Consider the following 45,520-nt stretch of genomic DNA (forward strand, 5'->3'; position numbering starts at 1 on the left):
TGCCGTCGTCGAGGGTGGACTGGTCGGCGGGTGCGGTGGAGTTGGTGACCGAGGTTCGGCCGTGGCCGGTGGTGGATCGGCCGCGTCGGGTGGCGGTGTCGTCGTTCGGTATCTCCGGTACCAACGCGCACGTCATCCTCGAACAGCCGGAAGCCGAACCGGTGCCGGAGCCGGTGGTGGCGTCGCTGGAGACCGGACCAGCGGCTGGCGACCTTCCGGTGGTGCCGTGGTTGGTGTCGGCGCGGTCGGCCGACGCCCTGGCCAGGCAGGCCGACCGCCTCGCTGAGCGCCTCCGTGCCGACCCGGACCCGTCGCCGGCCGACGTCGGTTGGTCGTTGGCCACCGCCCGGGCGGCGTTGGAGCACCGGGCGGTGGTGCTGGGTGCGTCCGGCGAGGACCTGGTCGCCGGGCTGACCGCCCTGGCCGAGGGTCTTTCCGTGCCTGGCCTGGTGTCCGGTGAGGTGGTGTCCGGTCGTCGGGCGTTGGTGTTCACGGGCCAGGGTGCGCAGCGGCCCGGAATGGGTCGGGAGTTGTATGAGGCGTTTCCGGTGTTCGCGGATGCGTTCGACCGGGTGGCTGCCCTGTTCGAGGGGCGGCTTGAGCGTCCGTTGCGGGAGGTGGTGTTCGCTGAGCCGGGCTCCGAGCTTGCCGGGCGTCTTGACCAGACCGTGTTCACGCAGGCGGGTCTGTTCGCCGTCGAGGTGGCGCTGTTCGAGTTGCTGTCGTCGTGGGGTGTGACGGCGGACTATGTGGCGGGTCATTCGATCGGTGAGGTGACCGCCGCGTACGTGTCGGGTGTGTTGTCGCTGGAGGACGCGTGCACTCTCGTGGCGGCCCGGGGTTCGCTCATGCAGGCTCTGCCGGCTGGTGGGGGCATGTTGGCGGTCGGCGGGCCTGAGGAGCAGGTCCGCGAGGTGGCCGGCGACGGCGTCGATGTGGCGGCGGTGAACGGTCCGGCGTCGGTGGTGCTGTCGGGGCCGGTGGCCGACCTGGATCGGGTGGCGGAGCTGTGTGCCGTCCGGGGTTGGCGGACGCGTCGCTTGTCGGTGAGTCATGCGTTCCATTCGCGGTTGATGGAGCCGATGCTCGACGGGTTCCGGGCCGCGATCGTCGGGCTGGGCTGGTCCGCGCCCCGGATTCCGGTGGTGTCGAACCTGACCGGCCGGGTCGCGGATCCGGTGGAGATCGCCGGCCCGGAGTACTGGGTGCGGCACGTCCGGGAGGCGGTGCGGTTCGGCGACGCGGTCGCCACGCTGCACGGTCTGGGTGTGGCCACGATCCTGGAGGTCGGTCCGGACGCGGTTCTCACGGCGATGGCGGCGGACACGCCGGCCGATCGGACGGTGCATCTGGTTCCGGTGTTGCGGCGGGACCAGTCGGAGACGACCGCGTTGGTCACGGCGCTGGCCCGGCTGCACGTGACGGGCACTGCGGTGGACTGGACGGGCTGGTTCACCCAGCGCGGGCAGCAGCCCCGCACGATCGACCTGCCCACCTACGCCTTCCAGCGGCAGCGGTACTGGCTGCACGACACCCCGCCCGCCACGACTGTTCCCGCCGACGTCTCCGCTTCGGCGAGCGACGAGCGGTTCTGGGCGGCGGTGGAGCGGGAGGATCTGGCCGGGCTGGGGGAGGAGTTCCGGCTCGACGCGGACCAGCCGTTGAGTGCGCTGCTGCCGAGGCTGGCCCGGTGGCGGCGTGAGGGGCAGCAGCGTTCCACCGCCGACTCCTGGCGCTACCGGATCGACTGGACCGCCGTACCGGATGCCGAGCCGGCGCTGTCCGGCACATGGCTGCTGCTGGTGCCGTACCTCGGCCTGGACGGCGCGCTGCTCACGGCCGTGACCGACGGGCTGACCGCAGCCGGCGCGGACGTCCGCCCGGTGCCGCTCGACGGCCCGGCCGACGACCGTGAACTGGTGGCCAAGGCCCTCCGCGACGTCGGCGAGGTCACCGGCGTGGTGTCGTTGCTGTCGCTCGCGGGCGGCGGCGTGGGCGAGGCGCTGGCGGTGGTGCAGGCGTTGGGCGCCGCCGGTGTCGGTGGCCGGGTGTGGTGGTTGACCCGGGGTGCCGTGTCGCTGGGGGCGTCCGACAGTCCGGCGGACGAGGTCGGGGCTGCGGTGTGGGGCCTCGGTCGGGTGGCGGCGTTGGAGGAGCCGCGTCGGTGGGGTGGCCTGGTGGATCTGCCGCAGGTGGTGGACGCGCAGGCGGTCCGCCGGTTCTGCGCGATGGTGGGGACCGGCACCGAGGACCAGGTCGCGGTGCGGTCGTCGGGGGTGTTCGTCCGGCGGTTGGTGCGGGCTTCGGGTGATCCGGTGCGTCGGTCCTTCCGGCTGTCGGGGACGGTGCTGGTCACCGGTGGTACGGGGGCGCTCGGTTCGCGGGTCGCCGAGTGGGCGGTCGATGCGGGTGCCGGTCACGTGGTGCTGACCAGCCGGCGCGGCGAGCGGGCTCCGGGGGCGGTGGAGTTGGCGGAGCGGTTGCGGGCGTCGGGTGCGCGGGTGACCGTGGCGGCCTGTGACGTGGCCGACCGGACTCAGGTCGCGGCGCTGCTCGACGACCTGGCGGGTCAGGGCGATCCGGTGCGGGCCGTCGTGCACGCGGCCGGGGCGGCGCAGTCCGTCCCGCTCGCCGAGATGACCGCCGAGGAGCTGGCCGACGTGCTCCGGGCCAAGGTCGACGGCGCGGCCCACCTCGACGGGTTGCTGCCGGACGGGTTGGACGCGTTCGTGGTGTTCTCGTCCATCGCCGGGGTGTGGGGTTCGGCGGGACAGGCCGGCTACGCGGCGGCCAACGCGTACCTGGACGGGCTGGTCGCGCGGCGACGCGCCCGGGGGCTCGCCGGCACCGCCGTCGCCTGGGGGCCGTGGGCCGGTGCCGGCATGGCGCACGGCGAGCAGCAGGAGCAGTTGGCCCGGCGTGGTCTGCCGGCGATGGCTCCAGAGCTGGCGGTGACCGCGTTGCAGGGTGCCCTGGACCGGGACGACGTCTCGGTGGTGGTCGCCGACGTGGTGTGGGACCGGTTCGCCGCCTCCTTCACCGCGCTGCGTCCCAGCCCCCTGCTAAACGGCATCCCGGAGGCGGCCGGCACCGTCGGCCAACCCGAGACGCCGGCGGGGGACGCCGGGGGGCCGCAGGCACTGCGGAACCGGCTCGCCACAGCCGGGGACGCCGAACGGGAGCGCATCCTGCTCGACCTGGTACGCGGCACCGCGGCCACCGTCCTGGGACACCGCACCCCGGCCGCGATCCGGGCCGGTCGAGGTTTCCTGGAACTCGGCTTCGACTCGCTCACCGCCGTCGAGCTGCGTAACCGGCTCACCGCCGAGACCGGCCTGACCCTCCCGACCACCCTGGTCTTCGATCACCCGACGCCGGCGGCGCTCGCCGCGCACCTGCGCGCCGAGCTGCTGCCGCACGGGGCGGCCAGCCCGGTCGTCGCCGAGATCGAGCGGCTCGACGAGGTGCTGCGCACGCTCCCCGGGGACCGCCGGGACGACGCGGAGATCACCCGCCGGCTGGAGGAACTCGTCGCCCGGTGGCGGGGCGACGCGACCCCGCCGGCAGCCGCTCCGGCACCCGCCGGGGATCCGGTCGACGCGGCCGAGGAACTGGCCAGCGCCACGGAGGACGACATCTTCGACATCATCGCGCGGGAGTTCGGCAAGCAGTGACCGCCAGCGACCCTAGGGGTGCGCCCTGCGCATCTAGGGGTGTGCCGCCACCTGACGGGCTCCGTAGGGTCGGAGCCCGTCAGGTGGTCGTCCCCGGCCGGTACGCGGGACGGACGGTGGGGTGCACGCGGGTGCCCGGAGGTACGGGAGGTTCCGGGTGACCTACGTCCGCCAACTGCTCGCGATCAGCGACCTCCACGTCGTCTACGCGGAGAACCGCGCGATCGTCGAGGGCCTGCGCCCCGGCAACGACGGGGACTGGCTGATCGTCGCCGGTGACGTCGGCGAGTTCGTCGCCGACGTCGAGTGGGCGCTCGGTCTGCTCAGCGAGCGGTTCGCCAAGGTGATCTGGGCGCCGGGCAACCACGAGCTGTGGACGCCCCGGGACGACGTCGTGCAGTTGCGCGGCGAGGCGCGCTACCGGCACCTGGTCGAGGTGTGCCGCCGGCTGGGCGTGGTCACCCCGGAGGACCCGTACCCGGTGTGGGATCCCGACGGCGATCCCGTCCTGATCGCCCCGCTCTTCGTCGGGTACGACTACACGTGGCGGCCACCGGGGACGTACACCCGGGAACAGGCACTGGCCCGGGCGCACGAGACCGGCGTGGTCTGCACCGACGAGATCCTGCTGCACCCGGACCCGTACCCGAGCCGGGACGCCTGGTGCCGGGCCCGGGTCATCCAGACCGAACGGCGGCTCGACACGGAGCGTGGCGGACTGCCCACCGTCCTGGTCAACCACTACCCGCTGGTCCGCGAGCCGACCCGCATCCTGCGGTTCCCCGAGTTCGCCCAGTGGTGCGGCACCGACCTCACCGCGGACTGGCACCTGCGCTACGAGGCCCGCGTGGCCGTCTACGGCCACCTGCACATCCCCCGCACCACCTGGTACGACGGGGTGCGCTTCGAGGAGGTGTCGGTCGGCTACCCCCGTGAGTGGCGTCGGCGCGCCACCGCCCCGGGCCAGCTGCGACCGCTCCTGCCGGCCCCCGTCCGGCACCTCGGCTGACCGCCTCCGCCGAGGCGGGGCTCCGGGCGCGCGACCGCCCTCAGGCTGCTGTTATCCGGTCCGCCCGAGGGCCCGGCGACCACAGCCGAATGAGGGGTCCGTAGGGGTTGGGCGGCAGTTCACCGCTCAGTACCGTCCACTCACGGTAGCGGTCGGATGCCGGCAATCCCAGGGTCGGAGCGTGCGGTGGCGTGCGGGTGGTCAGCGGTGAGGGACAGACATTGAAGCGGTGAATGCACCTCCGTGTCGCCATCGGTCGCTCCCGGTCGAAGATGCCGGGCCGGGCCGATGGCTTCCTCAGTGTTCGGCGGAAATCGATCGGTAGCAAGTTCCGGGCGGGTGGATCATGGCGGACGAAGAGAAGCTCCTCGAACACCTGAAGTGGGTGACCACGGAACTCCGCCAGGCGCACCGACGCCTGCGGGAACTGGAGGACGCCGAACCCGAGCCGATCGCCGTCGTCGGCATGGCCTGCCGGTTCCCCGGCGGCGTCAGCTCGCCCGAGCAGCTGTGGGACCTCGTCGCCGCCGGCACGGACGCGACCGGGACGTTCCCCACCGACCGGGGCTGGAACCTGGCCGAGCTGTACCACCCGGACCCGGACCACCCCGGCACCTCGTACAGCGACCGGGGCGGGTTCCTGAGCGACGCCGGCCACTTCGATCCCACCCTGTTCGGCATCTCGCCCCGCGAGGCGCTCGCCATGGACCCCCAGCAGCGGCTGCTGCTGGAAACCACCTGGGAGGTCTTCGAGCGCTCCGGCATCGACGCGGGCACGCTGCGCGGCAGCCGTACCGGGGTGTTCGTCGGCACCGCCGGGCAGGACTACGCGTCCGTCCTGCGCCGCCTTCCGGAGGGCGTCGAGGGGTACGTGCTGACCGGCACCGCCGCGAGCGTCATCTCCGGCCGGCTCGCCTACACGTTCGGCCTGGAGGGCCCGGCCGTCACCATCGACACCGCCTGCTCGTCCTCCCTGGTCGCCCTGCACCTGGCCAGCCAGGCCCTGCGGGACGGCGAGTGCACCCTCGCCGTGGCCGGTGGCGTCAGCGTGATGGCCACCCCCGGTGGCTTCGTCGAGTTCTCCCGCCAGCGCGGCCTCGCCTCGGACGGGCGCTGCAAGGCGTTCTCCGCCGACGCGGACGGCACCGGCTGGGCCGAGGGCGTCGGCATGGTGCTCGTCGAGCGGCTCTCCGACGCCCGGCGCAACGGCCACCCCGTGCTCGCCGTCATCCGGGGCAGCGCCGTCAACCAGGACGGGGCCAGCAGCGGCCTCACCGCGCCGAACGGTCCCGCGCAGCAGCGCGTCATCCGCCAGGCCCTCGACAGCGCCCGGCTCACCCCCGTCGACGTCGACGTCGTCGAGGCGCACGGCACCGGCACCCGCCTCGGTGACCCGATCGAGGCGCAGGCGCTGCTCGCCACGTACGGCCGGGAGCGCCCGGCGGACCGTCCGCTCTGGCTCGGCTCCCTGAAGTCGAACCTCGGGCACACGCAGGCGGCGGCCGGTGTGGCCGGCGTGATCAAGATGGTCATGGCGATGCGGCACGGCGTGCTGCCCCGCACCCTGCACGTCGACCAGCCCACCCCGCACGTCGACTGGACGGCCGGCGCGGTGTCGCTGCTCGCCGAGAGCCGCCCCTGGCCCGAGGCGGACCGGCCCCGCCGGGCCGCCGTCTCCTCGTTCGGCATGAGCGGCACCAACGCCCACCTCGTCCTGGAACAGGCCCCCACGCCCGAACCGGCAGTCGAGGACGCCGCCGGCACGCGGACGCTGCCGGCGGTTCCGGTCCTGCTCTCCGCCGCGAACCCCACCGCCCTCTCCGCCCTGGCCGGTCGCTGGGCGGCCTGGCTGGACGCCGACGCGGACCTGCGCCCCCTGGACGTCGGATTCGCCTCGGTCACCTCGCGGGCCACCCTGGACAGCCGGGCCGTGCTCGCTGTCGCCGGTCGCGACGACCTGCTGGCCGGGCTGCGTGCGCTGGCGGCGGACGAGCCGTCGGGCGCCGTGGTCACCGGTCACGCGGCCGAGCGGGGTCCGCTCGCGGTGCTCTTCTCCGGTCAGGGCGCCCAGCGTGCCGGCATGGGCCGGGAACTGTACGAGGCCTTCCCGGTCTTCGCCGCCGCCTTCGACGAGGCGTGCGGACACCTCGACCGGGCCCTGCCACAGCCGCTGACGACCGTGCTGTTCGCCGCCGAGGGTTCGGCGGAGGCGGCGCTGCTGGACCAGACGGCGTTCACGCAGGCCGGGTTGTTCGCGGTCGAGGTGGCGCTGTTCCGCCTCGTCGAGTCGTTCGGGTTGACGCCGGACTTCGTGGGCGGGCACTCCGTCGGTGAGATCGCGGCGGCGCACGTGGCCGGGGTGCTCTCCCTGGAACACGCCTGCGCGCTGGTCGCCGCCCGGGGTCGGTTGATGCAGGCCCTGCCGGCCGGCGGCGGCATGCTCGCGGTCGCCGCGTCGGAGACCGACGTGGCCGCCTCGATCGAGGGACTGACCGACCGGCTCGGGATCGCCGCCGTCAACGGCCCGGACGCGGTCGTCGTCTCCGGCGCGGTCGAGGCGTTGGACGAGGTGGAGCACGCCTGGCGGGAGCGGGGGGTGCGGACCCGCCGCCTGACGGTCAGCCACGCGTTCCACAGCCCGCTGATGGAACCGATGCTGGCGACGTTCCGGGCCCTGCTGGCCCGACTCACCTTCTCCGCGCCGGTGCTGCCGGTGGTGTCGAACCTGACCGGCGCGCTCGCCGACGGCGACGACCTGCGCACCCCCGACTACTGGGTACGTCACGTCCGCGAGGCGGTCCGGTACGCCGACGGCGTGTCCGCGCTGCGTGCCGCCGGGGTGGACACGTTCCTGGAGATCGGCCCGCAGAGCGTCCTGACCGCGATGACCGCCGACGCGCTGCCGGGCGACGACGACGTCCTCGCCGTAGCCGCCCAGCGCCGGGACCGGCCCGAGGTCACCGGCCTGCTGGCTGCCCTCGCCGACCTGCACGTCCACGGCGTGCCGGTGACCTGGACGCCGTGGTTCACCGACACCGGCGCGGCCCGGGTGGACCTGCCGACGTACGCGTTCCAGCGGGAGCGGTTCTGGCCCGAGGTGGCGACCTGGCAGGTCGGTGACGTGTCGGGCGCGGGCCTGGGCGTCGCGGGCCACCCGTTGTTGGGCGCGGCGGTGCGCCTGGCCGGTGACGGCGGGGTGGTGTTGACGGGCCGCCTGTCGGTGTCGTCGCACGCCTGGTTGGCCGATCATGTGGTGTCGGGGTCGGTGGTGGTGCCGGGTACGGCGCTGGTGGAGTTGGTGGTGCGGGCCGGTGACGAGGTGGGTGCGTCGCGGGTACGCGAACTCACGGTCGCCGCGCCGTTGTCGCTGCCGGCTTCCGGTGGGGTTCGGGTGCAGGTGCGGGTCGGTGACGCCGACGGCGCGGGTGCCCGGGACGTGGCGGTGTATTCGCAGCTCGACGAGGACGTCGACGCCGAGTGGGTGCGGCACGCCGAGGGTGTGCTGGAGCCCGCGTCGGCCGACGAACCGGCCCTGGCAGCCTGGCCGCCGACGGCGGCGTCCGAGGTGGACCTGACGGACTGGTACCCGAGGTTCGCGGAGCACGGTCTGTCGTACGGGCCGGTGTTCCAGGGTCTGCGTCGGGTGTGGTCGGGTGGCGGCGAGGTGTTCGCCGAGGTGGTGTTGCCGCAGGAGTCTGCGGATGTGTCGGGGTTCGGGGTGCATCCGGCGCTGTTGGATGCGGCGTTGCATCCGATCGGGTTGTTGGATGCGGGTTCGGGTTCGGGTCCTCGGGTGCCGTTCGCGTTCGAGGGTGTGCAGGTGCATGCCTCCGGGGCCCGTGTCCTGCGGGTGTGGTTGACGCGGGTTGGTTCGGGTGTGCGTCTGGTGGCGGTGGACGAGTCGGGTGCGCCGGTGGTGTCGGTGGACTCCCTCGTCCTGCGGGAGATGGGCACCGTCTCCACCCCGAGCGCCGCCGACCGGTCCCTGTTCGAGACGACCTGGCACGTCGAGGACGTCGCGCCGACCGGAGAGCCGACCAACTCCGCGCTGCTGGCCGTCGACGCCGCGCTCGCCGTCGACCTGCCCACGATGCCGGCGTACGCGGACGTGGCGGCGCTGCTCGCCGCCGTCGAGGCGGGGAAGCCGTCGCCGGAGGTGGTGCTGCTGCCGGTGCGGGGTGACCTCGATGCCCCGGTTCCGGACGCGGTGCGGGTGCTGACGGTGGACGTCCTGGCGACCGTGCAGGCGTGGCTCGCCGCCGACGTGCTCGCCGACTCCCGACTGGTGGTGCTCACCCGGGGCGCGATGACGGTCGGCGACGAGGAACGGGTGACCGATCCGGCCGGCACGGCGGTGTGGGGTCTGCTGCGCTCGGCGCAGTCGGAGCACCCGGGCCGCATCGTCCTGGCCGACCTCGACCGTGGACCCGACGCTGACACGGTGGCGGTGCTCGCGGCGGTGGCCGGCGACCCGGCCCCGACCGGTGGGCAGCTCGCGATCCGGGGCGGGACGGTGTTCGTACCCCGGCTGACCCGCCTCAGTGGCGACGGTCTGGTGCCTCCGGCGTCAGGCCGCTGGCATCTCGCGCCGGTCACCCCTGGCACGCTCGACGGCATCGACCTGGTGTCCGCCCCGCCGCTCACGCTCGGGCCGGGGCAGGTGCGGATCGCCGTACGGGCCACGGGCGTGAACTTCCGTGACGTGCTGATCGCGCTCGGCATGTACCCGGATCCGGCCGCCCGGATGGGCAGCGAGGGCGCGGGCGTCGTGCTGGAGGTCGGCCCCGGTGTCGACGGCCTCGTGCCCGGTGACCGGGTCATGGGCATGTTCGAGCCCGGGTTCGGCCCCGAGGTGGTGGCGCAGCGGGAGCGGGTGGCGAAGATCCCCGCCGGCTGGTCGTACACCCAGGCCGCCTCCGTCCCGCTGGTGTTCCTGACCGCCTACTACGCCCTGCGTGACCTGGCGGGTCTGCGGGCCGGTGAGTCGGTGTTGATCCACTCGGGTGCGGGTGGTGTGGGTATGGCGGCGATCCAGTTGGCGCACCACTTCGGTGCGACGGTCTATGCCACGGCGAGCCCCGGCAAGTGGGAGACCCTGCGTGGTCTGGGGGTCGCGCCGGAGCGGATCGCGTCGTCGCGGACGACGGGGTTCGAGCAGACGTTCGTGGCCGCGTCCGGCGGGGCCGGTGTCGACGTGGTGTTGGATGCGCTCGCGGGTGAGTTCGTGGACGCGTCGTTGCGGTTGTTGCCGCGTGGTGGTCGGTTCGTGGAGATGGGCAAGACCGATCTCCGGGATCCGGAGGTGGTGGCCGGGGAGCATCCGGGGGTGTCCTACCGGGCGTTCGACCTGAACGAGGCGGGTGGGGTCCGGATCGGGCAGATGTTGTCCGAGCTGCTCGAACTGTTCGAGCAGGGTGTGTTGGCGCCGTTGCCGACGCGGGTGTGGGATGTGCGGCAGGCGCGGCAGGCGTTGCGGCACATCAGTCAGGCCCGCCACGTCGGCAAGGTGGTGCTCACCGTGCCTGCTCCGCTGGACCGGGACGGGACCACGTTGGTCACCGGGGCGTCCGGCACGTTGGCGGGTGTCGTCGCCCGGCACCTGGTGGCGTCGGGGCGGTCGAGGCGTCTGCTGTTGGCGTCGCGCAGTCTGCCCGTCGAGGGCGGCGACTACGCGGCGTTGGTCGCGGAGCTGACGGATGCCGGGGCGGTCGTGACGACGGTGCCGGTGGACGTGGCCGATCCGGAGCAGGTCGCGGTTCTGGTGGCCGGGGTGGATGCGGCGCATCCGTTGACCGCCGTGGTGCACTGTGCGGGCGTGATCGCCGACGCGACGATCACCTCGCTGGACGCGGAGGCGTTGGCCACGGTGCTGCGGCCGAAGGTGGACGCCGGTTGGGTGTTGCACGAGGCGACGGCGGGGTTGGATCTGTCGGCGTTCGTGGTGTTCTCGTCGATCGCGGCGACGCTCGGTTCGCCCGGTCAGGGCAACTACGCGGCGGCGAACGCGTTCCTCGACGCGCTCGCCCAGCAGCGGCGCGCGGACGGCCTGCCGGCCACCAGCATCGGCTGGGGCATGTGGGCTACCACCAGCAGCATGACCGCCCACCTTGACCGGGACGACGAGCAGCGGCTCAGCCGACTCGGCATGACGGGCCTCACCGCCGCCGAGGGCGCCGCCCTCTTCGACGCCGCGACGACCCGGGCACTGCCGGCGATCGCGGCGGCCCGCCTCGGGATCACCGGGGACGCCGGGCAGGTCCCGCCGATCCTGCGACTCCTCGCCCGCTCGGGCGGACGCCGTCAGGCCGGCGGCGCGACCGGCACGGGTGCCTCCGCCTGGTCGGAGCGGTTGACGGGGCTGTCGCAGGACGAGGCGCGTCGGCTGCTGGTGGAGCTGGTGTGTGCGCAGGCGGCGGCGGTGCTGGGGCATGCGTCGGCGCAGGCGGTGCCGGGTGGTCGGGCGTTCAAGGAGTTGGGTTTCGACTCATTGACGTCGGTGGAGTTGCGTAACCGGCTCGCCTCGGCGACCGGGCTGCGGCTGACCGCCACGCTCGTCTTCGACTACCCGACCCCGGCCCGGCTCGCCGAGCACCTCCACGACCGGCTGGCGGAGACCACGAGCGGCGACCGGGCCATGGCCCCGACCGCCGGCCCGGCGACCTTCGACGAGCCGATCGCCATCATCGGCATGGCCTGCCGGTATCCGGGCGGGGTGTCGACTCCCGACCAGCTGTGGGCTCTGGTCTCCTCCGGCGGGGACGCGATCGACGGGTTCCCGACCGATCGGGGTTGGGACCTGGATGCCCTCTACGACGCGGACGCGGAGCGGGCGGGCACGTCCACCACCCGGCAGGGCGGGTTCCTGTACGACGCGGCCGAGTTCGACCCGGAGTTCTTCGGTATCTCGCCGCGTGAGGCCCTGGCGATGGACCCGCAGCAGCGGCTGCTGCTGGAGACCTCCTGGGAAGCGTTCGAGCACGCGGGTATCGATCCCACCAGCGGCCACGGCACCGTCACCGGTGTCTTCATCGGTGCCGCCTCCTCCGGCTACGCCGCCAGCGGCAGCGACGGCCTCGACGGACTCGAAGGTCACCTGCTGACCGGCACCGCCGGCAGCGTCGCCTCCGGTCGGGTCGCCTACACGTTCGGTCTGGAGGGACCGGCGGTCACCGTCGACACCGCGTGTTCGTCGTCGCTTGTCGCCCTGCACCTGGCCGCGCAGGCGCTGCGCTCCGGAGAGTGCGAGATGGCCCTCGCCGGTGGCGTGGCACTGATGGCCGCCCCGGGCATGTTCTCCGAGTTCTCCCGCCAGGGCGGCCTGTCACCGGACGGTCGGTGCAAGGCGTTCGCCGGGGGAGCGGACGGCACCGGTTGGGGTGAGGGTGTCGGCATGCTGCTCGTGGAGCGGCTTTCCGACGCGCAGCGGCGGGGGCACCGGGTCCTGGCTGTGGTGCGGGGCAGCGCGGTGAACCAGGACGGCGCGTCGAACGGCCTGACCGCGCCGAACGGCCCCTCCCAGCAGCGGGTGATCCGCCAGGCCCTGGCGAACGCCCGGCTGACCACGGCGGACGTGGATGCGGTGGAGGCGCACGGCACCGGCACCACCCTCGGTGATCCGATCGAGGCGCAGGCTCTCCTCGCCACCTATGGTCAGGACCGTGTCGAGCCGCTGCTGCTCGGGTCGATCAAGTCGAACATCGGGCACACGCAGGCTGCCGCGGGTGTCGCCGGTGTGATCAAGATGGTCCTGGCGATGCGGCACGGTGTGGTGCCGCCGACGTTGCACGTGGACGAGCCGTCCCCGCACGTGGACTGGAGCGCGGGAGCTGTCGCGCTGGCCACCGAGCCGACGCCGTGGCCGGAGACCGGTCGGCCGCGTCGGGCGGCGGTGTCGTCGTTCGGGATCTCCGGCACCAACGCCCACGCCATCATCGAGCAGGCCCCGGCCACCACGCCGGTCCGCCCCGAGCGCCGCAGGGCGCTGCCCGGGTTGGTCGCCGCCGACGCCGTACCGCTGCCCGTGTCGGCCCGCAGCGCCCGCGCGTTGCGCGACCAGGCGGCGCGGATCCGCGACCACCTCGCCGAGCGGCCGGACCTCGACCTGGTCGACCTCGGTCACTCGCTCGCCACCGGCCGCGCCCACCACCCGTACCGGCAGGTGGTGGTCGCCGCAGACCGCGACGACGCGCTGGCCGGGCTCGCCACGCTGGTCGAGGCCGACCATCGCACCAGCGTCGGCGACGGTACGCCCAAGGTCGTTTTCGTCTTCCCCGGCCAGGGCTCCCAGTGGGCGGGCATGGCCCTCGACCTCCTCGACTCCTCGCCGGTCTTCCGCAGCCGGATGGACGAGTGCGCGGCGGAGCTGTCCCGCCTGACCGACTGGTCGATCGAGGACGTCCTGCGCGGCGCCCCGGACGCCCCGGCGATGGACCGTGTCGACGTCGTCCAGCCGCTGCTTTTCTCCGTCATGGTGTCCCTAGCCGAGGTGTGGAAGGCCTGCGGGATCCGCCCGGACGCGGTCATCGGCCACTCGCAGGGCGAGATCGCTGCCGCCTGCGCGGCCGGCGCGCTCACCCTGCCCGACGCGATGCGCCTGGTCGTGGCCCGCAGCCGGGGCCTGCTCGCCATCTCCGGGCTCGGCGGCATGGTCTCCGTGCCGCTCTCCGCCGCCGACACCGCGCAGCTCATCGAACCCTGGGCGGACACGCTCTCCGTCGCCGCGCTGAACGGCGCCAGCGTCACCGTCGTCTCCGGCGACGCCACGTCCGTCGCCGAACTGCTGGCCACCTGCGCGGAGCGCGGCATCCGGGCCCGGCAGATCGCCGTCGACTACGCCTCCCACTGCGGTCACGTCGAGGCGGTCCGCGAGGACCTGGCCGGCGCGCTCGGCACGATCGTGTCCCACCCGACCGAGGTGGCCTTCCACTCCACCGTCACGGGTGAGCTGGTCGACACCACCGAACTGGACGCCGACTACTGGTACCGGAACCTGCGTGAGCCGGTCCGCCTCGCTCCCGTCGTCGACGCGCTGATCGCCGCCGGATACCGGACGTTCGTCGAGGTCAGCCCGCACCCCGTGCTCAAGGTGGTGGTGCAGGACGCGCTCGACCGGGCCATCGCCGACCCGGACCAGCCCTCCGCCGCCGGGACGCCCGGCGTGGTGGTCGGCTCCCTGCGCCGCGACGAGAACGGTCCCCGCGAGATCCTCGCCGCGCTCGGTGGCCTGTACGCGGCCGGCGTACCGGTCGACTGGGCCGCCCTCTTCGCCGGCTCCGGCGCGGCCCGGGTGGAGCTGCCGACGTACGCGTTCCAGCGGGAGCGGTTCTGGCCCGAGGCGGCGAGCTGGCGGGCCGGTGACGTGTCGGGAGCCGGCCTCGCCGCCCCCGGACACCCGCTGCTCGGCGCGGCGGTGCGGCTCGCCGGTGACGACGGGATGGTGCTGACCGGCCGCCTGTCGGTGTCGACCCATCCGTGGCTGGCCGATCATGTGGTGTCGGGGTCGGTGGTGGTGCCGGGTACGGCGCTGGTGGAGTTGGTGGTGCGGGCCGGTGACGAGGTGGGTGCGTCGCGGGTTCGGGAGTTGACGGTCGCCGCGCCGTTGTCGTTGCCGGCTTCCGGTGGGGTTCGGGTGCAGGTGCGGGTCGGTGACGCCGATGACGCCGGTGCCCGGGACGTGGCGGTGTATTCGCAGCTCGACGAGGACGTCGACGCCGAGTGGGTGCGGCACGCCGACGGTGTGCTCGAACCGGCCGTCGACGAGGAACCCGGCCTCGACACGTGGCCGCCCGCCGGCCCGGAGACCGACCTGACCGGTTGGTACGACGTGCTGGTCGGACACGGCCTGTCGTACGGGCCGGTGTTCCAGGGCCTCCGCCGGGTGTGGGCCGGTGACGACGAGGTGCACGCCGAGGTCGCCCTGGCCGACGGGGTGACGGACGTGTCCGGCTTCGGGGTGCACCCGGCGCTGCTCGACGCGGCGTTGCACCCGATCGGTCTGCTGCTGTCCGGGGACGGGGCCGGCCCCCGGGTGCCCTTCGCGTTCGAGGGTGTGCAGGTGCACGCCTCCGGGGCCAGTGTCCTGCACGTGCGGCTGACGCGGGCCGGTTCGGGTGTGCGTCTGGTGGCGGTGGACGAGTCGGGCGCGCCGGTGGTGTCGGTGGACTCCCTCGTGCTGCGGGAGATGGCTGCCGTCTCCACTCCGGCTGCCGTCGACCGGTCCCTGTTCGAGGTCTCCTGGCAGGCGGAGGAGATCACGCCGGCCGAGGATGTCTCCGGCTGGGCGGTCCTGACGGCCGACGCTCCACTCGCCGGGGACCTGTCCGCGATGCCGGCGTACGCGGACGTGGCGGCGCTGCTCGCCGCCGTCGAGGCGGGGAAGCCGTCGCCGGAGGTGGTGCTGCTGCCGGTGCGGGGTGTCGCCGGGACACCGGTCCCGGAGGCGGTCCGGGCGTTGACGGTGGACGTCCTGGCGACCGTGCAGGCGTGGCTCGCCGCCGACGTGCTCGCCGACTCCCGACTGGTGGTGCTCACCCGCGACGCCCTGGCGATCCGGACGGGCGACCGGGCCGGTGACCTGGCCGGGGCAGCGGTGTGGGGTCTGCTGCGGTCGGCGCAGTCGGAGCACCCGGGGCGCATCGTCCTGGCCGACCTCGACCGTGGACCCGACGCCGACACGGTGGCGGTGCTCGCGGCGGTGGCCGGTGACCCGGCCCCGGCCGGTGGGCAGCTCGCGTTCCGGGGCGACACGGTGTTCGTACCCCGCGTCACCCGGCCCGGGGCCGACCGTCTCGTCCCGTCCACCGATCTCTGGCACCTTGCCTCGGTGGAGCCGGGGACGATCGACGGCGTCGACGTGGTCGCCGGCACCGCTCTGCCCCTGGCGGCCGGTCAGTTACGTGTCGCGGTGCGCGCCACCGGCGTGAACTTCCGTGACGTGCTGATCGCACTGGGCATGTACCCGGATTCCACTGCGGTGATGGGCAGTGAGGGTGCGGGCGTGGTGTTGGAGGTCGGCCCGGACGTCGAGGGCCTCGTGCCGGGCGACCGGGTGTTCGGGTTGTTCGAGCCCGGTTTCGGCCCGCAGGTGGTGGCGCAGCGGGAGCGCATCGCGCGGATTCCCGCCGGCTGGTCGTTTGTCGAGGCCGCCTCCGTTCCGGTGGTGTTCCTGACCGCCTACTACGCCCTGCGTGACCTGGCGGGTCTGCGGGCCGGTGAGTCGGTGTTGATCCACTCGGGTGCGGGTGGCGTCGGGATGGCGGCGATCCAGTTGGCGCACCATTTCGGTGCGACGGTCTATGCCACGGCGAGCCCCGGCAAGTGGGAGACCCTGCGTGGTCTGGGTGTGGCTGAGGAGCGGATCGCGTCGTCGCGGACGACCGACTTCGAGCAGGCGTTCCTGACCGCATCCGACGGGGCAGGCGTGGATGTCGTACTGGATGCGCTCGCGGGTGAGTTCGTGGACGCGTCGTTGCGGTTGTTGCCGCGCGGCGGTCGGTTCGTGGAGATGGGCAAGACCGACGTCCGCGATCCGCAGCTGGTCGCCGAGCAGCACCCCGGCGTCTCCTACCAGGCGTTCGAACTCAACCAGGCCGGCGGCGAGCGGATCGGGCAGATGTTGTCCGAGCTGCTCGAACTGTTCGAGCAGGGCGTCTTGAAGCCGTTGCCGACGCGGGTGTGGGATGTGCGGCAGGCGCGGCAGGCGTTGCGGCACATCAGTCAGGCCCGCCACGTCGGCAAGGTGGTGCTCACCGTGCCTGCTCCGCTGGACCAGGATGGGACCACGTTGGTCACCGGGGCGTCCGGCACGTTGGCGGGTGTCGTCGCCCGGCACCTGGTGGCGTCGGGGCGGTCGAGGCGTCTGCTGTTGGCCTCGCGCAGTCTGCCCGTCGAGGGCAGCTCCTACGCCGCGTTGGTCGCGGAGCTGACGGATGCCGGGGCGGTCGTGACGACGGTGCCGGTGGACGTGGCCGATCCGGAGCAGGTCGCGGCTCTGGTGGCCGGGGTGGATGCGGCGCATCCGTTGACCGCCGTGGTGCACTGCGCAGGCGTCATCGCCGACGGCACGATCACCTCGCTGGACGCGGAGGCGTTGGCCACGGTGCTGCGGCCGAAGGTGGACGCCGGTTGGGTGTTGCACGAGGCGACGGCGGGGTTGGATCTGTCGGCGTTCGTGGTGTTCTCGTCGATCGCGGCGACGCTCGGTTCGCCCGGTCAGGGCAACTACGCGGCGGCGAACGCGTTCCTCGACGCCCTCGCCCAGCAGCGGCGCGCGGACGGCCTGCCCGCGACCAGCCTCGGGTGGGGACTCTGGGCCACCACCAGCAGCATGACCGCCCACCTCGACACCAGCGAGCACCGGCGGGCCATCCGCGCCGGCAGCGCCCCGCTCACCGACGCCGAGGGACTCGCCCTGTTCGACGCCGCGCAGCGACACGGCGGCGCACACGTCGTCCTCATGAAGGTGCCGGCGGTGGCGGACGGGCCGGACGCGGACCGGGTGCCTGCCATGCTGCGGGACCTCGTGCGCCAGCCCCGCACCCGGCGGCGCTCGGCGGCCCGTGGCACCGCCGAACTGTCGGCCGCCGAACGGCTCGCCGCGCTCAGCCCGGTCGAACGGCGCGGCCAGCTCCTCGACCTGGTCGCCGGCAGCGTCGCCGCGGTGCTCGGCCACCGTTCGGCGGAGAACGTCGACCCGCTGCGGCCGTTCAAGGAGATCGGCTTCGACTCGTTGACCTCGGTCGAGCTGCGTAACCGGCTCGCCTCGGCCACCGGGCTGCGCCTGCCGGCGACCGTCGCCTTCGACTACCCGACCCCCGTCGTGCTCGCCGACTTCCTCGACCGGGAGATCGGTGGCCGGGTCGCCCCGGCACCCACCCCGGCCACCGTCCCGACCACCGACGTCGACGAGCCGATCGCCATCGTCGGCATGGCCTGCCGCTTCCCCGGTGCCGTGCAGACCCCCGAGCAGCTCTGGGACCTGGTGACGGCGGGCGCGGACGTCATCGCGCCGTTCCCCACCGACCGGGGCTGGGACGTCGCCGCCCTGCGGACCGGCACCGGGGACGACACCGACGTCCCGCGCAGCGGCGGCTTCCTCTACGACGCCGCCGACTTCGACGCCGCCTTCTTCGGCATCAACCCGCGTGAGGCGCTGGCCATGGACCCGCAGCAGCGGCTGCTGCTGGAGACCTCCTGGGAGGCCTTCGAACGGGCCGGCGTCGACCCGCTCACCGCCCGGGGCAGCAGCACCGGCGTCTACGTCGGCCTGATCTACCACGACTACGCCGGCAAGGCGCTCGGCACGTCCGACGAACTCGACGGGTACGTCGGCAACGGCAGCGCCGGCAGTGTCGCCTCCGGCCGGATCTCGTACCTGTTCGGGCTGGAGGGGCCGGCGGTCACCGTCGACACCGCCTGCTCGTCGTCGCTGGTCGCCCTGCACCTGGCCGCCCAGGCGCTGCGGCAGAACGAGTGCGGTCTCGCCCTCGCCGGTGGCGTCAGCGTCATGTCCACCCCTGGCATGCTCGCCGAGTTCTCCCGCCAGCGCGGCCTGTCGCCCGACGGGCGGTGCAAGGCGTTCGGCGCGGGCGCCGACGGCACCGGTTTCGCCGAGGGCGTCGGCATGCTGCTGCTGGAACGCCTCTCCGACGCCCGGCGCAACGGGCGACGCATCCTCGCCGTCGTCCGGGGCAGCGCCGTCAACCAGGACGGGGCCAGCAGCGGGCTCACCGCCCCGAACGGCCCCGCCCAGCAGCGGGTGATCCGGCAGGCCCTGGCCAACGCCCGGCTCGCCCCCGCCGACGTGGACGTGGTCGAGGCGCACGGCACCGGCACCGCCCTCGGTGACCCGATCGAGGCGCAGGCCCTGCTCGCCACGTACGGGCAGGACCGTACCGAGCCGTTGCTGTTGGGTTCGATCAAGTCGAACATCGGCCACGCCCAGGCGGCGGCCGGTGTCGCCGGTGTGATCAAGATGGTCATGGCGATGCGCCACGGGCGGCTGCCGGCGACCCTGCACGTGGCCGAGCCGTCCCCGCACGTCGACTGGACGGCCGGCGCGGTCGAGCTGCTCGCCGAGTCCCGCCCCTGGCCGCAGGTGGACCGGCCGCGTCGGGCCGCCGTCTCCTCGTTCGGCATCTCCGGCACCAACGTCCACACCATCCTCGAACAGGCCCCGGAGGCGACGCCCGCGCCGGTCGCGTCGGCCCCCGCCGTCCTCGGCGACCTGACCACCCCGTGCGTGCTCACCGCCCGCACCGGCCCGGCCCTGCGCGGGCAGGCGCAGCGGCTCCGTGCCTGGCTGGCGGCGAACCCGGAGACCGGACTGCCCGACCTCGGGCACGCGCTGGCCACCGGACGCTCCGCCTTCGAGCACCGGGCGGTGCTGCTGCCCCGGGACCGGCAGAGTCTCCTCGCCGGCCTCGACACGATCGTCGACGACCAGCCGTCCTCCATCGTCGTGCGCGGCACGGCCCGCACCGGCCGGCTTGCCGTCCTCTTCTCCGGTCAGGGCGCGCAGCGCGCCGGCATGGGCAGGGAGCTGTACGGGATGTTCCCGGTCTTCGCCACCGCGCTGGACGAGGTCTGCGGCCACCTGGACCCGCTGCTGCCGCAGCCGCTGCGTGCGGTGCTCTTCGCCACCGAAGGGTCGCCCGAGGCGGAGCTGCTGGACCAGACCGTGTTCACGCAGGCCGGCCTGTTCGCGGTCGAGGTGGCGCTGTTCCGGCTGGTCGAGTCGTTCGGGATCGTTCCCGACTTCGTCGGCGGTCACTCGGTCGGCGAGATCACCGCCGCCCACGTGGCCGGGGTGCTGTCCCTGGCGGACGCGTGTGCGCTGGTCGCGGCGCGGGGCCGGCTGATGCAGGCCCTCCCGGCCGGCGGGGGCATGCTGGCGGTGGCCGCGCCGGAGGCGGAGGTCGCGGAGACCCTCGTCGGACTGACCGACCGGGTCGGTGTCGCGGCGGTGAACGGTCCGTCGGCCGTGGTCGTCTCCGGCGCCGTCGAGACGCTCGACGAGGTCGAGCGGATCTGGCGGGACCGCGGGGCGCGGACGCGTCGGTTGCGGGTGAGCCACGCCTTCCACAGCCCGCTGATGGAACCGATGCTCGACGGGTTCCGGGCCGTGGTCGAGGGGCTGGCCCTCGCCGCGCCGCTGCTGCCGGTCGTGTCGAACCTGACCGGCGCGCTCGCCGACGCCGACGAGATCCGCACCGCCGACTACTGGGTACGGCACGTCCGCGAGGCGGTCCGCTTCGCCGACGGCATCGGATACCTGCGGCAGCGCCACGTCGGCACCTACCTGGAGGTCGGGCCGGACGGTGTCCTCGCCGGCATGACCCAGGACTGCCTCGCCGAGGGCACGGCCGACGGCACCGGCCCGGTGGTCGTACCGACCCTACGCAAGGGCCGCACCGAGGCGTCCGCGCTGCTCACAGCCCTGGCCGAGGCGTACGTGGGTGGTGTCGCCGTCGACTGGAGCCCGCTGACCGGCTCCGGCGCGGCCCGGGTGGACCTGCCGACGTACGCGTTCCAGCGGGAGCGGTTCTGGCCGGAGGCGGTGGCCTGGCGCACGGGCGACGTGTCGGGTGCGGGGCTCGCGGCGGCGGAGCACCCGCTGCTGGGCGCCGCCGTCCGGCTCGCCGGTGACGACGGGGTGGTGCTGACCGGCCGGTTGTCGGTCGCCACCCACCCGTGGCTGGCCGACCACGTGGTGTCGGGGTCGGTGCTGGTGCCGGGCACCGCGCTGGTGGAACTGGTCGTGCGGGCCGGCGACGAGGTCGGCGCGTCCCGGGTACGCGAACTCACGGTCGCCGCGCCGTTGTCCCTGCCGGCCTCAGGTGGGGTCCGGGTGCAGGTGCGCGTCGGCACGGTCGAGGCCGGTGGACGCGACGTCGCCGTCTACTCGCAGCCCGACGACGACGCCGACGCCGAGTGGGTCCGGCACGCCGAGGGCGTGCTGGAGCCCGCCACGGACGACGAGCCGGCGATCGACGCGTGGCCCCCGTCGGCCCCGGAGACGGATCTGACCGGTTGGTACGACGCGCTGGTGGGACACGGTCTGTCGTACGGGCCGGTGTTCCAGGGTCTGCGTCGGGTGTGGTCGGGTGGCGGCGAGGTGTTCGCCGAGGTGGTGTTGCCGTCGGGGTCTGCGGATGTGTCGGGGTTCGGGGTGCATCCGGCGTTGTTGGATGCGGCGTTGCATCCGATCGGGTTGTTGGACGGGGGTTCGGGTTCGGGTCCTCGGGTGCCGTTCGCGTTCGAGGGTGTGCAGGTGCATGCGTCGGGTGCGCGTGTGTTGCGGGTGTGGTTGTCGCGGGCCGGTTCGGGTGTGCGTCTGGTGGCGGTGGACGAGTCGGGTGCGCCGGTGGTGTCGGTGGACTCCCTCGTCCTGCGGGAACTGACCGGTGCGGTCGCCGCCCCGACTGCCGCCGCCCGGTCGCTGTTCGAGGTGGCCTGGCAGGCCGAGGACATCATGCCGGCCACCACCCCGACGGGCTGGGCCATGCTGGGTGCCCCGCACGCCGTGGCCGACCTTCCCGCCGCCCCTGTCTTTGCCGACGTGGCGGAGCTGGCGTCCGCCGTGGCGACGGGAGACACCGCGCCCGAGGTGGTGCTGCTGCCGGTGCGCGGTGTCGTCGACGCCCCGGTGCCGCAGGCGGTGCGCGTCCTGACCGACGAGGTCCTGGCGACGGCGCAGGCGTGGCTGACGGCGGACGCGCTGGCTGACTCCCGGTTGGTGGTGGTGACCCGGGGCGCGGTGGCCGCGCAGGACGACGAGCGGGTGGTCGACCTGGCGGGTGCGGCGGTGTGGGGTCTGCTGCGGTCGGCGCAGTCGGAACACCCGGGCCGCATCGTGCTCGCCGACATCGACGGGACCGTCGACACGGGCACCCTCGACGTGCTGGCGGCCGTCGCGGCGGACCAGTCCGCCACCGGCGGGCAACTCGCGATCCGGGGTGACCGGGTGTTCACGCCCCGGATCGTCCGGCCGGCCGGCGCGGAACTGACCCCGCTGGCCAACGGCCCGTGGCACGTGGCCGCGGTACGTCCCGGCACCCTGGACGGCGTCGAGATCGTCCCGACCGCGCCGGTCGAACTCGCGTCCGGTGAGGTCCGCATCGCGGTGCGTGCCACCGGCGTGAACTTCCGCGACGTCCTCATGGCGCTCGGCATGTACCCGGACCCGGCCGCGGTGATGGGCAGCGAGGGCGCGGGTGTGGTGTTGGAGGTCGGCCCCGGTGTCGAGGGTCTCGCCCCCGGTGATCGGGTGTTCGGGTTGTTCGAGCCCGGGTTCGGCCCCGAGGTGGTGGCGCAGCGGGAGCGGATCGCGAAGGTTCCGGCGGGCTGGTCGTTCGTCGAGGCGGCGTCGGTGCCGGTGGTGTTCCTGACGGCGTACTACGGGCTGCACGCTCTCGCCGGCCTGCGGGCCGGTGAGTCGGTGTTGATCCACTCGGGTGCGGGTGGTGTGGGTATGGCGGCGATCCAGTTGGCGCATCATTTCGGTGCGACGGTCTACGCCACGGCCAGCCCCGGCAAGTGGGAGACCCTGCGTGGTCTGGGGGTCGCGCCGGAGCGGATCGCGTCGTCGCGGACGACGGAGTTCGAGCAGACGTTCGTGGCCGCGTCGGGTGGCGCGGGTGTGGATGTGGTGTTGGATGCGCTCGCGGGTGAGTTCGTGGACGCGTCGTTGCGGTTGTTGCCGCGTGGTGGCCGGTTCGTGGAGATGGGCAAGACCGACCTCCGGGATCCGGAACGAGTCGCTGCGCAGCATCCGGGGGTGTCCTACCGGGCGTTCGACCTGAACGAGGCCGGCGGCGAGCGGATCGGGCAGATGTTGTCCGAGCTGCTCGAACTGTTCGAGCAGGGTGTGTTGAAGCCGTTGCCGACGCGGGTGTGGGATGTGCGGAAGGCGCGGCAGGCGTTGCGGCACATCAGCCAGGCCCGCCACGTCGGCAAGGTCGTCCTCACCGTGCCGGCTCCGCTGGACCAGGACGGCACCACGCTGGTCACCGGGGCCTCCGGTTCCCTGGCCGGTGTGGTGGCCCGGCACCTCGTCGCCACGGGACGGTCGAAGCGTCTGCTGCTGGCGTCCCGGAGCGCGCCGGTCGAGGGCGGCGACTACGCGACGCTGGTCGCCGAGCTGGCCGCCTCGGGCGCCTCGGTGTCCACCGTCGCGGTGGACGTGGCGGACGCGGAGCAGGTCGCTGCCCTGGTCGCGGGCGTCGATCCGGCGCACCCGCTGACCGCCGTGGTGCACTGTGCCGGGGTCGTCGCCGACGCGACGATCACCTCCCTCGACCCGGCCGGCATGTCGACGGTGCTGCGGCCGAAGGTCGATGCGGCGTGGGCGCTGCACGAGGCGACGGCGGGGTTGGATCTGTCGGCGTTCGTGGTGTTCTCGTCGATCGCGGCGACGCTCGGTTCGCCCGGTCAGGGCAACTACGCGGCGGCGAACGCGTTCCTCGACGCCCTCGCCCAGCACCGGCGCGCGCAGGGTCTGCCCGCGACCAGCATCGGCTGGGGCATGTGGGCCACCGGTGGCATGGCCGCCCGCCTCAGCGCGGACGACCGGCAGCGGCTGGGCCGGCTCGGCATGACGGGCCTCACCGCCACCGAAGGAACCACCCTGTTCGACGCCGCGCTCACCGGGACACCGCCCACGGTGGTGGCCGCGCGGCTGCGGATCACCGGGGAGCCCGCGCAGGTCCCGCCGATCCTGCGTCGGTTGGCCCGGAGCGGGGCACGCCGGCAGACGCGCGCCGTCGAGGCCGGCACGGGCACGTGGTCGGAGCGGTTGACAGGGCTGTCGCAGGACGAGGCGCGTCGGCTGCTGGTGGAGCTGGTGTGTGCCCAGGCGGCGGCGGTGCTGGGGCACGCGTCGGCGCAGGCGGTGCCGGGTGGTCGGGCGTTCAAGGAGTTGGGTTTCGACTCGTTGACGTCGGTGGAGTTGCGTAACCGGCTCGCCTCGGCGACCGGGCTGCGGCTGACCGCCACGCTCGTCTTCGACTACCCGACGCCGGAGCGGCTCGCCGAGCACCTGCACGAGCAGATGGGTCACTCCGTGGCAGCGGCGCCCACCGCCGTCCGGACCGTCACCGCGCCCGGTGCCGACGACCCGATCGCCATCGTCGGGATGGCCTGCCGGTTCCCGGGTGGCGTGTCGAGCCCGGAGCAACTGTGGAACCTGGTCGTCTCGGGTCGCGACGCGATCGACGGGTTCCCGACCGATCGGGGTTGGGACCTGGACGCCCTCTACGACGCGGACGCGGACCGGGCGGGCACGTCCACCACCCGGCAGGGCGGGTTCCTGTACGACGCGGCCGAGTTCGACCCGGAGTTCTTCGGTATCTCGCCGCGTGAGGCGCTGGCGATGGACCCGCAGCAGCGGCTGCTGCTGGAAACCTCCTGGGAGGCGTTCGAGTCCGCCGGCCTCGACCCGCGCGACACCACGGGCACCACCGGTGTGTTCGCCGGACTCATCCACCACGACTACGCGGGCCGCCTGGAGGCCTCGGAGGAACTGGAGGGCTACCTCGTCAACGGCACCGCCGGCAGCGTCGCCTCCGGCCGGGTGGCGTACGTGTTCGGCCTGGAGGGACCGGCGGTCACCGTCGACACCGCGTGTTCGTCGTCGCTGGTCGCCCTGCACCTGGCCGCGCAGGCGCTGCGGTCCGGCGAGTGCGACCTGGCGCTGGCCGGTGGCGTGACGGTGATGGCCACCCCGAGTGCCTTCGTCGGCTTCTCCCGGCAGCGGGGTCTCGCCCCGGACGGCCGGTGCAAGGCGTTCGCCGGCTGCGCGGACGGCACCGGCTGGGGCGAGGGCGTCGGCATGCTCCTCGTGGAACGACTCTCCGACGCCCGGCGGCACGGCCACCGGGTCCTCGCGGTGCTGCGGGGCAGCGCCGTCAACCAGGACGGCGCGTCGAACGGCCTGACCGCGCCGAACGGCCCCGCGCAGCAGCGGGTCATCCGCCAGGCCCTCGCGAACGCCCGGCTGACCACCGCCGATGTGGACGCGGTGGAGGCGCACGGCACCGGCACCACCCTGGGTGACCCGATCGAGGCGCAGGCGCTCCTCGCCACGTACGGGCAGGACCGCCCCGCCGACCGTCCGCTGCTGCTCGGGTCGATCAAGTCGAACATCGGTCACACGCAGGCCGCCGCCGGTGTCGCCGGCATCATCAAGATGGTCCTCGCCATGCGACACGGTCTCGTCCCGCCGACGTTGCACGTGGACGAGCCGTCCCCGCACGTCGACTGGGCGACCGGGGCGGTCACCCTGGCGACCGCGCCGACGCCGTGGCCGTCGGTGGACCGGCCGCGTCGGGCGGCGGTGTCGTCGTTCGGCATCTCCGGCACGAACGCGCACGTGATCATCGAGCAGCCGCCGGTGACCGACGTGACCGAGGCCGTGGAGCCGGTGCCGCAGACGGTGACGCCGGTGCTGTTGTCGGCGCGGTCGGAGCCGGCCCTCGCCGGGCAGGCGGGCCGGTGGGCCGACTGGCTGACGGGCGACGAGGCGCTGCGTCCGGTGGACGTGGGCTGGTCGTCGGTGACCACCCGGTCGGCGTTGGCGCACCGTGCGGTGATCGCGGCGACCGACCGCGACGAGCTGGTCGCCGGGCTGCGCGCTCTCGCCGCCGGTGACCCGTCGGGCGCGGTGGTGACCGGCACGGCCGCCCCGCGTGGCCAGCTGGCACTCCTCTTCTCCGGCCAGGGTGCGCAGCGCGCCGGGATGGGCCGGGAGCTGTCCGCGACCTTCCCGGTGTTCGCCACCGCGTTGGACGAGGTCTGCGGTCACCTCGATCCGCTCCTGCCGCAGCCGTTGCGGACCGTCCTGTTCGCCGAGCCTGGCACGCCGGAGGCGGAGCTGCTGGACCAGACCGTGTTCACCCAGACCGGTCTGTTCGCGGTCGAGGTGGCGCTGTTCCGGCTGGTCGAGTCGTTCGGGATCGTCCCCGACTTCGTCGGCGGTCACTCGATCGGCGAGATCACCGCCGCGCACGTCGCCGGGGTGCTGTCCCTCTCAGACGCGTGTTCCCTGGTCGCGGCACGGGGCCGGCTGATGCAGGACCTTCCCGCCGGGGGCGGGATGCTCGCGGTGGCCGCGTCCGAGGAGGCGGTCGCCGGGACGCTCGCCGGCCTGACCGACCGGGTGGGTGTCGCCGCCGTGAACGGCCCGGCGGCGGTCGTCGTGTCGGGCGCGGTCGAGGCCCTGGACGAGGTGGAGCGCATCTGGCGGGAGCGGGGTGCGCGGACCCGTCGCCTGACGGTCAGCCACGCGTTCCACAGTCCGCTGATGGAGCCGATGCTCGACGGGTTCCGGGCGGTCGTCGAAGGGCTGACGTTCGCCGCGCCGCTGCTGCCGGTGGTGTCGAACCTGACCGGCGCGCTCGTCGACGCCGAGGAGTTCCGCGACCCGGACTACTGGGTCCGGCACGTGCGGGAGACCGTCCGCTTCGCCGACGGGGTCACCGTGCTCCGCAAGGCGGGCGTGGACACGTTCCTGGAGGTCGGCCCGCAGAGCGTGCTGACCGCGATGGCCGCCGACGTGCTCCCCGGGGACGAGGACGTGCTCGCCGTGGCCGCCCAGCGGCGGGACCGTGCCGAGGTGGCCGGGCTGGTCGCCGCGCTGGGTGAGCTGCACGTGCACGGCCTGCCGGTCCGCTGGGAGCCCTGGTTCACCGGCGCGCGCCGGGTGGACCTGCCGACGTACGCGTTCCAGCACCAGCGGTTCTGGCCCGAGCCGGCGAGCCGGCGACAGGGCACGACGTCGGTGACGGACGCGGGCGACGCCGAGTTCTGGGCCGCCGTCGAGGGCGGAGACCTGAGCGTCCTCGCCGGCCAGCTCGGCGCGGACGCGGTGGACGCCCTCGCCCCGGCCCTGCCCGCCCTCACCTCCTGGCGTCGGGCCCGGACCCGCGACGCGGCCGTCAACGGCTGGTCGTACCAGGTGGGATGGCGTCGGATCGACCTGGGTGACCCGGCGACGGCGACCGGCGGCTGGCTGCTCGTCGGCCCCGACGGCGACCCGGCGGGGGAGCAGGTCGAAGCCGCGCTGACGGTTGCCGGCGGCGACGTCCGGCGGCTGGTCGTCGACCCGGCCACCGCCACCCGGGGCGGCCTGACCCGCCGGTTGACCAGCGCGCTGGCCGACGGGCCGGTCACCGGCGTGGTCTCCCTGCTCGGCCTGGCCGACGGTCCGCACCCGAAGCAGCCGGCTGTGCCGGCCGGCGTCGCGGCCACCCTGCTGCTCGTGCAGGCCCTGCACGACGCCGGTGCGGCGGGTCCGCTGTGGTGTGTCACCCGGGGCGCGGTCGGCACCGGCGACGCCGACCCGGCGCGCAGCGCCGCCCAGGGCGCCCTGTGGGGCATGGGCCGGGTCGCCGGCCTGGAACTGCCGCAGCTCCGGGTGGGTCTGCTGGACCTGCCGGAGCGGGACGTCGACCCGGTCCGGCTGGCGGCGGCGCTCACCGCCGGCGGGGACGAGGACCAGCTCGCGGTCCGGCCCACCGGCGTGTACGCGCGCCGGCTGACCCGGGCCACCCCGGCCGACCCGGCGGCGGCCGAGCGGTGGCGGCCCTCCGGCACCGTGCTGGTCACCGGCGGCACCGGCGCGCTCGGCGCGCACGTGGCCCGCTGGGCGGCCGGCACCGGCGCGGCGCACCTGGTGCTCACCAGCCGTCGTGGCGACGCCGCCCCCGGCGCGGCCGACCTGCGTGACGAGCTGACCGCTCTGGGGGCCCGGGTGACCGTGGCCGCCTGCGACGTGGCCGACCGGGACGCGGTGGCCGCGCTGCTCGCCCGGATCGACGACGACCCGGAACCGTTGACCGCGGTGGTGCACGCGGCCGGGCTCAACGACGTGGCCCCGATGGTCGACACCGACCTGGACCGGCTGGCCGGGGTGATGGCCGGCAAGATCGCCGGTGCGGTGCACCTCGACGAGCTGCTCGGCGACCGGCCGCTCGACGCGTTCGTCCTCTTCGCCTCGATCGCCGGGGTGTGGGGCAGCGGCGGACAGGCCGGCTACGCGGCCGGCAACGCGTACCTCGACGCGCTGGCCGAGCGGCGACGCGCCCGGGGCCTCGCCGCCACCTCGGTGGCGTGGGGTCCGTGGGCCGACGGCGGCATGGCCACCGACGACGCCCAGCGGGAACTGGCCCGACGCGGGCTGCGGGCGATGGCCCCGGACGACGCGGTGCACGCCCTGCGGGTGGCCGTCGGCGGTGGCCGTACCGGCCTCACCGTGGTCGACGTGGACTGGGCGACGTTCGCCCCGGCGTACTCCTCGGCCGGTCCGCGTCCGCTCCTGGCCGACCTGCCGGAGGCCCGCCAGGCCACCCCGGCCGGGGACACCACGTCGGCCGACGGCGGCCGGTCGCTGCGTGAGCGGCTGCTCGCGCTGCCCGACGACGAGCGGGACCGGCACCTCACCGACCTGGTCCGCGCCGAGGCGGCGGCCGTGCTCGGCCACACCGGTCCCGAGCTGGTCAAGCCGAGGCGGGCGTTCAAGGAACTCGGCTTCGACTCGCTGACCGCCGTCGAGCTGCGCAACCGGCTGACCCGGGTCACCGGCCTGTCCCTGCCCACGACGCTGGTCTTCGACTACCCCGACCCGGCCACCGTCGCCGGGCACCTGCTCACCGAGCTGGTCCCCGAGACGCAGCGGGAGGAGACGGCCGACCCGGCGGAGACGGCGGTGCGGCAGGCCCTCGCCACCATCCCGCTGGCCCGGATCCGCGAGGCCGGACTGCTGGACCTGCTGCTCACCCTCGCCGACGGCGACGACACCGACCACGCCTCCACCGACGAGGGCGTCGACATCGACGAGATGGACGCCGACACCCTCATCAGGCTGGCGCTCGACGGCTCCGAGTCCTGACCCTTGTCCCACGTACGGAGTAACTGATGTCCACGTCTGCAGATAAGGTCGTCGAGGCGCTTCGGGCTTCCCTCAAGGAGACCAGCCGGCTCAAGCAGCTCAACCAGCAGCTGACCGCCGCCGCCCGGGAACCCATCGCCATCGTGGCGATGTCCTGCCGCTACCCGGGCGGGGTGTCCAACCCGGACGAGCTGTGGGACCTGGTGGCCTCCGGCGGGGACGCGATCGGCGGGTTCCCCGGCGACCGGGGCTGGGACCTGGACAACCTGTACGACCCGACCGGTGAGCGGGCTGGCCGTTCCAGCACCCAGCAGGGCGGGTTCCTGTACGACGCGGCCTCCTTCGACGCCGACTTCTTCGGGATCAGCCCCCGCGAGGCGCAGGCGATGGACCCGCAGCAGCGGCTGCTGCTGGAGACGTCGTGGGAGGCGTTCGAGAGCGCCGGCATCGCCCCGTCCGGGGTGCGTGGGCAGAAGGTCGGCGTCTTCGTCGGCACCACCGCCAACGGCTACGGCGTCGGCGCGGACGGCGGCGCGGACGGCGCCGACGAGGGCTACCTGCTCACCGGCACCGTCAGCAGTGTCGTCTCCGGCCGGATCGCGTACGCGCTGGGGCTGGAGGGACCGGCGGTCACCGTCGACACCGCCTGCTCGTCGTCGCTGGTCGCCCTGCACCTGGCCTGCCAGGCGCTGCGCGCCGGGGAGTTCGACCTGGCCCTGGCCGGTGGCGTGACCGTGATGGCCACCCCCAGCGCGTTCGTCGGCTTCTCCCGGCAGCGCGGCCTCTCCTCCGACGGGCGCTGCAAGGCGTTCGCCGCCTCCGCCGACGGCACCGGTTGGGCCGAGGGTGTCGGCCTGCTCCTCGTCGAACGGCTCTCCGACGCCCAGCGCAACGGCCACCGGATCCTCGCCGTGGTGCGCGGCTCGGCCATCAACCAGGACGGCGCGTCCAACGGCCTCACCGCCCCGAACGGCCCCGCCCAGCAGCGGGTCATCCGGCAGGCGCTGAGCAACGCCCGGCTCACCCCCGCCGACGTGGACGCCGTCGAGGCGCACGGCACCGGCACCACCCTCGGCGACCCGATCGAGGCGCAGGCCCTGCTCGCCACGTACGGGCAGGACCGGGACGGCACCGACCCGCTCTGGCTCGGGTCGATCAAGTCGAACTTCGGGCACAGCCAGTCGGCCGCCGGCGTTGCCGGGATCATCAAGATGGTCATGGCGATGCGCCACGGGCGGCTGCCGGCCACCCTGCACGTCGACGCGCCGTCCCCGCACATCGACTGGACCGCCGGGGCGGTGTCGCTGCTCACCGAGGCCCGTGAGTGGCCGGTGGCGGAGCGCCCCCGCCGCGCCGCCGTGTCGTCGTTCGGCATCTCCGGCACCAACGCCCACGTCATCCTCGAACAGGCCGCCCCGACCCCCGCCCCGGAACCGGAGCCGGCACAGCCCGGCCTGCTCACCACACCCACCACCGTGTGGACGCTCTCCGCCCGGTCCGCGCCGGCCCTGCGCGACCAGGCCGTCCGGCTCGCCCGGTACGTCCGCTCCCGCGCGGACCTCGACCCGGCCCGGGTGGCCTGGTCGCTGGTCACCACCCGGTCGGTGTTCGAGCACCGGGCGGCCGTCGTCGGCACCGACCCCGCCCAGCTCCTCGCCGGCCTGGACGCCCTCGCCGAGGGCCGCCCCGCCGGCTCCCTGGTCAGCGCCGTCGCCGGCGAGCCGGCCGAGGGACCGGTCTGGGTGTTCCCCGGCTACGGCGGGCACCACCTGGGGATGGCGGCCGGCCTGATCGGTGCCTGCCCGGTCTTCGACGAGGCGCTCGCCGAGTGCCAGGCCGAGTTCGACCGCTGGTTCGACCTCGACATCGTCGGCCACCTCACCGGCGACGACGAGTCCTGGCTGGGCCGCCACGAGATCGTCCAGCCGATCCTGTTCGCGCTCACCATCAGTCTGGCCCGGGTGTGGCGGGCCGCCGGCATGACCCCGCAGGCCGTCATCGGCCATTCGCAGAGCGAGGTCGTCGCCGCGCACGTCGCCGGGGTGCTCACCCTCGCCGACGCGGTGAAGCTGCTCGCGGTGCGACTGCGGGCCATCGCCGACCTCGCCGAGGCCGGGACCATGGCCGCCCTCGACCTCTCCGCCGACGAAGCCACCCGACGCCTTCCCGACGGGGTCGACATCGCCGTGGTCAACGGCCCCCGCGCGGTCACCGTCTCCGGCCCGCACGACCGGGTCGCCGACCTCGTCGCCGCGTGCGCCGCCGACGGGATCCGGGCCCGCCCCATCAACATCGACTACGCCTCGCACTGCCCGCTGGTGTACGCCGCCGCCGAGCGGATGCGCACCGACCTGGCCGGACTGACCCCCCGCGCCGGTGACGTCCGGATCCTCTCCACCGTCACCGGCACCTGGATCGACGGCACCGAACTGGACGCCGACTACTGGGCGGAGAACCTGCGCCGCACCGTGCTCTTCGACACCGCCGTGCGGACCGCCCTCGACGCCGGGTTCACCGACTTCGTCGAGGTCTCCGTGCACCCGGTGCTGAGCATGCCGCTCACCACGATCCTCGACGACACCGGCACCGCCGGACAGGTCCTGGCCACCCTCCGCCGGGGCGAGGACGCGGCCGTACGGATGCTGACCAGCATCGCCGCCGCCCACGCCCACGGCCTGCCGGTGGATTACCGGCAGGTGCTCCCCGCCGCCGGAATCCTCACCGACCTGCCCACCTACGCCTTCCAGCGGCAGCACTACTGGACCGAACGGAGCACCACCGCCGGCACCGGGCCGGTCAGCCCGGACGTGGTCGACGTGGAGTTCTGGTCGGCGGTGGAACGCGCCGACGTGGCCGCGCTCGCCGCCCAACTCGACGGCGACCCGGCCGACCTGGAGGTGCTCGCCCCGGCGCTGCCCGTGCTGTCGTCCTGGCGGAAGGCCCGGTTGCAGCGGGCCGTGCTGGACGGCTGGTCGTACCGGGTGGCGTGGAAGCCCATCGGCCAGAGCAACCCGACCACCGTCCCCGGTGACCTGCTCGTGGTCCTCCCGGCCGGTGACCCGACCCTCGACGGCTGGGTGGACGGCCTCGCCGCGGCCGACGGTCCGGCGATCCGGCGGATCGAGGTCGACTCGGCCGACGTCGACCGGCACGCGCTCGCCGAGGCGCTCGCCGCGCACCGGGACACCCCGCTGGCCGGGGTGGTCTCCCTGCTCGGCCTGACCGACGCGGAACACCCCGGTCACCCGAGCGTCCCCACCGGTCTGGTCGCCACCACCCGGCTCGTGCAGGCCCTCGCCGACGCCGACGTTGCCGCCCCGCTGTGGTGCCTCACCTCCGGAGGCGTCGGCACCGACCCGGCCGAACCGGTGGCCAGCGCCGCCCAGCACGCGCTCTGGGGCCTCGCCCGGGTGGTCGGTCTGGAACACCCGACCCGCTGGGGCGGCCTGGTCGACCTGCCCGCCGACCCCGACGCCACCACCTGGGCCGAGGTCGCCCGCATCCTCACCACCGCCGACGACGAGGACCAGTTCGCCGTCCGCCCGTACGGCACCTTCGTCCGCCGGATCGCCCGTACCGGCGCCCGCCCCGCCGGGCAGGTCACCCAGTGGCAGCCCCGTGGCACCGTCCTCGTCACCGGCGGCACCGGCGCGATCGGCGCGCAGGCCGCCCGCTGGCTCGCCGCCAACGGCGCCGAACACCTGGTCCTCACCAGCCGGCGCGGCCTCGACGCCACCGGCGCGCGGGAGCTGACCGACGAACTGACCGCCACCGGCGTACGGGTCAGCGTCGTCGCCTGCGACATGGCCGACCGCGACCAGGTCGCCGCACTGGTCGCCGGGCTGGACGAGGTCGCCCCGCTGACCGCCGTCCTGCACGCCGCCGGGATCACCCGACTCACCGCGCTGGTCGACACCGACCTCGACGTGTTCGACCACGTCATGGCCGGCAAGGTCGCCGGTGCCGCCTACCTCGACGAGTTCCTCGGCGACCGGCAGCTCGACGCGTTCGTCACCTTCGCCTCCATCTCCGGCGTGTGGGGCAGCGGCGGGCAGGGCGCGTACGCCGCCGCGAACGCGTACCTCGACGCGCTCGCCGAGCAGCGCCGCGCCCGGGGCCTGGCCGCCACCTCCATCTCCTGGGGCGCGTGGGCCGAGGGTGGCATGGCCACCACCGAGGAGGCACAGCGGCTGCTCAGCCGGCGTGGCCTCAACCCGATGCAGCCGGCCGCCGCGCTGCTCGCCCTGCGCCGCGCCGTCGAGCACGGCGAGACCTGCCTCGTCGTCGCCGACGTCGACTGGGCCACCTTCGCGCCCGCCTACGCCTCGGCGCGACCGCGTCCGCTGCTCGACGACATCGCCGAGGCCCGCGAGGCGCTGACCGCCGACCCGGCCGACGGGCCCACCGACCACGCCGCCGCGCTGCGCGGACAGCTGGCCGCCCTCACCCGCGCCGAACGGGACCGGCACCTCACCGACCTGGTCCGCGACCACGCCGCCGCCGTCCTCGGCCACGCCGGCACCGACGCGGTCAGCCCGAAGCGGGCGTTCAAGGAACTGGGCTTCGACTCGCTGACCGCGGTGGAGCTGCGCAACCAGATCACCGGCGCGACCGGCCTGGCCCTGCCCACCACGCTGATCTTCGACTACCCGAACCCGGCCGCCCTCGCCGGGCACCTGGCGTCCCTGCTGCGGCTGGACGACGCCGAATCCGCCCCCGCCGGGACGCCGGCCGGCCCGGCCGGTCGGGACAGCGCCGACGAGCCCATCGCCATCGTCGGGATGAGCTGCCGCTACCCGGGTGGGGTCAGCGACCCGGACGGGCTGTGGGACCTAGTCGCCTCGGGACGCGACGGCATCACCGAGTTCCGCACCGACCGGCACTGGGACCTCGACCGGCTCCTCGCCGACGACCCCGAGGCACCCGGCCGCTCGGCCACCCGCCACGGCGGGTTCATCGACCGGGCCACCGACTTCGACCCGGAGTTCTTCGGCATCTCGCCCCGCGAGGCCCTGGCCATGGACCCGCAGCAGCGGCTGCTGCTGGAGGCCACCTGGGAGGCGTTCGAGCAGGCCGGCGTCGCCCCCGACCGGCTGCACGGCACCCCCACCGGAGTCTTCGTCGGCGCGTCCCCGACCGGCTACGGGACCGGCGACGAGACCCCCGGCCTGGACGGCTACCGGCTCACCGGCGGCGCGCACAGCGTCATCTCCGGCCGGGTGGCCTACACGTTCGGCCTGGAGGGCCCGGCGGTCACCGTGGACACCGCCTGCTCGTCGTCCCTGGTCGCCCTGCACCTGGCCGTGCAGTCGCTGCGGCAGGGCGAGTGCGACCTCGCGGTCGCCGGCGGCGTGAACGTGATGGTCACCCCCGGGGCGTTCGTGGAGTTCACCCGGCAGGGCGGCCTCTCCGCCGACGGTCGGTGCCGCTCCTTCGCTGCCGCCGCCGACGGCACCGGCTGGGGCGAGGGCGTCGGCGTGCTCCTCGTCGAGCGGCTCTCCGACGCGCAGCGCCACGGCCACCGCGTCCTCGCCGTGGTGCGGGGCAGCGCCGTCAACCAGGACGGCGCGTCGAACGGCCTGACCGCGCCGAACGGCCCCTCGCAGCAGCGCGTCATCCGGCAGGCCCTGGCCAGCGCGGGACTCACCACCGCCGACGTCGACGCGGTCGAGGCGCACGGCACCGCGACCACCCTCGGCGACCCGATCGAGGCGCAGGCCCTGCTCGCCACGTACGGGCAGGACCGGCCGGACGACCGTCCGCTCTGGCTCGGGTCGATCAAGTCGAACATCGGGCACACCCAGGCCGCCGCCGGGGTGGCCGGTGTGATCAAGATGGTGCAGGCGCTGCGGCACGGCGTGCTGCCCCGCACCCTGCACGTCGACGAGCCCACCCCGCACGTCGACTGGTCGGCCGGCGCGGTCGAACTGCTCACCGAGGCCCGCCCGTGGCCGGAGACCGGTCGCCCGCGCCGGGCGGCGGTCTCCTCGTTCGGCGTCAGCGGCACCAACGCGCACATCATCGTCGAGGCGCCACCGGCCGAGGTGGTGGAGGGCGAACTCGTCGAGCCCACCGCCCCGCCGCTGGTGCCGGTGCTGCTCTCCGCCCGGGGTGAGGGCGCGCTGGCCCGCCAGGCCCGGCACTGGGCCGACCGCCTCGACGCGGGCGACCCGCCCCGGCTCGTCGACGTCGGCTGGACGTCGCTGACCACCCGTACCGCGCTGGAACACCGCGCGGTGCTGTTCGCCGCCGACCACGCCGACCTGACCACGGGGCTGGCCGCGCTCGCCGCCGACGAACCCACCGCCGCGGTGGTCACCGGCCGTGCCACCGACCGGGGCCCCGTCGCGCTGCTCTTCTCGGGCCAGGGTGCCCAGCGTGCCGGGATGGGTCGGGAGCTGTACGCGACGTTCCCGGTCTTCGCCGCCGCGTTGGACGAGGTGTGTGCCCATCTCGACCGGGCACTGCCGCAGCCGTTGAAGCCCGTCCTGTTCGCCGACGCGGGCACGTCCGAGGCGGAACTGCTGGATCAGACGGTGTTCACGCAGGCCGGGTTGTTCGCGGTCGAGGTGGCGTTGTTCCGTCTGGTGGAGTCGTTCGGGATCGTGCCGGACTTCGTGGGTGGTCATTCGGTCGGTGAGATCACGGCGGCGCACGTGGCCGGTGTGTTGTCGCTGGCGGATGCGTGTGCGTTGGTGGCGGCGCGGGGTCGGTTGATGCAGGCGTTGCCGTCCGGTGGCGGGATGCTCGCGGTCGCCGCGCCGGAGGCCGAGGTGGCGGAGACGCTGACCGGGCTTACCGACCGGGTCGGGATCGCTGCTGTCAACGGTCCGGAAGCGGTTGTCGTCTCCGGTGCGGTCGAGGTGCTGGACGACCTGGAGGCGGCCTGGCGGGAGCGTGGGGTTCGGACCCGCCGGTTGACGGTGAGTCACGCGTTCCACAGTCCGTTGATGGAGCCGATGCTGGACGAGTTCCGGTCGGTGTTGGCGGGGTTGAGCTTTGCCGCGCCTTTGGTGCCGGTGGTGTCGAACCTGACCGGCGTGCTCGCCGACGCCGACGAGTTGCGTACGCCGGACTACTGGGTGCGGCACGTCCGCGAGGCGGTGCGGTTCGCCGACGGGGTCACCGCGTTGCGCGTCGCCGGGGTGGACACGTTCGTCGAGGTCGGACCCGGCGCGGTGCTCACCGCCCTGGTCCGCGAGACGCTCACCGGTGACACCCACGGCATCCTCGCGGTGCCGACCCAGCGCCGCGACCGCGCCGAGCCACACGCCCTGCTGACCGGACTGGCCGAACTGTTCACCGCCGGCGGCCCGGTCGACTGGACACCGATCTTCGCCGGCACCGCCGCCAGCCGCATCGACCTGCCCACGTACGCCTTCGCGCCGGAACGCTACTGGCTGCGTCCCGCCGGCCGGTCCTCGGACGTCTCCGTCGCCGGCCTCGGCGCCGCCGGGCACCCGCTGCTCGCCGCCGCCATCCGGTTGGCCGGCGAGGACGCCGCCGTGCTCACCGGTCGGATCTCCGTCGCCGCCCAGCCCTGGCTGGCCGACCACGTGGTGGCCGGCGCGGTGGTCGTCCCCGGCACGGCACTGGTCGAACTGGTGCTGCGGGCCGGCGACGAGTTCGGTCCCTGCCGGGTGGGCGAACTGACCATCGCCGCCCCGCTCGTGCTTCCCGCCCAGGGCGCGGTCCGCGTCCAGGTCCGGGTCGGCCCGCGCGACCACACCGGTTGGCGTGCCGTCACCATCCACTCCCAGCCCGACCACGACCCGGACGGCGACTGGGTGCGGCACGCCGAGGGCGTGCTCACCGCCGTCGACCCCACCGACGACAGCGGCCTCGGCGCGTGGCCGCCGGCCAACGCCGTCGAGGTCGACCTCGACGGCTGGTACGAGGCACTCGCCGGCCACGGCATGACCTACGGGCCGGTCTTCCAGGGCCTGCGGCGGGCCTGGACGGCCGGCGACGACACCGTCTACGCGGACGTCGCCCTCCCCGCCGCCCCCGACGGCACCACCGGCTTCGGCGTACATCCCGCCCTGCTCGACACCGCCCTGCACCCGACCGCCCTGCTGCCCGGCGACGGCACCAGCGGCCCGAAGGCACCGTTCGCCTTCGAGGGCGTCCAGGTGCACGCCGTCGGCGCGGACACCCTGCGGGTCCGGCTCACCCGGGTCGGCGGCGGCGTGCGGCTGCTCGCCGTCGACGACACCGACCGTCCGGTCGTCTCCGTCGACTCGGTCGTCCTGCGCGAAATGACCAGCGTCGACCCGTCGGCGGCCACGCTCGCCGCCCGGTCGCTGTTCCGGGTCGCCTGGCAGGCCGACCCGATCGATCCCGTCGAGGCACCCGGTGCCGCCCTGCTGGGCGCGTCCACACCGACGCTCTCCGGTGTCCCCGCGTACCCGGGAGTCGCCGAACTGGTCGCCACCGGCGACGTACCCCCGCTGCTCCTGCTGCCCGTGCCCGCCGCTCCGGCCGGGCTGCCGGCAGCGGAACTGCCGGCCGTGGTCCGGGCCACGACCGCCGACGTGCTCGGCGTGGTGCAGGCGTGGCTGGCCGCCGACGAGCTCGCGGACACCCGCCTCGCGGTGGTCACCCGGGGCGCGGTGCGGGCCGTCGACGCCGACCCGGCCGATGACCTGGTCGGCGCGGCCGTCTGGGGCCTGATGCGCTCCGCCCAGTCCGAGCATCCCGGCCGGATCGTCCTGGCCGACCTGGACCGGGACCTGGACACGTCGGCCGTCGCGCTGCTCGCCGCCGCCGACCCGACCGTGGCGCAGCTCGCGGTCCGCGGCGACGCGGCCCTCACCCCCCGTCTGGTACGCGCCGCCGCCCCACCCGCGGACACCCCGCGCCTGCGCGGCGGCACCGTCCTGGTCACCGGCGGCACCGGTGCGCTCGGCGCCCTGCTCGCCCGGCACCTCGTCACCGAGTGGGGCGTGGACTCCCTCGCCCTGGTCAGCCGGCGCGGCCCCGACGCGCCCGGCTCGGCGGACCTGACCGCCGAGCTGACCGGCCTCGGCGCGCGGGTCGACGTGCTCGCCTGCGACGTCACCGACCGGGACGCCGTCCACGCCCTCGTCGGGCAGGTAACCGGGGCCGGACGGCTCGCCGGGGTGGTGCACACCGCCGGTGTCCTCGACGACGCCGTCGTCACCGGCATCGACCCCGACCGGCTCGCCCGGGTCCTCGCCCCCAAGGTCGACGCCGGCTGGTGGCTGCACGAGGCCACCGCCGACCTGGACCTCGACCTCTTCGTGACGTTCTCCTCCATCGCCGGAGTGCTCGGGTCACCCGGCCAGGGCGCGTACGCGGCGGCCAACAGCTTCCTCGACGCCCTCGCCGGCCACCGCCGGGGACGCGGCCTGCCCGCGCACTCCCTCGCCTGGGGCATGTGGGACACCGACGGCATGGCGTCCACCCTCAGCGCCACCGACCGCTCCCGGGTCACCCGCGCCGGCCTCGGCCTGATCACCGGCCCCGTCGGCGTCGCGCTGTTCGACGCGGCCGTCGCCACCGACACCCCCACGCTCGTACCCGCCGTCGTCGACGTGCCGGCCCTGCGCGCGGCGGCCACCGCCACCGGCGTACCGCCGATGCTGCGCGCCCTCGTCGGCACCGTGGCCACCCGCCGCCAGGCCGGCGGCGGTGCGGGCACCTGGGCGCACCGCCTCGCCACGCTGACCCCCGACGAGGCCCGTGCCCAGGTCGACGTGTTGGTGCGTGGCCTGGTGGCGCAGGTGTTGGGGCATGGTGGTGCGGAGTCGGTGCCGGCGGATCGGGCGTTCCGTGAGCTCGGGTTCGACTCGTTGACGGCGGTGGACCTGCGGAACCGGGTGAACGGGGCGACGGGTCTGCGGTTGGGGTCGACGTTGGTGTTCGACTATCCGACGCCGGCGGCTCTCGCGGGGTACGTGTACGAGCAGCTCACCGGGATGGTGGAGGCACGCCCCGAGACGGTGGCCTCCGTCGGCGTGGACGAGCCGATCGCCATCGTCGGCATGGCCTGCCGCTATCCGGGTGGGGTGGACAGCCCGGACCAGTTGTGGGAGCTGCTGGTCGGCGCTGGGGAGGGCATCGGCGAGTTCCCGACCGACCGGGGCTGGAACCTGGAAACCCTGTTCCACCCGGACCCCGACCACCCGGGCACCTCGTACGCCCGACACGGAGGCTTCCTCACCGGGGCGACCGAGTTCGATCCGGCGTTCTTCGGGATCTCGCCGCGTGAGGCGGTGGCGATGGACCCGCAGCAGCGGTTGCTGCTGGAGGCGTCGTGGGAGACGTTCGAGTCCGCCGGTCTCGATCCGGCCGGGCTGCGGGGCAGCCGCACCGGCGTCTTCGCCGGCCTGATGTACCACGACTACGCCTCCCAGGTGCAGGAACTGCCCGAGGGGCTGGAGGGCTACATCGGCACCGGCAACTCCGGGAGTGTGGTCTCCGGCCGCGTGGCGTACACGTTCGGTCTGGAGGGGCCGGCGGTGACGGTGGACACGGCGTGTTCGTCGTCGTTGGTGGCGTTGCATCTGGCGGCGCAGGCGTTGCGGTCGGGGGAGTGTGATCTCGCTCTGGCTGGTGGTGTGACGGTGATGGCGACGCCGGGGACGTTCATCGAGTTTTCGCGGCAGCGGGGTCTGTCGTCGGATGGTCGGTGCCGGTCGTTCGCGGCGTCGGCGGATGGGACGGGTTGGTCGGAGGGTGTGGGTGTGCTGCTGGTGCAGCGGCTCTCCGACGCGCGTCGGGATGGTCGGCGGATCCTGGCGGTGGTGCGGGGCACGGCGGTGAACCAGGACGGTGCGTCGAACGGGTTGACTGCGCCGAACGGTCCGTCGCAGCAGCGGGTGATCCGGCAGGCCCTGGCGAACGCGCGGCTGACCGCGGCGGATGTCGATGCGGTGGAGGCGCACGGCACGGGCACGACCCTGGGTGATCCGATCGAGGCGCAGGCGTTGCTGGCCACGTATGGGCAGGATCGGCCGGGGGATCGTCCGTTGTTGTTGGGGTCGATCAAGTCGAATCTGGGTCACACGCAGGCCGCCGCTGGTGTCGCGGGCATCATCAAGATGGTGCTGGCGATGCGGCATGGTGTGGTGCCGGCGACGTTGCACGTGGATGAGCCGTCCCCGCACGTGGACTGGTCGGCCGGCGCGGTGACGCTGGCCACCGAGGCGACGCCCTGGCCGGCGGTGGACCGGCCGCGTCGGGCGGCGGTCTCGTCGTTCGGGGTCAGCGGCACCAACGCTCACGTGATCATCGAGCAACCGCCCGTCGAGACCGGGACCTCCCAGGCCGGGGACGCACCCGCGCCGGTCGCTCCGCTGCCGGTGCTGGTTTCGGCGCGGTCGGAGGCGGCTCTGGCGGGGCAGGCGGACCGTTGGGCTCGCTGGCTCGCCGCCGACGAAGGGCTGCGTCCGGTGGACGTGGGTTGGTCGTCGGTGACCACGCGTCCGGCTCTGGAACACCGCGCCGTACTCGTCGCGGCCGACCGGGAAGAGTTGCTGACCGGGCTGCGGGCGTTGGCGGTGGGCGAGCCGACCGGGACGGTCGTCACCGGCACAGCTGCCGTTCGCGGTCAGGTGGCGCTGTTGTTCTCCGGTCAGGGTGCGCAGCGTGCCGGGATGGGCCGGGACCTGTATGCGTCGTTCCCGGTGTTCGCGGGTGCGTTGGACGAGGTGTGCACGCATCTCGACGCGGCTCTGCCGCAGCCGTTGAAGCCCGTCCTGTTCGCCGAGGCGGGCACGCCTGAGGCGGCGTTGTTGGATCAGACCGTCTTCACGCAGGCCGGGTTGTTCGCGGTCGAGGTGGCGCTGTTCCGTCTGGTGGAGTCGTTCGGGGTCGTTCCGGACTTCGTGGGCGGCCATTCGGTCGGTGAGATCACGGCCGCGTACGTCGCCGGGGTGTTGTCGCTGGCGGACGCGTGTGCGCTCGTCGCCGCGCGGGGCCGGTTGATGCAGGCGTTGCCGGCCGGGGGCGGGATGCTCGCGGTCGCCGCGCCGGAGGCCGAGGTGGCGGCGTCGATCGAAGGGCTGACCGAGGTCGGGATCGCCGCGGTGAACGGCCCGAACGCCGTGGTCGTCTCCGGTGCGGTCGAGGCGCTGGACGACCTGGACGCGGCCTGGCGGGAGCGCGGCGTCCGGACCCGTCGCCTGACGGTGAGCCATGCGTTCCACAGTCCGTTGATGGAGCCGATGCTCGACGAATTCCGGGCGGTGCTGGCGGGGCTGACGTTCCGGGCGCCGTTGGTGCCGGTGGTGTCGAACCTGACCGGCGCGGTGGCGGATCCGCAGGAGTTGACCCCTGTCGACTACTGGGTGCGGCATGTGCGGGAAGCGGTCCGGTTCGCCGACGGGATCACCGCGTTGCGGGTTGCCGGGGTGGACACGTTTGTGGAGGTCGGGCCGCAGAGTGTGCTGACGGCGATGGCCGCTGACGTGCTCCCGGGTGACGGGGACGTGCTCGCGGTGGCGGTGCAGCGGCGGGACCGGTCCGAGGTGTCGGGTCTGCTGGCGGCGCTGGGGCAGTTGCACGTGAGCGGTGTGTCCGTGACCTGGTCGCAGTGGTTCGCCGGGGCCGGCGCGCGGCGGGTGGACCTGCCGACCTACGCGTTCCAGCACCAGCCGTACTGGCTCGGGATCGGACGGGCGCGCGCGGGTGACGTCACCGGAGCTGGCCTCGGCATGGCCGGTCACCCCCTGCTCGGCGCGGCGGTCACCGTCGCCGGTGAGGACATGGTGGTGCTCACCGGCCGGCTCTCCGTCGCCACCCACCCCTGGCTCGCCGACCACGCGGTGTCCGGCACGGTGATCGTCCCCGGCACGGCTCTCGTGGAACTGGCCGTGCGGGCGGGCGACGAGGTGGGCCTGTCCCGGCTCCGGGAGTTGACCATCGCCGCCCCGCTCGTGCTCCCCGAGACCGGTGGGGTACGGGTGCAGGTGCGGGTCGGTGCGGCCGACCCGACGGGCACGCGTGCCGTCACGGTGCACTCGCAGTCCGAGGGCGATTCCGACTGGGTCCGGCACGCGGACGGTGTGCTGGAGCCGGTGTCGGTTGACGAGCCGGTGGTGGGTGCGTGGCCGCCGGCCGGTGCGTCCGAGGTGGACGTGGCGGGCTGGTACGAGGCGCTGGCCGGGCACGGCCTGGTGTACGGGCCGGTCTTCCAGGGCCTGCGGCGGCTGTGGACCGGCGACGGCACGGTGTACGCCGAGGTCGCGCTCCCCGAGGACGCGGCCGGGGAGGCCGGACGGTTCGGAGTGCATCCCGCGCTGCTCGACGCGGCGCTGCACCCGACCGGGCTGTTGCTGTCCGGGGAGGAGCCGTCGGGGCCACAGGTGCCGTTCGCGTTCGAGGGCGTGCAGGTGCACGCCTCGGGTGCGGGGGTGCTGCGGGTGCGGTTGTCCCGGTCGGGTTCCGGGGTGCGTCTGGTCGCCTGCGACGAGGCGGGTGCTCCGGTGGTGTCGGTCGACTCCCTCGTCCTGCGTGAACTGGGCGGTGTCGTGGCGCCCGGCGCGGCGACGCGCTCGCTGTTCGAACTTGCGTGGCAGGCCGAGGAGGCCCCCACCACCGGAAGCACGTCCGGCTGGGCGCTGCTGACCGCCGGGGAACCGCCGGCCGGACTGCCGGACCTGCCGTCGTTCCCGGACGTCGCGGCGCTGGTCGCGTCGGTCGAGGCCAGCCCGGCGGAGACCCCCCGCGCGCTGCTGCTGCCCCTGCCCGTCGCCGGGTCCCACGCCGACGTGCCCGCTTCGGTGCGGGCGTTGACGGCGGACGTGCTGTCGACGGTGCAGGCGTGGTTGGCGGCCGGGGTGTTGGCGGATTCGAAGCTGGTCGTGGTGACGCGGGGCGCGGTGGCGGTCCGGTCGGGTGATCGGGTGACCGACCTGGCGGGTGCGGCGGTGTGGGGTCTGCTGCGGTCGGCGCAGTCGGAGCACCCGGGCCGGATCGTGCTGGCCGACGTCGACGGTGACCTGGACGCGGACGCGCTGGGTGCGCTCGCCTCGGCAGCCGGTGACCCGCTGGGTGGCCAGGTGGCCGTGCGGTCGGATGCGGTGTTCGTGCCGCGCCTGGTGCGGGCCTCCGCGCCGGTGGCGTCGGAACCGTCGGTCGTGGGTGACGGCACGGTGCTGGTGACCGGTGGTACGGGTGCTCTGGGTGCTCTGGTGGCGGAGCATCTGGTGGTGGCGTACGGGGTGCGGTCGCTGGTGTTGGTGTCCCGGCAGGGGCCCGCCGCGTCGGGCGCGGACGCGCTGGTGGAGCGGCTGTCGGCCCTGGGCGCGTCGGCGCGGTTGGTCGCGTGCGACGTCACCGACCGGAACGCCGTACGTGACCTGGTGGATCAACTCACCGGCAGTGGTCGGTTGTCGGGTGTGGTGCATACGGCGGGTGTGCTGGACGACGGGGTGGTCGAGGGGCTTTCTGCTGGTCGGTTGGCGGGTGTGTTGGCGCCGAAGGTGGATGCGGGTTGGTATCTGCACGAGGTGACGGCGGGTCTGGGTCTGGATCTTTTTGTGGTGTTCTCGTCGGTTGCGGGGGTGTTGGGGTCGCCGGGGCAGGCGGCGTATGCGGCGGGTAACGCGTTCCTGGACGGTCTCGCGGTGTTCCGGCGTGAGCTGGGGCTGCCGGCGGTGTCGCTGGCGTGGGGCATGTGGGACACCGCCGGGATGGCCGCCTCGATCGGCGACGCCGACCGCGCCCGGTCGACCCGCGCCGGCATCACCCCGATGAGCGCGGACACCGGCCTGGAACTGTTCGACGCGGCACTCCGCGTGGCCCGACCGGCGCTGGTGCCCGCCGTTCTCGACGTGCCGGCGATGCGGGCGACACTCGGCACGGGTGGCCCGGTACCGGTGGTGCTGCGTGCCCTCGTGGGGCCGACCGTCACCCGCCGGCAGGCCGGACAGGGCGGCGACTGGACCGACCAGTTGGCGGGCCTGACCCCCGACGAGGGCCGGACCCGGATCGAGGCGCTGGTCCGGGCTCTGGTCGCCCAGGTGCTCGGGCACGCCGGCGCGGAGTCGGTCCCCACCGACCGTGCCTTCCGTGAACTGGGCTTCGACTCGCTGACCGCGGTGGACCTGCGGAACCGGCTCAACACGGCGACCGGCCTGCGCCTCGCGTCGACGCTGGTGTTCGACTATCCGACCCCGGCGGTGCTCGCCGACCACCTGTGGTCCGAACTGGCCGGTGTGCGGCAGACGACGGCGGACCGGGCAGTGAGCACGGTTGCCGGCGTCGACGAGCCGATCGCCATCGTGGGCATGGCGTGCCGCTACCCCGGTGGGGTGCAGAACCCGGACCAGCTCTGGGAACTGCTGGCCACCGGCGGGGAGGGCATCGGCGGGTTCCCGACCGACCGGGGCTGGGACCTGGACGCGCTGTTTGACCCGGACCCGGACCGCAGCGGCACGTCGTACACCCGGCACGGTGGATTCCTGCCCGGAGCTGCGGACTTCGATCCGGCGTTCTTCGGCATCTCGCCGCGTGAGGCGGTGGCGATGGACCCGCAGCAGCGGTTGCTGCTGGAGGCGTCGTGGGAGACGTTCGAGTCCGCCGGTCTGGATCCGGCCGGGCTGCGTGGCAGCCGCACCGGCGTCTTCGCCGGGGTCATGTACCACGACTACGCCTCGCAGTTGGCCGACCTGCCGTCGGACGCCGAGGGGTACGTCGGCACCGGCAACTCCGGCAGTGTGTTGTCGGGTCGGGTGGCGTACACGTTCGGTCTGGAGGGGCCGGCGGTGACGGTGGACACGGCGTGTTCGTCGTCGTTGGTGGCGTTGCATCTGGCGGCGCAGGCGTTGCGGTCGGGGGAGTGTGATCTCGCTCTGGCTGGTGGTGTGACGGTGATGGCGACGCCGGGGACGTTCATTGAGTTCTCCCGGCAGCGGGGTCTGTCGGCGGATGGTCGGTGCCGGTCGTTCGCGGCGTCGGCGGATGGGACGGGTTGGTCGGAGGGTGTGGGTGTGCTGCTGGTGCAGCGGCTCTCCGACGCGCGTCGGGACGGTCGGCGGATCCTGGCGGTGGTGCGTGGTACGGCGGTGAACCAGGACGGTGCGTCGAATGGGTTGACTGCGCCGAATGGTCCGTCGCAGCAGCGGGTGATCCGGCAGGCCCTGGCCAATGCCCGGCTCACCACCGCTGATGTGGACGCCGTCGAGGCGCACGGCACCGGTACGACGTTGGGTGATCCGATCGAGGCGCAGGCGTTGCTGGCCACGTATGGGCAGGGTCGTGTTGAGCCGTTGTTGTTGGGGTCGATCAAGTCGAATCTCGGTCACACGCAGGCTGCCGCCGGTGTGGCGGGCATCATCAAGATGGTCCTGGCGATGCGGCACGGGCTCGTGCCGGCGACGTTGCATGTGGACGAGCCGTCGCCGCACGTGGACTGGTCGGCCGGAGCGGTCACGCTGGCGACCGCGCCGACGCCCTGGCCGGAGACCGGTCGGCCGCGTCGGGCGGCGGTGTCGTCGTTCGGCATCTCCGGCACCAACGCGCACGTGATCATCGAGCAGCCGCCGGTGGCGGTGGTCGAGGGCGAGATCGTCGACCCGACCCCCCTCGTGCCGGTGCTGTTGTCGGCGCGGTCGGAGCCGGCACTCGCCGCCCAGGCGGGCCGGTGGGCCGACTGGCTGGCGGGCGACGAGTCGCTGCGCCCGGCGGATGTGGGTTGGTCGTCGGTGACGACCCGCCCGGCGTTGGAGCAGCGTGCGGTGATCGCGGCGGCCGACCGGGACGATCTGCTGGTCGGACTGCGGGCATTGGCGGCGGGCGAGGCCTCGGGCGCGGTGATCACTGGTGCCCAGGGCCAGCGCGGTCAGATGGCGTTGCTGTTCTCGGGTCAGGGTGCGCAGCGTGCCGGGATGGGTCGGGAGCTGTCCGAGGCGTTCCCGGTGTTCGCGGGTGCCTTGGATGAGGTGTGTGCCCAGCTTGGCCCGCTGGTGCCGCAGCCGTTGAAGC

4 protein-coding genes are annotated in these 45,520 nt (G+C 74.1%); all 4 read left to right on the forward strand.

The window, feature by feature from the left end:
* Positions 1 to 3,674: SDR family NAD(P)-dependent oxidoreductase (locus QSK20_RS30770; RefSeq protein ID WP_502889082.1), on the forward strand; the 3,674-nt coding region annotated here is incomplete at its 5' end.
* A 157-nt stretch (positions 3,675 to 3,831) separates the two neighbouring features.
* The gene (locus QSK20_RS30775) at positions 3,832 to 4,683 is read left to right on the forward strand and encodes a metallophosphoesterase family protein (RefSeq protein ID WP_285792128.1); all 852 of its coding nucleotides are present in this window, start codon (positions 3,832 to 3,834) and stop codon (positions 4,681 to 4,683) included.
* Positions 4,684 to 5,029: 346 nt separating this feature from the next.
* A complete protein-coding gene (locus tag QSK20_RS30780) occupies positions 5,030 to 28,567 on the forward strand; it encodes a type I polyketide synthase (protein WP_285792129.1) in 23,538 nt (7,845 codons plus the stop codon).
* 26 nt (positions 28,568 to 28,593) lie between these two features.
* On the forward strand, positions 28,594 to 45,520 hold a 16,927-nt coding region (locus QSK20_RS30785), incomplete at its 3' end, for a type I polyketide synthase (protein WP_285792130.1).

This window comes from Micromonospora sp. NBRC 101691 (genome assembly GCF_030269285.1).
In the GTDB taxonomy this organism is placed as follows: Bacteria; Actinomycetota; Actinomycetes; order Mycobacteriales; family Micromonosporaceae; genus Micromonospora; species Micromonospora echinospora.

Excerpts from the sequence above, each read along its gene's own strand:
- QSK20_RS30780 (WP_285792129.1), top strand. The coding sequence starts at position 5,030 with ATGGCGGACGAAGAGAAGCTCCTCGAACACCTGAAGTGGGTGACCACG.